Raw genomic sequence first — 55,484 nt, 5'->3', positions numbered from 1 at the left:
ACCGTTTTGTGAGGACAAAATAACTCTCTAAACTCGTTCAGGTTCATGACTGCTACAGGATTTCGCCGAGATAGGGGAAGGCGCACCAGGATAGTAAAATAAAGAGGGTAAGGTTTGCGCCCAAGATCAAACGGCGTGATTTTTTGATATGGCCAGCAATGCCCATTGTCAGGGCTATAAGAAATCCAACAATATTTTCTATGGCGATGAACTGTGCATACTCATAGCTTCGATACTTCACGCCAAGATCCCACGTGTTGAGAAAATGGTAAAAATTCAGGAATGCAAATGCCAAAATCAGGGAAACAACCACCTTAGAGAAGTGCTTGGAATTGGAAAATATCTTTAAAATCAGCATATAGAGCAAGGGTGTTATAAAGGGAAAGATGTATTTTCCGCCCATAAGAATAACGATGAAAAGAGGCATTGGGTAGGGGGTTAGAATATTTGGTATTCCAAATAGTCTCATGGATAGAGAGACGAGGAACAAAAGTCCTGCGCCGCCAAATAACCAAGCTCTTTCAGGCATTCTCATTGTTCCTTTAATTGGAGTATCTCAGAATAATCAACTTAAAGTGGTGTTGCGAAAAATCAAGTAAGATCATCAATCACTCTCAATAATGCCTTTCCGTTCCTTAATTCGTTGGACGAAGAAATCGATAAAGGTACGGATGCGGGGGACGCGGCGCAGGTCTTTGTGCATGAGCAACCAGATGTCGCGTTGGCTGACGGTTTGGCCGGGGGTGAGGCGGATGAGGTTGGGATCTTGCTCGCCGATAAAACAGGGCAGGATGGTCGCCCCGATGCCAAAGCGTACAGATTCCAGTAAGGTGGCGACGGAATCACTGCGCAGGCGACACATATGATCGGGAATTTCGGGGGCCAGTCTGGGCCATGTGGGCGTCGCGGTGCCATCGTCCCAGTTTAGCCAGACAATCTTGTCATGGTCGCCCTTTAAGCTGTCGAGATAATCCCGGGACGCATAGGATGCAAAGGTGGCAGTTGCCAGCTTGCGACCAAAGAGATCTTCATTGGGGGTGTTGGTGGCATAGAGGGCCAAGTCTCCGAGCAATGGGTTGTTGGATATATCTTTATCAATCATATCCTGCGTGCGAATACGCAGGTTAATATCGGGATATTTTTGCAAAAATCCGGACGTCACAGACATCAGCAGATGGTTCGAAAGAATATCGGTTGTGACGATATGGATTGTGCCGCCTTGTTGCTCGCTCAGTCCGGCGATGTTTTGATTGATATCCTCAACTTCTTTTTCCAGTCGGGCGGCACCCTCAAATATTCGTTGTCCAGATGGGCTTAGCGTGTTGCGCTTGGCGCTTCCAATAAAGAGGTTCAGGCCCAGCCTGTCTTCAAAGGATTGGAGCTTGCGCGATACGGTGCTTTGATCCAGGCCGAGCTGTGCTGCCCCGGCTGTGATTGATCCACAGCGGGCAACGGCCAGAAATATACGAAGATCATCCCAATTTTCCATCCATGCAATATAGCATAGTTTTTATGTAAATCTATCTATTTACGGTTTTTGTACATGTGTGTGACAGTGCGTTTACCCATTCAAATTTGTCATGTGTTCAAAAAGGAACCACAACATGTCTGCATATTTTGTTGCGCATTTCGAGGTGAAAGATCCTATTAAACTGGCAGCCTATTCAAAAGCTGCGGCCCCGATTATTGCCGCGTTTGGTGGTGAGCTGTTGTTCAAAGGCGGGGCAGATAAGGTCCTCACAGGGACAGACCCGCTGCCAAGTACCGCAGTGTTCCGTTTTCCGGATCAGGAAAAGCTGAATGCTTTTTATCTCTCCCCGGAATATCAAGCCCTGACCGTTGCCCGCGAAGCGGGTGCAAACATGGTCCTGTCAGCTTTTGATGCTGCCTAGGGCGGCGTAAAATGACGCCCTGAAAAGAAGGCCAGCTTGGAAATATAGCTGGCTTTTCTTTGGGCTCGTCTTTTTTCAGAGAGGAATAGGATGCCGCTAAAACCAAAAGACTTACAACCTGAAAAGACAAGGATGCCAGAAAACGCAAGGATGTTTGTGATTGACCTTACATATATCGTTCCGCTTGAAGCGGTTGATCCCTTGATTGATGATCATATAAGCTTTTTAAAAAAGTACTATGCACAGAAAACCTTCATTGCATCGGGGGCGAAGGTTCCCCGTGAGGGTGGGGTTATTCTGGCGGTATCTGATAGCAAAGAAAAAATCGAAACTCTGATAAATGAAGATCCGTTCCACCAAAATAACGTGGCCCGTTACACCATTACCGAATTCAGCCCGACGATGACGGCCTCTGCGTTGGGATCAATGTTGTCTGCGTAAAATACCGGAATAAAAATTCCTGTACCTGTTTTACAGCTCACCTTGAAAACTGTACCTTGGGATTTGCCGTAAGATATTGATAGAAAAGACGAACACAGCGCGATAGGTGCAATATAAATGTTAATCCGCCTTGCCCGAGAAACCGATTTTGCCGCCGTGGTTGAACTTTATGCCGAGTTTGGCGGGGACGTTCCCGGAATTTCCGGCGACGAAGGGTTGGTCCGGTGGCGAGAGATACTGGCGCATCCCGGCACGTCGGTCATTGTCGCCGTGGATGAGGGTAACGACGCAACAGCGGGGGGACAGGAAAAGGGGCAAGCCTGTGACCCAACCTGTGTCCCCGTCTGCGCAATTGTTACGCTGCATGTTTTGCCCAACATGACCTATCTCGGGCGGCCTTATGCCTTGGTTGAAAATGTCATTACATCGCAAGCATATCGCGGGCAGGGAATTGGCCGACAGGTAATGGAACGGGCCATTGATATGGCATGGGACGCCAATGCTTATAAAATTATGCTTTTGACGGGCAAGGGTCGTAAAGACGGTGGCGCCAAGGGTTTTTATGAAAGTTTGGGCTTTTCTGACGAAGATAAATACGGAATGACTTTACGAAAGCTGCCCGCGCGTAAATAATGTTTTTGTTTTTTTGATACACCTTTTCCTTCTTCGGTCGTTTTCTTTTGTTTGCCTTGTTCATCTGGATCGATTGAATTCCTTTGTTTCTATACTTTTTTGCCCTTCAATGCGGGGGTGTGAATACGGGAGTGCGCCTTTTGCCTTTTGATGCCAGTGAGTTACAGGCTGTTGTTTTTGACATGGATGGCCTGTTGATTGATTCCGAAGCGATCTATCTGCGGTCTTCGGTTGATGCGGCCAAAGCATTGGGCTTTCATCTAAGTGATGATCTTTACAAGTCTGTCGTTGGCCTGCCCATGAAGGCGGGTGAAGGCATTATTCGCAAGGGTATGGGGGCCGATTTTCCCTTTGATGAATTCAACAGCAAAATGCACGAATTGCTAGAGATCGCATTTGCGCGTCATGTGCCATTAAAAACAGGCGTCGAAGAACTATTGGCACATTTGGCAGAACGTGATCTGCCCATAGCGGTGGCGACCTCTACCAGTAGAAAACGGGCAGAGAGCCATTTGGAACACGCAGGGGTTCGGTCTTATTTTTCCACGATTGTGACGTCTGATGATGTGTCCCGTGGAAAGCCCGACCCTGAACCCTATCTCTTGGCGACAAAGGGGTTGGGCGTATCCCCTCAAAGCTGCCTTGCACTGGAAGATTCCCACAATGGCGTGCGTTCAGCCCATCGGGCAGGATTACAAACCATCATGATCCCGGACATGTTGGCCCCCACCGATGAGATTTCGGAACTCTGCATCGCGGTAATGGAAAGTCTGCATAAAGTGCGGGAACAGTTTCTGGTTTAATAGTTGTTTGTTTTGATGTGGTGTGGGTATAAACATCAACCTTGAGAAGAAACGAGAATTCAAAATGACAGCAATCCCGTCGACCATTCCTGCAAAACTTCCTGTCTTCGATACGTTGCTTGATGCTTTTAGTCTTTGGGGACGTAATTTTTTATACTTTGCCCTAATCGCTGCTGTTTTTGTGACGGGGATTACCTTTTTTCCTACAGGAGTAGTTCCTGATTTTATCACCGGGATTACAAACGGGGAAACACGTTTTCTTTATCTTGCTGATGTGGCTATTACCGTGTTGCTTACCTATGCACTCTATTGGTTGGTTTCCTGGCGTTGCTTCCAACAACTAAATAATACGGATAGTAAAGAAACAGGTAACTGGTTTCCCAAAGAATTTTTGCGTTTGAACACAACGCTCCTAATCTTTTTGATTATTGCAGAGGTGATATACCCAGCGGTTGAAGTGTATATCTATGATGCGTATACCTCTCATGTTTTGGTTGATCGTTTATTGAACTCTGATAATCCGGGATCTATTCTAAGCGAATACTCTATCGTTTTGGACATCGCCCTACAGGCACCAAATTATATATTTGGTATTTTACTTTTTGTTTTTATACCGCTTTCCGTGATTGAAAAAACAAATTTTATTAAGGCTTTAAAGCGTACACTAGAACTCAGTAAGGGCAATTATTTTGCTATTCTGGGGCTGTTTTTATTGAACTTGGTTGTTGCAGCTGTTCTCGGGGCGATCATCTGGGCTTGTTTCTCTTTTTTGGCTGAATTTCCCGACCTCTTTGATTTGTTAGCTATCCAGTCAAAGTTTTTTGTTCAAATCTTTGTACCTTTTGTTCAATGGGGCCTGATGCTTACGTTCACGGTTGCGCTTTGGGCCGCGACCTATGCACGTCTTTTGGCGATGAAAAAAGCGAATCTAACGCAGAACTAAGAGATCTCTCAAGCACAAAGATTCCTGCTGGGAGGTTTCTTTACTGCACCTGATCTTCGGGGGTGTGTTCGCCAATAGGGACTGTTTTTCGTGCTGAAAATTGACTGAGGGGATGCCGCCAAATGATTGGTCTGGGGCATTCCCCTAGGTATTTCTGTCTTACACAAAAGAATCTACTCTGCCACCACCTTGCGATAGAGGTGCCATGTGGAATGCCCCAACACAGGCATGACCACGCATAACCCGACAAAGAACGGGATCGACCCGATCAGCATTGAACCCGCTACAATGGTGCCCCACACCGCGATGGGGATCGGGTTGGTCATGACAACTTTGACCGATGTTTGCACGGCCAAAGCGGCGCTGATGTCTTTGTCTAGCAACATGGGGAAGGAAATCACGCTGATGGCAAGAACCACAACGGCAAAGACAAACCCAACGCTACAGCCGATAAGGATAAGGTTCCATCCCGCGGGTGTTGTCAGGACCTGACCAATAAAGACACCAATTGACGTGATTTCAGTGGTGCCAAAAAGCGTGTTGAAAAGCATAAGCGCGGTGACCAGCCAGACCAGAAAGATAACCGTCAACAATATCCCCAGCGCACTGATAGACCCGATAGCGGGGGAATGGCATATGTTAAAGATGTGACGCCATGCCAAGCTCATCCCCTTTTCCCGACGACGGCTGAGTTCATACAGGCCTAACGCAGCAATCGGCCCCAACAGCGCAAAGCCGGACACGATGGGAAAGGCGAGGGGAATAATGTCATACCCGGCGGTCATACGGGCGGCCAAAAGGCCGATGATGGGATAGATAATAGCCAGCAACAGAATATGGCTGGGCCTGTGTTTGAAATCATTCAGCCCCTTGGCAAGAACATCCATAAGATCTTCGACGCTAATTTTATTGATTTTGGGAATGCTTTTTACGGCGTCCCTTTCCAGATGGGCGACGGGATCATATTGCGTTGCAGTCTTTGGCATAAGCTTTTCTCCTGAACCAATGGTTCGCGAACAGCACAGACAACTTGATACAATTTCGCAATTGGGCGACAGGCAAACGCCAATCAAAAGGGCAGGCACAAATTAAAATACTGACATTCCGCAAAGGCGGTTTCTGTCGCCCAACGGGGCCGCTATCCGCTTTTCTAAGCACTATATTACACGAAAAGAGCACCGCCGTCACCTCGCGCTGGATCACAAGTAAATGAAGTCAGGTTGTTTCACTCTCTTGGGGGAAGTTGTTCTAGGAAGATGAGAATATTACAACGTATGCTTGTTCATTTTCTGCGACAGATTATAGTGTTCATCCTGTAACGAAACGCGGGGGGGGGGGGGCGTAAATGCGATTTGTAGTTGTCGGCTTATTGATTTTATTGGCAGCAGGATGTGTTTCATCAAAACCACAAACTGGATCATCAACAAAAACTGTACAGTCAGATTTGGACTGCAACGCAACGTTTCCTTTGTCTTGCTTTACGCTCGGTAATAAGTATCGAGACGCAGAGGGACTTGATAGAGATTATCTCAAGGCAGTTCAGGCATACGAGCTTTCGTGTGATGCTGGCTTTAAACCTGGGTGCCATAACCTTGGTGACATGTATTACAGCGGAAGTGGGGTGAAACAGAACTATGCTACAGCTGCGATATATCTGAATGAAGCCTGTCTTTCCGAGTATAAATGGAGCTGTTTACGCTTGGCTAGCCTCTACGACAGAGGCTACGGTGTTGAAAAAGACGTTGATAAAGCGACGGCGTTATATAACAGAGCTTGTGATAAGAGTTTTTCTGAAGGCTGCTTAACCCTCGGAAACCGTTATTATAATGGATATTATTCTCAGCAAGGGGTCGAGCAGGATTATGATAAAGCCTATCTGTATTATAAAATAGCCTGTGAACAGGGAAACGGGGAAGGCTGTCATAATCTGGGTATTCTTTATTCCTTGGGCAAAGGTGTTGATCGGGATAAGGACAAGAGTTCGGATTATTTCAATTTAGCTTGCAAATCAGGCTATGCACCCTCTTGTCGGAAAACTAAAGAAGTCCAGTATAAAAAGCAGAACGAAATTCCTTTTTATCTAAAACAATATGTAAAGATTAATTATCAAGAAAAAGCCAAAGAGCTAGAATCTTTATGTCAGGATGGGAATGCGCAATCCTGTGCTGATTTGGGTGCATTTTATATTTATGGAACAGGTGTGGCACCGAGTAGGGAAAAAGCTTTTCATTATTTCGATCAAGCCTGTTTCGCGGGAAATGCCAGAGGCTGCTCGGGTGTTGCTGAATATTATAATAAAGGGATACTCGTTCCGAGAAATGTCGATAAAGCGGTTTCTCTTTTTAATGATGCGTGTGATGCTAATTTTTACCCAGGGTGTTTGAATCTTGGTGAATTTTATGAGACAGGGGTGCGTGGTGCTCCTGAAAATAAGCAAGCGATAGCTCTCTATGAAAAAGCGTGTGAGGGTGGTTTTTCCAATGGATGCATAAGCCTAAGTTTTGTCTATCAGAAAGACCAAATTGTAACGAAGCAACCAGCTTTATCCCGCGAGTATTGGGATAGAGGGATGTCTTTGTCCGAAGCATCCTGTGAAAAAGGTGACGTGGTATTCTGTTCTCAACTGGCTAGGATGTATCGCTATCCTCATCGAAAAACCCGTAACGGCGAAAAAGCTATCGATCTCTTTCAGTTTTCGTGTGAAAGATCTTACGGATACGCCTGTAATGAAGCCGCTGATATGTATCGTTTAACCGATACAATAAAACGCGATATGGGGAAAGCGACGCATTACTATAATCAAGCTTGCAAACTCGGTTACGCAAAGGGATGTCATAATCTGGGATATTTAAAACGGGTGGGCTTGCGCGTTGATCAAAATTATCCCGAAGCTTTGATGCTATACGAAAAGGGATGTTCAGGAGAGAACAAGGCTTCTTGTTATGACCTCGCCCGTATGTACGAAGAGGGCGAAGGCACCGAGAAGAATATGATCAAAGCAAAAGAATTCTATACGAAAGCCTGTGATCTTGGGCATGTATATGCGTGTAATAAATCCAAAGAGTTTTAGCGATCTTTGAGAGGGAATAAAGAATGCTAAGAACAAGGCCAGTTGAAAGCCGTGATCTGGATCTGATTTGTGAACATCGTCAAAAGATGTTCCAAGCGAGTGGAAAACCCCGTGAAGAGGAACTCGTGGCGATGGATGTTCCCTTTCGCGATTGGCTGAGGCCACGTCTGGAAGATCGTAGCTATTTTGGATTTATTGTTGAAAACGAAGGTGAGGCCATCGGTGGTATTGGCTTGATGGTTATTGACTGGCCGCCACACCCTTCACATCCGCAGGATGATCGCCGGGGATATGTGCTTAATATGTTTGTCGAACCTGATTATCGTGGGCGAGGTGTTGCGACGGATTTAATGAAGGCGGCAGATGTTGAATTTCAACGTCGAGGTATTCGCTATGCTATTCTTCACTCAACCAGCAAGGGGCGCCCTCTCTATGAACATTTGGGCTGGTCCGGGACAACAGAAATGGCAAGGCAATATTAATTCTCGGTTTGCGTGATATAGAACCTTATTCTTTCATCCATTCAGCCTGTCTTTTGTTGTTAATGCGTGTTTTTAGTTCATTGGCTTATCGCTGACAGAAGAGGGGGAACGCAATTGTTCGCGGATAAGTGTGATAAAATCGCGGACACGTTGTGGCGGTTTGGTGTCAAACTGATGCAAGGCATAGATCGGGGCGACACCAAGGGGAGATACTTTGATTAGAGAACTAATTGCGTCGATTGAGGTCGCCGTGATGTCTGGTAATCTGGCAATCCCTAGGCCACTTTGGGTGAGTTTGAGGATATCGGGCAGGCTGTTACAACGTGCACGTGGTAGAACTTTAAAAGATACCCCTTGCGGCAAACTATAAGTTACAGGGTTCCCCTGCCATTCATTGGCAATATGATCCCATTTTTCCAAAGCCTTCAGGTTATTTGGAATGCCGCCTTGCGCTTTGATGTAATCTGAATGTGCGTAGAGGCTTTCGCTTAACGTTCCAATCTTGGTCACGCGGGCGGTTTGTCCCGTCAGTTTGCCAACGCGAACGGCAAGATCGATATGCTCTTCGATCAGTTTGATTGATGCGTCTTCGGCGACCAGACGTACAGACATTCGGGGGTAACGATTCAGATAAAGCTTGATTGCGGGGGTGATAACAGCGGCACAAAGTGCGTGAGGGGCGGTAATGGAAAGAGTGCCCTGTGGGTCGCCCTTATCTTCCCAAATTCCTTCCAATGCATCGTTGTAGGCGTTCTTTATAGCAAGGCAGCTGCCATAGAAACGTGCACCTGCATCTGTTAAGGTCAATGATCGGGTACTGCGCTGGAGCAAGCGGGTATTCATGTCTGCTTCTAAACGGGAAATTGTCTGACTGATCGCGGATTTACTGCGCCCCAAACGGTTGGATGCCGTGGTAAACGAGCGTGTGTCCACAACCTCTATAAAGGTCAGCATGTCATGAATATTGGGCTTCATTGTTTAATTTTCCTAAACTATGAAATTATCTAATGCCATCTTATCGTCTTTACCTTCTCATGCAATAAAGATCCTGAAACCAATCAGATGAAAACAATCTAAGTGGTCAAGGATATTTGGGTGAATTGAGGAGGTCGTAAAATGACGACGGATCTAAAAGCAGCGGTTATCAAGGCGAGTGAAAAGTGGAAAACGGCCTTTAATTCAGGCGATGCCGTGGGGTGCGCCGCCTGTTACGAAACCGATGCGGTTATGGTTGCAAAACCCTTTGGGGCCTTTGCCGGACGTACTGAAATCCAATCCTTCTGGCAGAACCTGATCAACGATGGCTTTACCGGTGTTGACTATATAAATCCGGAAATCATGGTTCAGGATGAAAAATCAGTTCTTTTAATCAGTGGCTGGAAGATGAACAAAGCGCATGGGGTTATCACTCGTGAACTTTGGGTGCTTCAGGCCGATGGCACGATGGCGTTGCGCGAAGATCACTTCGAAGCCCAGGGATAAATTCTTTTAGGGCTGAGGAGGTTGAAAATAGCAGGGGCAGCCCTAGGATTAGGTTTTGATAGATATCTGGTTTTGTGGGCAGCCTTACAGGGAGTAATATTGAGAAAAACGAAGGGTTCATTTGCTTTTATGTAAAGGTGTTTCTAAATGGCGCACATAACAGGTACATATTTTCGAGTGCCGGATTTTTCAGATATTTGTGAGTTTTACGCTGACTTGCTAGGGATGACCATTGTTCGCAAAGATGCAGACTGTATTGTTTTCAGTTTTAATTTTTCTGAAAATTGCCTTGTATTTCAAAAAGCTGATGTTGCAGCTTATCAAGCTGGGCAAAAAGACTTTTATTGGAAAATCGGTATTACTCTCAAGAACCTGGATGAAGCTGTCAGTTATTTACGGGGTAGAGGCCTTATCCTGAATGATCCCTATCAGTTCAGGGATATTGGATATATGACTAAGCTCACAGATCCCAAGGGCTTTCATATTGAGTTACTGCAACAAGGGTTTGAGGGGAATGAACAAGCGCTTGACCACAATTCCGTAGCATCGGGGCATGCCATAGCTGATCAGGCTATTCTGGCACATATTACGCTGCGAGTTACTGACCTTGTTACGGCGCGTGATTATTTCGAAAATAAACTGGGGATGCGCTTGATGTCTATCCAACCCGTAGAGGACAGAGGGTTTTGTCTATATTTTTATAGCTGGAACGATGAGACTTTACCAAATCCTGATCTTACAGCGGTTGCTAATCGTGAATGGCTTTGGCGGCGTCCTTATAGCTTGCTTGAGTTACAGCATTGGGAAACAACTGGATTACACCTTTCCTTAACACCCCCAGATCAGGCTGGTTTCGATGGGTTTTCATTTCAGGGAAGATCACCTGTTAAGAGCAAAGTTTCTTCCGACGATCTCTCAAGAGCTTTGGTATCTTAATATTCTGAGAAAATAAGTAAAAGCACCAAAGGAAAATATCAAGATGAACGCCCAAGATAAATTCCTTGGAAATTCCAGAGGAAAATTTCTGTCAGTTATCAAAAAGTACTGACACCAGGCTGTCAGTAGGGTGTTGTTATAGGTGTGGTCTCTTTAAATTTTAAAATGGACTTCACAATGCAATACGATACCGATTTAATTTCTCCCCATAAAGATTTGTTTCTTGCGACTAGAAAATACCTGCTTTCTTTTTCTGGCATGATTGAGGTTAAAAAGGATCGCATCACCACCTATGCCTATAAATCACCAGTTCTTTTAAATAAAAACCAAAGTACCAAAAATACCGGGGGCAATATCTGTCATATGCGGACGATGTCCCATGGTATTGATCTGGGTTTCTTAAAGGGGGCACGTATGAAAGATGATCTGGAACTTTTGCAGGGAAAAGGTAAAGCCATGCGTGTTCTATCGCTTTCATTGTTGAATAAAGATGCTGTCAAATATTATGTGGATCAGGCCATTTTGTTAAATGAAGGCTAGAAAAGTGAGTAATTGAAGTAAGTATATTGTTCTATTTTTGAGACGATGAGTTTTAAAATGGATGTCTTGTTCTGAAATAATGCTGGGTTCATATTTCTTATCAAGAAAGGCACCGTGGGTTGATCGTGATATTCGGGGAGGCGTAATTCTAAATCAAAGCCCACAGCCAAATTTTTGGAAATGACTTAATTGCACGAACATTTTTTATCCATCTTCGGTTTAGATAGCCCGCTTTGGATAAGTATATCGACGATAGACAATAAGGAACTGGTAATATGCCCGGCAAATTGATCAATGGTATCTGGACCCGTGAAGAAGATATCAAGGCATCCGAAGATGGTCAGTATCGCCGCGAGGAAACGTCGTTCCGTCACTGGATTGTGCCCGAAAGCGTTGGCCGTGATGAAACTAGTGCTGCTGATGGAAATGGGACAAATGAACAGAACATAAAATTTACACCCGAAGCGGACCGATATCACCTCTATGTCAGTGATGCCTGTCCTTGGGCACACCGCACTTTGGTTATGCGCTCGCTGAAGGGGTTGGAAGGTGCTATTTCGGTATCAACTGTGAGCCCGATTTTAAAGGATGACGGTTGGGAATTCACCAATGTTGTCGGGGATATATCCGGGGATGTTACCGGGAATATTGAGGGCGGATATCCCGATCATTTGTGCGGTGAATCCTTTTTGCGCGAAATCTATACAGCGGCTGATCCAACCTATACAGGACGGGTCAGTGTACCGGTACTTTGGGACAAAAAACTCAACACCATTGTCAGTAATGAATCAGCAGAAATCATTCGTATGTTGAACTCTGCCTTTGTGGGTGTTGCTGGTAATAATACGAACTTTGTTCCTGATGACTTGAGGGACGAAATTGATGATGTGAATGATCTTGTTTATCAAAAGATCAACAATGGTGTTTATCGCTGTGGTTTTGCGGGAACACAAGCAGCCTATGAAGATGCCGTAAGTGGTTTGTTCGATGCCTTGGATGTGCTTGAAAGGCGGCTTGATGGTGTAGAGTATTTGGTCGGGAACCAATTGACCGAAGCAGATTTGCGCCTGTTCACAACCTTGATCCGCTTTGATGCGGTGTATTTTTCCTTGTTCAAATGCAACTTACGTCGCATTGCTGATTACCCGAACCTGTCTGCGTTGGTAAAGCGGATCTATGAACAGGGATCAGTTGCCCAGACGGTGAAGCTGGATCAGATCAAGATCCACTATTGGGGTAGCCTGCGCCAGTTGAACCCCACGGGCATTGTGCCTGTTGGTCCAGAGGCTGTATTATGACCCGGCAAACCAAGGATCGCGATGGAAACTGCGTTACGAACAACCCCGTCGTTCTTGCCGTAACAGACCATGTGCCGTTGACAGAACAAGATCGTTACGAGGCACTGGTTGACGAGCTGCATCAGCTTTTTAAAACCGAGGATGGTTTCTTATCGGTTGATACGGTTCGTTATAATCGGGATCGCCAAATGGAATATACGGTTCTGTCCAGATGGGTGGATGAAGTATCCGCAAAAAAGTGGCGCGAAAACCCGCGGATCAAAAACGTGCTGATGCAAATCGAAACCATCACCGGGGGCGCGGCAGATATGGTGGTCGCATCAGGGGTCGGGCTTTGGTTCGACCATATACGGTTTGATCATATGGAGGAGATAACATCAGAGGACACAGAACCCGGCTTGCCCCCAATCTGGAAGCGTATCGTCCTGAGTGTGATCGGGGTTTATCCGATGTTGATATTGTTGTTGGAACTGATCGGCCCGATTATCGGCTTTCTGCCACGGTTGGCACAGGACTTCATTCTTGTTGTTGTGTTATCCGCATTGCTGACCTGGCCTGTTATGCCCTTTCTCAGCCGTCTTCTGCGTCCTTGGCTGATGGTGAGATGAATGTTGTTGTTGTTGTTGTTGTATCGGTGGCTATCCCTTTTTACCTTGGCCCAATAGCCAGATAAAGAACAGGCCACCGACCAGTCCGGTTATAATGCCAATAGGCATATCTTCGGGGGCCATGATGGTTCGGGCCGCAACGTCAGACCAGATAACAAAGATCGCCCCGACCAAGGCTGATCCCGGCAGGATGTATCTGTAATTTCCCCCGACCAAACGGCGAAGTATGTGCGGGATCATCAGACCGACAAAGCCAATAATGCCGGAAAAGGCCACCATCACCCCCGTTACCAAGGCCCCGACGATAAAGATAATAAGCCGGAAGCGCGCGACAGGTATCCCAAGGGTCGAAGCCGTTTCATCCCCAACCGTCATGGCATTGAGATCGCTGGATTTAAGATAGAAATAAAGCCCGCCAAGCGTCAGGATAACCAAGGGGTAGATAAGTTGGGACCATTGGGCAAGGCCAAGGCCGCCGAGCATCCAGAACACAACGGTATGGGTTGATTTTTGGTCCCCAAGAAAGATGAGAATATTCGCCCCGGCCATAATGACAAAAGACACGGCGACCCCGGCAAGGATCAGCCGATCAGCAGATGTGGATGCGGTCATGCGGGACACCAGAAGCACAAGGCCAGATGCGGCCAGCGCGCCAAAGAAAGCAAAAAGTGGAACCGTCGCCAGCCCTAAAAACATGCCTGTGTGTAACAGGGCAATGATCGCCCCGAATGCAGCACCGGATGAAATGCCCAATAGATGAGGATCAGCAAGCGGGTTTCGGGTTACTGCCTGTAGGGTTGCGCCGACAATGGCCAGCCCGGCACCGACAAATCCGGCAAGGATGGCACGGGGAAAGCGAATGTCCCAAACGATCGCCTCGCGCCCTTTGGACCATGTCTGTTCGATCGTGTCTGGAGAAATCTTGTTCAGAACAATGCCCCAGACCGTCTGGGCAGGGACAGAGATCGCACCGATAGAAACTGCTAGGGAAAAAGAGATGATAAGAAAAAACAACCCCAGTGTGATCATCACGGTCATTTTTCGTTCTGATAATTGGGATGATAAAACCGACACCCGGTTTCGGGGCTGTGTGGTCTTCCACGCAGAGTGCCCGTGAACGGTGTCGTCCCCAAGGGGGGATCTTTTACTCATACTCTCAAATTCCTTAGTTTGTTACCCTAATGAAGGCAGAAGTAACGGGTTCTTACGTCGTGATAGGGGGCGGGCGAATGGGACGGGCCAATGGTGGGGATTTTCCCCCAAAAAAACAAATCACCGTCCTAAATCACCCGCCCCAAATTAATTCATACAGGCCCTATAATCCCTGAACTTATGGTCTGGGGCATTTAGGACTTATGACCCCTGAAAACCTGCGGCCAGTTTCTTCACGGCTTTGATGTTACGGGGGCCGGGGGTTGCTTCGACATATTCAAGAACAACAAAACGGTCATTCTTGACGGCATCAATATCTGCAAAGGCAGGGTTGTTTTTCATGAACGCAATCTTTTGTTCGGCTGTGACCTTGCCATAGTTCACGATCACGACAACTTCCGGGTTACGGTCAACCACAGCTTCCCAGCCGATTGTGCCCCAGCTTTTTTCGAAATCGTCCATAATGTTCTTGCCACCAGCTGCTTCGATCAGGGCTGTCGGCATCGCATAGCGACCGGCTGTAAAAGGTTTGTCTTCGCCACTGTCATAGACAAAAACACGCAATGGTTTTTCTGGTGATTTCAGGTTGTCCTGAATGGTGGCCATTTCAGACTTGTACCCGGCGACAAGTGCTTCTGCTTTTTCTTCGATGCCGAAAATTTTACCCAGATTCAACAGGTCGTTATACATATCAACCATTGTGATCTTTGGGCGATCGATAATGTGGCTACAGGATTCAGTTAGCTCATAAACATTAATGCCAAACGGGGCGAGGGTTGCTGGCGTTACTTCGCCGCCGACTTTCATGCCATAGTTCCATCCGGCAAAATACAGATCCACATCATGCCCGATTAGGGTTTCTTTGCTGGGGTGTTTGGCGGCCAGTTCGGGCAATTCCTTGACCTGATGTCGCATTTCTTCGTCCAGCGTTTTCCAGCCTGATACACCTGTATAGCCAACCATGCTGTCGCGCAGGCCAAGGACCAGCATCATTTCTGTCATGTTGACATCGTGAGATACGGCTGCTTTCGGCGGGCTGTCAAAGGTAACTTGTCGGTTACAGCTTTGGACCGTGACGGGATCGGCAGTGGCCTGTGCCGGGGTCAGAATGGCAGCCGCTGTCAGGGATGCAGACAAGATACTGCCTATGACAAGACGGGAAGGTAACAGTGAGTTTTTAAACATCTTATTTTCCATTGATAGAGGTAAGTTTTTGTAAGCTGCTCTGTGGAAACACAGAGGCGGTTATCGAGAAAGGTGGAAGGTAAAGTGGGGTTGATCACTGGGCATCAAACGCTGAATACGACTGGTAATCCCAAAAGCTTGATCAACAAGGGGTTCAGTCAAAACCTGATCTGATGGGCCAAAGGCCAAACTGTGACCATTGGCGAGAACCAGAACATCATCTGTATGCTGCCCCACAAGATTGAGATCATGCAGACTGGTGATGATGGTCATGTTCAAAGTACGCAAAAGCGAAAGTACTTCGAGTTGATGGCGAATATCCAAATGGTTTGTGGGCTCGTCCAGAATAAGAACATGCGGTTCTTGGGTTAGGGCACGGGCAACCATCACGCGCTGTCGTTCGCCGCCTGACAAGGTGCCAAAGGATCGTTTGGCGAAACTCAATAGGCCCAAGGTTGTAAGGGCGTTTTCGATAATTGCTTTGTCTTCTGACCCAACTTGGGAAAACCCACGACGGTGCGGGGTACGACCCAAGGCAACGATTTCCCAAACTGTTAAGGCAAAATCAGTTGGTTGTTCTTGAAGAACTGCGGCTATTCTTTGCGCAGCTGAACGCGGGGACATGGCCCATAGATCTTCGTTATCTATCAATACTTGCCCGGTTCGGGGCTGGTGAAAGCGATAGAGCAAACGCAACAGGGTTGATTTTCCGGCACCGTTAGACCCGACAATGCCCAGAACGCGTCCCGGTGCTGCACGAAAACTGATATTAGACAACAAATCAGGTTGTCCATTTGGTCCCCAGGAAAGGTCTTTGGCCTCAAGTAACGCGGCCTCAAGTATTGGAGCCTTCTGAGATGTTGCGAAATCAGATGTTGAGCCCTGAGATTTTGGTTCACGAGATTTAGGCTCTTGAAATTGTGGCCCATGGGGTAAAATTTTTTGTGACGCTGGATCTGGCCTTGTCACTAAGTCAGGTGTGTCTAGATTAGATATGGTCAAACCAGATGTATCCTGTAGAGATGCACATTTCATTTTGGATGAAATATAACATAAATTGTTATGTTATAACGTTTCGATTGATTGTTTTCTACAGGGTATAATCCCGGGGCGCAATCCCCCGAAGCGCACAATCGTGCCCATAGGTTGATCGCGTAGAAAGGACAAGTGGTAAGAGCTGTGTTTTCGCTCTTCTATTCTTGTTTCCCCGACTGCCGATAATGTTGGGGCAATTGTTCAGAAAGTTGTCTGATGACTTTTGGGTCGTGTTCTTTTTCATAGCACCCTCCGTGCCTGGGCAGAGAGGGAGGAACAGCGATATCAGGTCGCGGCTTGTATTGCCGGATAGCCATCTTTATCACCCATCCCGAGGCACCCCGCCCGGTTAGCGTTGATAACAAAAATGGCAGGTCTCCTGACTTGCGGGTCGAAGCAACATCTGAACCTTCCCGAACCCTATGGGGTCAGTGGTTTATCTCAGAATAGCTCGCCGCTTACAGTTGCGGGGGCAGTCACGGAATTGGCACCTGATGGTTACACCGCACCGTGTTCCCTTTTCATTCCAGACTCAGCTTTGAAATCCAGAAACCATCGCCGCAGATGCTGTCAAAAAGAAGGGGAATAATCAAGGTGAAAAATCTATGGTGACTTAAAAACGGATCGATCATAGTTTCATTCTTCTCTTCCTTGTATCGAGCGAGAAGATCAACTATTGCTAGAACACTGATTAATGTGTGGGTAATTATTTTTTTAAAGAACAGATATGAAATTTTTATACTGTAAATTATTTATAACTATTATAACCACTTTCCTCTCCTATCATGCGGCTTTTGCCGATCAACTGACAGATAATAAATTGGCTACGCTTTTTGACGAGTGTGATAGAGCCGACATGGATGCCTGTAACAATCTTGGTGTGTTGTATGCTGAGGGTAAGGAGGTTGCAATTAACACGAACCAAGCTCATGTGCTTTTTTTGCGCGCATGTGATGGTGGGCAAGGAATAGGCTGCGCTAATTTAGGGGAGTTATATTCAAAGGGAAAAAGTGTTCCACAAGATATGGGCAAGGCTGCTTTATACTATGAACGCGCTTGCCAAATGAAAATTGCCGGTAGCTGTTTTTCAATATCTAAATTGTACAAAACGGGCAGTGGTGTTGCCGTGGATCCTCAGAAAGCCTTTTCCTATTACATGCATGAAAGTGAATTGAGTTTGAAATCCGGTGACTATCAATTTCCCTTTTGTCTTCAGTTTGAAAAATCGAGTTGTTATCAAGTCGCATATGAGAACAAGAGAAAAGCTGCTGAAAAAGAAAAGCTTAGAATTGTAACAAGGGTATGTAAACAAGGTATTCCCTGGGGGTGTTACGAGTTGGGGGGGCTATATAGAGAAGGCCGTGGCGTAGATAGAGATATAAAAAAGGCGCTATCATATTATCAGGGTGCGTGTAGTGAAGATAATCCACAACTTTGCGATGAGATCGAAGCTGTTTACCAGGAAAGTACTGGCATAAAAAGAAGTGACAAAAAAATAAATTCTTTTTATGAGCAAGCTTGTGCAGATGGTGATGGGCTAGGATGTTACGGTCTCGCCAACCTTTATTCCAAAGGGATACACGTTAAACAGAGTAGGGAAAAGGCGCGTCTGTATGTTGAAAGAGCATGTGATTATGGGGAAGCGATTGGCTGTATCACTGCAGAAAAAGACAACAATAAAAACAAGACTCTTCAATAAGCTAAGGATGCAATTGCATTGCCTTAAGACCCTAACCTGTATTTTTTAGCATCAATATTTCTCGATAGGTTCATATGAATGATTAGATATTCGTTCTTTCTTTTTACATGCATTCTTCTTTCTTTCAGTATGGCGAAAGTCACGAAAGGAGAGGAAAGCTCAGTAGTGTCGGGATATGTTCTTGATCAATTAACTATGCAACCTGTCGTTGGTGCAGTCGTAGAGTATCAAGAATGGAATGTGGCATCAAAGGCCAAAAAAACGAAGGGTAATGATGGACCTAACCATGATAAAAAAGCATTTACAGATGCTCATGGGCGGTTTGTTCTTACGTTTGACCCTAATCGTGTGCTGGACTATTCAACTGAAAAAGGCGAATTTAACGGATACCCGATAAAGGTTAGTTATCAAGATAACTCCTTATTTTCTATTCTCGATGTTTTTACTTCCAAAATGCAAAAAAAAACGAGTAAGAAACAGGATTTTCATAATTTAATTATAATTGATCCAGAGTGGATTGTTGCTCCTCCCCCTACGACACCAGCATTTATCAGCTTTTTAGATCAACTCAATTTAAGTACGATCTCAGCAACAAACTGCGTTGGAAAAGGAGAGATTTATCAGAGGTCTAGGGTTGCTATATATGCTCTTAATACTGCACGGAAAGTAAGTTGGCGGTATAAAAGTCTTTCCGATTTTGATTTTCAAATAGTTACCCAAGCTTATTTAACTGTAAATCGATTGTGGCAGTATTTCTTTTACTCTTGTCAGAGTAGAAAAGGGGTGGGGGCTGAGCATGCACGCTTTTTATCAGAAAGTATTAACAATGAGATTGCGCCCCATTTGAATAATTAAATAATTTTCCCAGATTAGCGATGGCGACGAAATGTTCAAGCTCCCCCCTTTGATGCTGGTAGTCGTTTTCTTAATGCCTCGATGACTTTGGTTTCTGCTGAGGCTGCGTAACCATCGTCCATAGCTGCCTGAAACGCATCAAGTGTGGCGGCGCCGATTTGTGGGGACAGGCCAAGTTTGTGGGCGTACTTTAAGCCGTAATCTGTGTCTTTCAAGCGCCATTTGGTTGAAAAGAGGACGTTTTTCTCATGTGCTCCCTCAACCATCAGCGGGGCGTTTCTGGCAACCTGTGGGCTGCCAGATCCACTTGTGCCAAGGGCCTTTGCCACAAGGTTGAGGTCCAACCCGGCGCGTTCGGCGGTGATTAAGCCTTCTGCTGCCGCGGCGATCTGTATGGACCCCATTAAATTGACGATCAGCTTATAGGCTGTGCCAGATCCGATTGGGCCAAAATGGAGCTGGTTTGATGAAATAATTTCCAGAAAGGGATGGGCTTTATCAATGGTACTTTGTTCACCGCCCAGAAAGAGAGTGAGTTGACCGCTTGCCGCCGCATCTGGCAGCCCGGTCACAGGACAATCCAGATAATCCAGCCCTTTTGTCTTTGCAGCGGCTGATAGTTCTTCAACCCAATCGTGGGACAGGGTCGAACACTCTATCGCCAGTGTGCCGGGCTTAAGATCGGCGTTCAACACACCGTCTGGTCCCATCCACATTGCTTTTGACGCAACGTCATCCCCAACCATGACAAAGATCGCATCGGCATCCTGCGCCGCCAAGGCTGGAGAGGTCGCAAGTGTTGCACCACGATCAACCAATGGCATCGCCTTTTCGCGTGTCCGGTTAAAGACATGAACATCGTGACCTGCATCGATCAATCGCGCGGCCATACCCGTGCCCATCAGGCCAGTTCCTAAAAATGCTATACGTGCCATGTTGTTATACCTTGGATTACTGTAGAGAATTATCAGGGGGATAAATATCCTTGGGCAAGAATTGTATTCTATCTACCAAAGTGTTAGGCGCAAGAGTTCTTTATGGAACAGCTATCAAATACGTTAAATTCTATACTGTTTCCTGACAATATTGATGCATCTTTGGCGTGAGGTCGTAGGAACCTCGTGTGGGGCAAAGTCGGCTTCTACCTTGTTCAGAAAATTAACGACAGTTTGCAGTCGCGATTTGCTGAGGGGGGATATATTCTCTGGGCTGTGGTGTTGTTTTATGTGGCTGATATCATGCTTGGATCACGTAGCTTTTGATATTTGTTTTTCTGTTACTCTTGAACGGTATGATTTAGGGGTGAATAATTACCCTTTGTCGATGTGTATTTTAACAAATGTGTTGATTTGAGTTAAAGCCTCCTCTCTGTTTATTCTCCCCATACTTAGTCCAAGCCTTAACCATAATCCGTCGATAAATGTGCTTATGCCGATGGCTAATGATTCAGCATCTTCATCTGGAATAATTTCTCGTAATGCAGATACCAAGTTGCTATGCATTCGGCGATGTATTGCGTTTTGTACTCTTTCAAAACTTTCGATATGAGGAACTTCTGAGCAGAGTGCTAGCCAAGCATGAGCTATTTCTGGCTTGAAGAATTTTGGCGAAAAATTTCCGTCTATTACAGCTTGAATTCTCTCGCGAGGGGAATGTGCCGTTTTAAGTAATTCAATAACTTCGTCTCGCAGCAAAGCATTTGCATATCGCATAGTGGATTCAATCAAAGACTCTTTACTTTTAAAATAGTGCAATACGATCCCTTTTGAAACACCAGCACGGGCAGCAACCTGGGATAAGCTGGCTCCTTTGATACCAAGCTCTTGTAATAATTCGAATGAGGCTTCGATAAGTTCTTGTTTTCTTATTTCTACGATAGTGCGTCGTTTCATTTGGAAGACTTTAATTTGACTGGTTTCGGATATAGCAAAACACCAAGGGTTTGACATTGGTTGACCGGTTGGTCATTATATTAACCGATCGGTCAATAAAATATCCATCTGGTCAATATTAATTAACATAAATAAAGGATAGGGACATGGGAAAAGTACACATCTTGAGTGGAATAGCTTTTACATTTTTGCTAGGGACATCCCAAGTGTATGCAGACAGCTGTAACCAAGTAAGATTGGCAGAACCAGGGTGGACTGATTTAGCTTACACAACGGGTATTGCTGAAGCTGTTCTTGGGGAATTGGGCTATGAAACAAAAAGCGATGTTTTAGGACTTCCTGTTATTTATGCAAGCCTCGAAAACAAAGATCTTGATGCATTCTTAGGGTATTGGGATCCTGCGATGGAAACCTTCTACCGTGATTATAAAGAACGCGATGCTGTTATTACGACAACTCAGAACTTAACTGGTGCCAAATTTACATTGGCTGTTCCTAAATATGTCTATGATGCAGGTGTCAGAGATTTTGCAGACTTGGCTAAACATGCAGAAAAATTTGATCATAAAATGTACGGAATTGAACCGGGCAGCAATGATATTATGGACAAATTAATCAAAGATAATGCTTTTGATCTGGGAAGTTGGTCCATTGTAGAATCAAGCGAACAGGGAATGTTATCACAAGTGAAACGTTCTACTCGCAGGGAAAAGTGGGTCGTATTTCTTGGCTGGGCACCTCACCCGATGAATTCACAATTTGATATCGCTTACCTTACAGGTGGAGATGATTACTATGGCCCTAATTATGGTGGTGCGACTGTACATACCCAGATGAGAAAAGGGTATGAACAAGCATGTCCGAATGTCGCAAAATTTCTCAATAATTTGGTCTTTGACATCGAACTGGAAAGTGAAGGAATGGGTTATATTTTAAATGATCATCTTTCACCAAAAGAGGCTGCCATAAAGACAATTAGAAATCATCCTGAATATTTGGATAAATGGTTGGCTGGTGTCACTACTCGTGATGGTGGTGAAGGGTTGGCGAGTGTTAAAAAAGCTCTGGTACTCTGATTATCTATAACTCCCTGGAACTCAAGGACGAGATGACTCGTCCTTATTTTTTTGGATACATTTATGAAAACTCTGTTGGATACAGGTAAGGTATTATGGGTTCATGAGCGAGGAAATCGTGAAAACCCTACGGTCGTCCTGATACAGGGACTTTCCATGCAAATTGTTGACTGGCCTGAACATTTCCTCAATGCGTTAGAGAAAGAATTTCATCTCGTACTATTTGATAATAGAGATATCGGTTTATCTGAACAGTTGAATGGTGCTATTCGTTTTGAACAAGTCAAGAGTTTCGAGCAACTTAAAAAGATATACCGTAACCCTTTTTATACTTTGAATGACATGGCAGAAGATGTTCTGTCGCTGTTCAGAAAGTTGGAAATAACAACGGCACATGTTGTCGGATATTCCATGGGAGGAATGATTTCACAGTATGTTGCTGCAAAGTTACCTCAACAGGTGTTGAGTTTGACTGGTTTAATGACCTCTGGCGGCCAAGCTGGTTTGGCATGCTCAAAAGATGTAGAGTTGGCGATATTACAGCAAACGTGGGATTGGGGTGATATCGAAAGTGTAGTCAAGCAGTCATGTTTGGTAGAAAATTTATATACGGGTTCCGGTTATTCATGGTGTCAGAATGAGTTTGAGGAAAGCTCAAGAGTGAGTTTGAAAAGGTCATATCGACCACATGGGGTTTGCCGTCAGTTGTTAGCCATTTTGTACTGTGATGATCGAAGAGAGATGCTGGAAAGTCTTACAATTCCTACGTTATTTATACATGGAGATGAAGATCAATGTATCCCCTTTGAGCATGCAGTTGAAGGGGCTAGTCTTATGCATGGTGGTGAGTTTTTAAAAATACGCGGTATGGGGCATAGTTTCCCAGCAAGTCTCCAATCTTATTTCGCTGAACTGATTACTAAGCATATTAATAACAGCATAAGCTAAGAAAAATGCCCATAATGTATTGTGCTACAGGGATCTATGCGTATGGGAAAATATGTAATATAGCAACCTACTTTATAAGCTTGTTGACTTGACCTCACAAATTATTTTAGGCACTACTTTCTCCTGAAGAACTCTTCTTTTACGTCACCATAATCTGTATTCGCTTCATTTCCCGTTATGCTCGGCTTATTATATGCGTCTTATTTTCCATGAGGCAGTGAGCACTTTATAATCTGGGAATGAAAATCTGCGACGAGTAAACAAAGGCTGAAAAATGAAATTGAACCGGCGCGAAGCATTGGCGTTGATGGGGGGCACTTTGGTTGCATCCACTGTCGCGGCATCTACTCTGGCAACACCTGCTTTTTCAAAGAACCGTAAAATTACCGTTGGTGCGTTGCGGTTTACCAGCCATGCGGCAAGCTTTATCGCGCTAGAGCGGGGATACTTTCAGGAAATGGGTCTGGATGTCGAACTGAAGTTCTTTCAGGCGGCAACACCCATGGCCGTTGCGATCGCTTCTGGCGATGTTGATTTTGCTGTGACGGCCATTTCCGGCGGGTTGATTTCGTTGGCTGATAAAGGCGCGATCAAAGTTATCGGGGGCGTCTTGTCAGAAGAACAGGGCATTGATGGCCAGAAAATACTGGTATCTGACGCAGCCTTCAAGGCCGGGGTAACATCACCGGACAAACTGGATGGCAAGACCTTTGGCATGACCACCGCCGGGTCTTCGTTTCATTACATGGGCTCTCAAATTGCTGCGAAAGAAGGTGTTGCCCTGAAATTCAAGCCGCTTCAAAAGGTTGGGGCCATCATCGGTGCGCTGAAAACCGGACAGATTGATGCCTGGTCTATTGTGCCGCACATTGCCAAGCCACTGGCTGGGTCTGGGGCGGTGCATATCATTGGGGATGTGTCTGACTATCTGCCGGATTATCAGGTTACGACGGCTTTTACCTCTGCTAAAAATGCAGCGGAAGAGCAAGAAATGACCCGGAACTTTATCGCGGCTTACAGCAAAGGTATTGCCGATTATAACGCCGCCATGGTCGATGGCACGTTGGGGGATGCGGGTCGCGAAGAAATGGTCGATTTGATCCACCAGTATGTCTATGCCGATAAACCACGGGAAAAAGCGGCTAAGTCCATCATTAATGGATCTATGCGTTTGAACCCCGGTGTGGCAATGAATGCTGGTTCCATTGAAAAACAACTGAACTGGTTCAAGTCTGAAAATCTGGTAAGTGGCACGATCGGTCTGGATCAGCTAATTGATAGCAGCTACGTCAAAACCCTTTAAGGGCATTGTCCTCGTTTATGGGCCACTGATTGATTGGCCCGTGATTTATGTACCAGTGATTTATTGAATTGGGTTTTGCTCAACGGGATTTTGCTCATCTGGGATCAAAGTATAAGCGGCGGGGTTTTATACTCCGCTGTTTCTTTTTGATTATAACAAGTTGGTTCTATGCTTATGGAACTTTATGGGTATCAGGTTTATGGATATTAAGCGTTATGGATATTAAGCTGGCGGGCATTCATCATACCTATGGCGACCGGGAAGTCCTGCGCGATATAAACCTGGATATTGCATCGGGACAGATCGTTTGTATTGTCGGGCCGTCCGGCTGTGGAAAATCAACACTGTTGCGGTTGCTCGGGGGGCTGGAACGGCCCACTTCGGGCGATATTCTTCAGGTCGGGAATACGCCCGAGGGGTGCCTCAATCCGTTGACTTATGTGTTTCAGGACTTCGCCCTGTTGCCGTGGCGCACTGTGGCCGGAAACATTTCACTGGTTCTGGAAGATCACGGCATTGGTCAGGCCGAAAGCCAAGAAATTATCAATGATGTTCTTGCGCGTTGTAAGCTCAGCGATTTTGCCGATGTCTTTCCCAAGCAGATTTCTGGCGGTATGAAACAGCGCGTGGCTATTGCCCGCGCGCTGGCGGTGAACCCCGCTGTTATGTTGATGGATGAGCCACTCTCGGCGTTGGACAGCCAAACCCGCGAACTTTTGATGGACGATATTGTCTCGCTCTGGACCCGTCAGCCCTTTACCGCTGTGTATGTGACCCACAATCTGGCCGAGGCTGTGCGATTGGGACATAGGATTGTGGTGCTTTCCCGTCGTCCGGGCGAAATCCGAGAGATCGTGAGCATTGATAAACCCTTGTTAGAACGCAGACACGCCGACCCGGATCTGGAACAACAGCAAAACGCCCTGTGGCATATGATGCGGGACGAGGCCATGGCCGCAGATGCGGAGCTGATCAATGCCTAAGAAGTCACAGCCTGAGAAGTCAAAACCCGAGAATTTAAAGCCTAATAATGCCAAACAAGTATCTGATCCGAATTCAGGAATGAATACGCGAGATACCAATGCTTCTGTGGCAAATATTGGTGCCCCAAATACACCAGTTAAAGCTCCTGAACAAAGGAGCCAAACCAAAGGGCAGCCTGTCCCTTTTCGCGGTGGCGGCTTTGCCCCGGTATCCCGTCCGTGGATGGGATTTGTGGTGTTCTTTGTTCTGATTGCTTTTCTAGAGGCCGGAACCCGCATAGGGTTTATTTCTGCCCTGACCATGCCCAAACCGTCGGATGTTTTTAATACCTTTGTCGAGCTTTATAATTCTGGGTTGTTGTGGACGCATTTGGTCCCCAGCTTGACGCGCTTTGTTATAGGGGCTGCTATTGGCAGTTTAGTGGGCGTTAGTCTGGGCATTGCCATTGGCCTGTTCTCTTATGTTCGGGCGGGGCTGGTTCCCTTGATCGCGGCGCTTTTCCCGGTGCCAAAGATCGCGTTACTACCGCTTTTTGTGATCTGGTTTGGTATTGACGAAGCATCCAAATACGCCCTCATTGCCTTTGGGACTTTTACGCCGATGGTTGTCGCCACCTATGGCGCGGTGGACAATGTAGATCGTGGCCTGATCCGCATGGGACAGAGCTTTAACCTCTCGTGGTTTTCCATCGTACGTAAAATCGTCTTGCCGGGTGCCATGGCGGGTATTTTGTCGGGCCTGCGGATCGCGCTTGCCATCGCCATTATCCTGTTGGTTGCTGCCGAAATGCTCGGCGCAGAATACGGCATCGGTGCATATATCCTTCAAGCCGGATCACTCTACGATTTAGAGCGCCTTTTCACAGGCGTTGCCATCCTCTCAATCCTTGGCGTGTTTGTGAACTCAGCCATCGGATTGATTGAAAAGCGCGTACTGCGGTGGCGAGGAGTATGACACTTACTTCTTTTGATTGTTTTAGTTTTGGTTTAAATTTTTTTAATTGATATTTTCTGTCTGTTGTGGAGAAAAAATGCTTGGACTTAAAACGATTTTAATAAGGCTTGTTAGTCTTGTTTGGGTTCTACTCATTTTTGACGTTGCCAAGGCTGAAAATAATGCGAGCGAAGCATTCACCTCATTTGAAAATTCCTGTCTTTCAGGAGATTTAGATGATTGTAATACAACGGGATATTATTACGAACACGGCATTGGTGTTGAACTCGATCCTGATTTTTCTCTGCTGTATTATACAATGGCATGCGAGGGTAAAAATCGCATGGGGTGTTATAATCTCGGACGACTGTATGCAAATGAGCGTGGTGAATATAGAAACTACGAAAAGGCAGAGATATATTTAAAACAGTCTTGTGATGCAAAATATACACGAGCTTGTGGGTATTTAGGGGAGCTTTATACCACTGGTAAGCTGGGTGAAAAACATCGGAAAACCGGGATATTATTGTCAAAAAAATCTTGTGATGGAAATAACGTACAAGCCTGCACAAATCTTGGGGAATGGTATTGGAGCGGAGTGGGCGTTCCACAGGATAGCAAAAAATCTATTTTTTACTATGAAAAAGCCTGTAATGCTGATGGTGCAGAAGGGTGCTATCAGATGGCGTTTTATTATCAGTTCAGAGTTGCAAATAAAGATATTAACAAGGCTATAAAGCTTTATGAAAAATCTTGTGTAAAAGAACATCCTTGGAGCTGCTTGGCACTCGGCGACATCAATAATTCCGGGTATTATTTTACGCCTGATTATGCAAAAGCCTTATCCTATTTCCGTGGGATTTGTAATGAAAGGCTTGCTGTTGGGTGCGCGGAGTTAGGGCGTATGTATGCATCTGGCCGGGGTGTTCAGGCCAATGACCAAACTGCATTTGATCTTTTCCAAATTGCCTGTGACACAGGTGTTGCCCTGGGATGCTCTCAATTAGGCATTATGTATGCAGAAGGTCGGACTGTGCGAAAAGATCTAAACAAGGCAAAGCAGCTATTTGCGCAGGCGTGCGAATGGAAAGATAACATTGGTTGCCAAAAGAAGTTTGAATATCAATGAATAGTACGGGGTGATATATTCATTTCTATTGCATTGATATAAATACTTGATCGCCAAGTTTATCTTATCCACATTATCACAAAAATTCATTGGTACATAATCGCCTTATCACATAAAGATAAAGCCCGTCTTATTCTGATGGGCTGCTTGGCGTTATTTTTGTCGGCTTGGCAACGCGGCTTGCCTTGAGCAGATAACTCTAAACCAAATCCCAGATTGAAAAGCCCTGTTCTATATCTTGATCCTGATGGAGCAGGGCATCGGGTTCAAGCTCTGTTACTTCTGGCGGGTGGTAGCTGAGGATGTCGTAAACTTCGTGGTGGGCGATCAACAGGTAATGGGTTGGGGCACGCTTTTCAAAGCGGTTATAGCTTTCTTTGTCCAGCCACTTGAAGAACTTGGAATTTTCCACGGTAAAAAGCCCATAGCCCTGTGACGCCAGAAGTGAAGGGTCCATGGTTGCCAGCATCCGCAGGCGATAGCTTTCTGTGGATTGGCGATAGCTTATGGTGCTGCCAAAGGTGATACAGTACCGTTCTTTTTGTGCGGTGGCCGTTCTTTTTATTTCTTTTGTTTTTCCGTCTTCTCTGGCAGGGCCGGCTTCTCTGGTGGTTTCTTTTTCATAAAGGTCGCTTTCGACCAGCAGTGTGATTTTCTTGTTATTTTCGATCAGGCCGAGTGTTGTGATTTTTCTGGGCAATGCGGGGGTCGTTTCATACAGGGCGTAAATTTCTCGCTTTTTTTTCAGGACTTTGTTTTTAAAAGCAATGCTGCTTTTGCGTGGCGATAATTTTTTGGCACTTGATGTCAGAAAGCTGAGAACCCCACCGTTGGATTGGCCATAATCATCCGGCGCAGATTGGCTGGTCAGGCGCTTGAGCAACAGGCGAAAGTGGAACATTTCTAGTTCCATTCGGCCACTTTCCTTGGGGTCAAAAATATCAACAATGCCGACCTTGCGTCGGGTGCCGTCTAGCTTGATATCATAGAGATTAAAGTGGTGTTCGCGAAACCGGGGACCACGCCCTGAAATCATTTCATCGATTTCTGTCTCCAACAGTCGTTTGGTTTTTGGATTACATTCGTCGAGTAAAAAGCGTTCGGCCAAATTTGGTTTCATTCGCGGGACATTCTTCTTGTCTGATTGTGGCTTTTGGTCTGGTTGTGATCCTGGTCAGACGAATGCCGATATCTTTTGGCATAGGCATCACGGATCTATCATGGCTTATTCCAACTTGGACAATAGCCCCGCATTATTACAGAATTGTTTTGGTTGGTTAAAAAAAGCAATACAGCTTGTTTATGTATTGCATATGCGATGAAGTTAAATTTCATTACATTTTATTTGGATACCTACACAGCTCTGTGTCCGATGTAATCTAATAAAGTTGCCAGCCAGACAAAGTTATAAGGTATGGGGGCATCATCCTCGTTTTCATCATTATTGTTTGCGATCTTTACCATTGCATCATAGTTGTCGGTGAGCTGTCCTAAACCTGAAAAGCGAGGTTCTTTGGTTGGATCCAGTGCTTCTTTATGCTTCATGACCCAATACAAATCATGCTCTAAAGGGATTTCGGTAATATTGGCTTCTTCCAGATAAGCAAAAATTTTATCACTGGCACTTTTTAAGGTAGCAATATCAATCGTCATGGCTTGGCCTCTTATCAAGTTTCAGAGCCTTCTCGGGAGCGACGGCCATCAAAAGCTTTTTGTAGAGTTCATAGAGATCAGAATAGGGAATAGTGTATTGATGGCTTGGGGTTAAGGTATAGGGCGATTTCTGTTTTGATAATTCAAACAGCTGAATCAACATGCCGCCATCGACCAGAATGCGGTCAGGTTTTTCGCCGTTAAACCAGTTTTTAAAGCGCCCCCAAAATGTTTTGTCCCGATCAATGATTTCACGCATTACCTCGAGCTTTTTTTCGGTCGCGATGATCAGGTTGTCCGGGCTATAAGTTGCGGTAGCAAGAAATTCTGTAACTCCATGCGTAATTGCATCTCTGAAACCAGAGTTTTCGTGGGGGTCATTATATTTTTTAATATTCATCTTCGAATATCCTGTTCTCAGGATGTTGGTGAAGTCAGTTGTGATGCTTTATTGTAAAGTGTCCTTAGCTCAACATGATCAATTTCATAAAGCTTCTGTCGATCAATAGTGATGATGGGTGTTTCCTCAACAGTATCGTAAAGTTGCTGGATAATGGTACCATCCAGTGTAATGATACGAGGGTTATCGCCAGCCATTTTGTTGTAGATACGCCCGAATAAGGTATTTTCTCTATCCCTAATTTGGTCAATCTGCTTTAGTTGATTGGACAAATGGATCAGTAAGTTTTCCGGGCTGTATTCTTGGGCGCGAATGGCTTGGGTATAGCCGCGGACAACTTTCATACTTAATGGCTCTTCCAAGGGTGGTTTCCCAAAGAGAAATAGCCAGCTTTTGGGTGCTGCGTTTTGCCAATAGTCCCGCCAATAGTTAAACAGAAATGTTTCCTGTTTCTTTGCTTTTTTCATCGGGCCTTCGCTTATCTATTCTGTGTGGTGAGAGTTTACGCTTTATCAAAATTTTGCGGATCAAAGTCTTGCGGGGCAAGGTTTTGGATAAAGTAACACTACCATAGCCTGTGCCAGCCACAAAAAAATATCTTGTTTGTGACGTAGATCAGATCAACACACCTCGTAACACAATCAGACAGATTATGCCGGATAGCACACTAACCACGAGTGGGTAGCGCAGGGCAACAAGCCCGCCCACCAATACGGCAATGGCTTCGGCGGGGCCGTTGGTGATCAGTGAGGGGGCAACCAGTGCGGTTAAGACTGCGGTTGGCACGGCCTCTAGCGCGGCTTCGAGGCGATAATGGGTTGTACCAAAACGCGACAGGATCAAATGGCCCCCTGCGCGGGTGGTATAGGTGGCAAGGGCACAGGCAAGGATTAGAAAAATTGTATCAGACATTGGCTGTGCTTTCCTCAGGTGTACTTATGACTTTGGGCTTGCTTAAGGCCGCAGCGATAATCAACCCGGCGATCCCGCCAAGGGTAATGTGCCAGGGGCTTCCGATTGTCAGATAAGCCGCCAGTGATACACCTGCACTTGTGATCAGGATCAGAACAAAATTTGGACGTTTGTGAAAGCCGGCAACAAGGCCTGTGAAATACAGTGGCAGAATAAAATCCAGACCATAGGTGGCAGGTGAGGAAATAAGAGAGCCAAACAAAGCACCGATGGCATTCGCGGCCATCCATGTGCCATAGATCATCAGAGCATAGGAAAAATAATAGGCGGGTCTTAGCCCGGATTTTGAGGCACGGGCTTCGGATGATGCAAATTGGGGATCAACCAGTAAAAAGAAGGCGAGAGCCTTTTGCCAAAATGAAAAAGCGCCCATTGTTCGACCGATAGAAGCGGAATAGAGCACGTGCCTGAAGTTCACGGCAAAAACGGCAAGAACGATGGACCAGACGGGTACATTCTGTCCCATCAAATCAATCATCACGTACTGGCTGGCCGCGGCGTAGATTGACAGCGACGTGATCATGACCTCGCCAAAGCTCAATCCACTTTCAATCGCAACAGCACCAAAAACGGCGGCAAAAGGAACAATGGCAATCAAAATTGGCAGGACATCTTTGATGCCATCTTTTATGTCCGATGCCTTAACCGGATTTGGAACCGTTTTTGGGCTGTTTTCCCCCGAGGGGATGCCCGAGGGAATGCCAGAGGGAATACCGCCAGCAGGGTCTTGCTCTGTATATATTTGGTCGCTCATTCGGCGGTCTCCTGACAAAAACCACAGAACAAAAAACGCTGCGTTCACTTTCTGTCACGATAACGATCGAAGACAGGAAAGCAGAAAGATTTGATTTTTGTTCGTTACATAGGGTTATTGTTCTGTATAATGAACGAACAGAAGTCGTTCGTCAAACAGAACATTCGTTTTTTATAAAAAACACTATAGAGAGTAGAATTGAGGATATGACCCCGGTTTCTCTGATTGCACAGGCAATACAGCGTGAACGCACCCGCGCAAAAATGAGCTTGTCTGCTTTGGCTTCTCAGGCTGGTGTTGCCAAATCAACGTTGTCACAGTTAGAAGGCGGGCAAGGTAACCCCAGCCTCGAAACCCTTTGGGCTATTGCCTCGGCGTTGAATATTCCGCTCAGCTTTCTGTTTGAAACACCCAAATCCGATTTCACCATTATCCGCGCCGATGAAAAAGATCAGCTTTCGTCTGACCTATCGACATTATCTTCTACTTTATTGGCTGATTGTCCTGTGTCCTGTCGCCGGGATCTCTATCGGGTTTACCTTGAAAGCGGATCGGTACGAGAGGCCGAGCCCCATACACAAAGCACGGTTGAACATGCTTTTGTTTGTCGCGGACAGGTTCGTGTTGGTCCCGAGGACAATTTACAAGAACTGTCCGAAGGTGATTATTATCGCTATCCCGCAGACAGCAAACATTCCTATGAAGCACTGTCCGACAAAGCAATGCTTATTCTGATTATGGAAAGCCCGGGGTAGGTTCGGTGATAAGTCAGGTCGCTGATGCGCGTTGGGCCATGCCCCGTGAGAACCAACTTAATCTGTCTATAACTAATTTAATAACCAAGCGTTAGGTAGCCCAACAAATATTAATACCCTGCATCTTGTGTGATGCAGGGTACTGTATGTTGAGGCCTCAACCTAAATCTGAGACCTGGTGAGCGATTGCTCTTATATTATTCAACAGGAATAAGCGTGATATTTACCGGGCTTTCGTATTGGTTGTCCGCACCAGATGCAGAATCAATTGCACTACTGATTCCAAGTGTCAGGACAACGTCCAGCGCAATGCCGGCTGCCCCAGAACCACTTTCCCAGCCACTATCGTTAAGATAGGTCGCCGTCTGGTACCCATCTTTATTACAGGTAATTGTAATATCTTCTTTGGTACGGGTGATATTAACACTGCCCGGTGTATTGGGAACTCTGCCAATTTCGACACCTTTGCGTTCTAGAATACAGCTCGCACCGGATGGATTTGTATTGATGGTAATATCCTGATCAGTACCATTAACGATAGAAGAACAGCCATTAAGGCTGAGGCCAACAAGCCCCATTGCGATGAAACGCCCCATAAACATTTGAAAAATATCCAAAAAAGTTGATTGAAAAAGCAACCTAGCAGAGTAGAAAAACAAATGCATCTACTAATATAAGCTGTATTGACTTAAGTCCTCACAACAAAAGGTGATGTTGGTTTATGATAAACAAATCTCGTTTCAAAACTCTGTTTCATAATGTAAATTCAATCTGTTCGGGGGGGTATAGGAACATAATGAAGATCGGGTATGCGCGGGCATCGGGGAAGGGGCAGAATTTGGATCAGCAGGTTGCGGCGCTGAAGGATGAGGGCTGTGACAAGGTTTATTCTGAAATTCTGGCGTCCAATCGGGTTGTCTGCCCAGCTTTGGAAGAAGCGTTGGCTGAATTGGGCGCGGGCGATAGTCTTGTGGTTTGGCGGCTGGACAGGCTTGGGCGGCGTACGGTTGATCTGATTGCTTTTCTACAGGATTTACAATCGCGCGGGATCTATTTTCAATCTCTGTGTGAGGGGTTGAATTCGGGAACGCCGCTGGGGAAAATGTTTCATGGCTTTATTGCGGGGCTTGCAGATAACGAGCGCGATTTGACCATAGAGCGAACGCTTAAAGGCTTGGAAGGGAGTACGTCTGGGCGAAAAAGCAGGTCAGGAAAATCAGATAAATCCAGCACGTTGTCCAAACATGATATCGAAGCCGCGGTGCTAATGTTATCGTCGTCAAATACCTCAGGAGCCAAGAAACCAACATTATCGGCAGTGGCAGAGGCCCTGAATATCAGCAGGACAACTTTGTCCCGTCGCCTTAAAGAGCTAAAACTTGATATAAGCAAATAAATCAAAGGACATTTTTGAATTCGGTTGAGCTTCACTGGCAAAACAAAAAGGCAGCAAAAACGCTGCTTTTTTGATCAACTCTCTTGTTCCTTTGTGTCTTGGCGATCGACAGATCGGTAAGGCGACCTTATACACCAATCTTCAACTCTTTATTTTTTGACGTTTTATGGGCGTAGATGATAGAGGTTAGTGACTTCGCAACTCTGAAATAAGATGCTGCATTTCGCCTTCGGAAAATTCAAATTCCGGCCCTTCTTCCATTGCGGTGAGCTGCATCAATTTACAATCGAGATACCGGGACAGTTCCCTGCGATGATTATTATGAATTCGCCCGGCTAGTTTGGCGACTTTACTCGCGCGATAGCCATGTTCCATTTCCTTACCTAAATCTTCGCTTAGATTTTTTGCATTATAGGCCACGATCAGAGTTCCTTTCGGTCCAGACTCTTCTAGAGTGAGATTAAACACTGGCAACACATCACTTGAACCGCACTGATTAAGGCTTTGACTTTTCCCGTCTGTCATTTTGTGGCAGATATGCTTCAAGCCTTGCAAACATGGTACTTCATTTAGCTGATAAGTACCGGGATATGCCAAAAATGACATAAAGTAAGATGTTCCTAGAGGTGTTTTTACCTTTAAGAAAATATCTTTTGTGTCTGACCTTTGGAATATACGCCGTTCGGTTTTGCCCGAATTATTGTGGCCAGATCTTTCCTGTTATCGGATAAGTATAGGGGGGCAATCATTAACAAAATCCTTAACTTTCTGTGGGAGGGGGAGCTCAGTTAATTTGATTTTGATGAGTATTCGGATTGTCCCAATCTATTCCCCAAGAGTGAATTCACAAAAATGCAACATAAGAGTCACATAAGAGGCGTAGAGTTTTTTACGTAGAATAATAAGATCATCGCGTATGGTCGTTATAGACAGAGTAGAACCGGGCAAAATAGATCCGGACTGGTATAAGCTGAGCTGATAAAAGTAGGTGAGGGCAAAATGTTCTGGGATGAAACATCAGATAACGCGGCATTAGTACCGTTCTTGCCGTTGCGAATTCGTCTGGCGAGGCTTTGGTCTAAGTTGAAGGATTCTTTTAAAGCCCTGCCTGATAGTCCTATATCCCCCGATAGTCCTGTATCCAAGAATTCTGTAAAAAAACCTGATTGATTAGCCAAATCATTTGACCAGTCGAACAGATAACCTGGCTGATTAATATCATATGTGATTAATCTCGGTTCTTCAGGGGCATATCCAAGCATTTATCCATCTGTAACCCGGCAATGAAACTTCTTCGTGTTAGAGGCCAAGTTCTTTTGGGGTTAGCGGTTCTGTTGGCGCAACCATTCGTCGGCAACATCCCCAAGTGTTTTGGGCGCAGGTGTTATGGGGCTGCCATTTTTGATCCAGCTCATAAATGTCCTGTTAAACTTGAAGTGCTCTCCACATTCCGATTTCATAAAACGCCGGACGTTTTGGGTGTGCCGATAACCGTCTGTAATCGGTGTATCGCGTGTTAACGGGTCTGAATGCCAATCGATTTTATTCTGTTGCTTTTTCATTCGCTTTTCTTTCCTTTTTGTTTGGTAAGAAGCATGCCCCGTTATGTGACAGGTGTATCGGGGACGTAGGTCTCAACACCGATCGGGTTGGGGCGTATATCGGATGATAGGGGCATGATCGCTCTTTGAAAATGATATGATTATTTATCCATACCAGAAAGGGCCAGAAATGAAATAATAGGACTTGGTTTCTTTTTATAACAAGTTCTCTAAAATAGATCAGATTATAAGGTCTTATAAACAGGTTTTATAAGAGGCGAAGAAAAGGGAGGGAGTATTCAATTCAATCTTTTTTCTTTATATCTGTTTATAGGCCATAACCCCCGATCAGGTGAGGTAAATGACAGACGAAAAAGCAGCAAAATATAATGCTGATGATGTTCTTGAATACGCAACAGACTGTATTCTTGCTACAGATTGCAATCTGTAGCCCTCGGGGCCCAAAATCATCTATGTAAATCGATCCCGAATAAAATTTACCTTAATTTGAATGATGATTGTACTATGCATTCATAAAACTCATGAAGTGATGAAAAGATATCGTTTTTCTTCGCATCTGCACAAATGCTATCTCCTAATCTTATTATAGGTTAAAGCTCGTTAGGCGAGTAAAAGCAATCGTGGTTGCGTTCGGAGATAAAGTAATGACAAATGATAACCTTCAGGCTAATCGCTTCCTGGCTAAAAATGAAATCCGCGCCCAGTTTTCGCAGGCAATGTCCGCGATGTACAAGGAAGAGGTTCCTGCCTATGGCGCGTTGATGGATCTGGTGGCTGATGTCAATGCCGCGTCTTTGGAACAGGACGCGGATCTTCGGGATCAATTGACCCATACTGACGGGCTGGACCGTATTACCGAAGAACGCCATGGTGCCATTCGCGTGGGTACGGAAAAAGAGCTGTTTACCCTGCGTCGTCTGTTCGCGGTGATGGGTATGGAACCTGTCAGTTACTATGACCTGTCAGTTGCAGGTATCCCCGTGCATTCCACGGCTTTTCGTCCGGTTGACGAAGCTGATTTGAACCAGAACCCTTTCCGGATTTTCACATCTTTGTTGCGTCTGGAACTGATTGAAGACGAAGCCCTGCGGGCTGCGGCACAAGAGGTTTTGGATCGCCGTGAAATCTTTACCACTGCGGCCCTAAACCTGATCGACCGGGCCGAAGCGCAGGGTGGATTGAATGCAGAAGATGCAACACAGTTTGTTACCGAAGCACTGGAAACTTTCCGTTGGCATAGCAAAGCCAATATCGATAAAGAGCTTTATAAGCGATTGCATGACGAACACCGCTTGATTGCCGATATCGTCAGTTTCCATGGTCCCCATATCAATCACCTGACTCCACGGACGCTGGATATTGATACCGTTCAGTCGGGGATGCCGAAGCGCGGTATTGACCCAAAGGCCGTTATCGAAGGGCCGCCGCAACGTAAGTGCCCGATCCTTCTACGCCAGACATCGTTCAAAGCCTTGGAAGAGAAGGTTTTCTTTAAGCAGGGTAATGGAAATTGGGCAGGAGAAAAGTGGGAAGAGGGATCACACACCGCCCGTTTTGGTGAAATCGAACAGCGTGGTATTGCCCTGACCCCGAAAGGTCGTGCCCTTTACGACGAGTTATTGGACAAAACCCGTGCGCGTGTCCGTGCTGGTGAGGGGACTTACGACGAACTGTTGGTTGAAAGCTTTGCGGCTTTTCCTGATAGCTACGAAGAATTACGTGCCGAAAATCTTGCCTTCTTCCGCTATTCTCTGAGCGATAAGGGGGAGGAAATTGCCAAGTCTGTAGGGGTGTCCGGCACTGTTGATGGTTTGTTGGAAGCGGGTATCTTACGGATGGATCCTATTGTGTACGAAGATTTTCTGCCTGTATCTGCGGCGGGTATTTTTCAATCCAACCTTGGGGACGGCGGGGCAGAAGTTGTGTACAGCAACCCAAGCCAATCTGCGTTCGAAAAAGCCTTGGGGGCAAAAGTACTGGATGAACTCGCACTCTATGCCGAGTTGGAGCAGGCTTCATTGACGGATTGTTATGAGAAGCTTTCGGCAAAATCTCTCAAGAGTGAAACGTCTGTTGCGGCTTAATGTTGGCTGCATAATAAATTATAGCCATGATAAATTATAGCCATGTCATATAACTCTGCTTATAACATGGCTCTACATCTTACCGGGTGCCCTGATACATGTCCTGCCTTATACATGTCCTGTCTGGGGCACCCCAAATATTTAAAAAACAGAGTTTATTTACATGACAAGCCCGACCCCACAAGACCTTGATGCCCTGTATGATATCGTTGGTGAAAAGGGATTGATGCGGCCGGGTGTGCATGGTGATGATCTTGTTCCTTATGAAACCTGTGTGCGTTATGGTTCGGGACAGGCAGCCTTTGTTGTGCGTCCGGCTACCAGCAAAGAAGTTTCACGGGTACTGGCCTATTGCCATGGACGGGGGATTACCCTTGTGCCGCAATCCGGCAACAGTGGGCTGGTTGGGGCCTCGACACCTGATAGCTCTGGCACTCAAGGTGTTCTCAGCTTTGATCGCCTGTTAGAAACACAAGGGGATGACGCCTCTTCGCATAAGCAGATACTTTTTGATGAAGAAAACCGCTCGGTTACGGTGGGGGCTGGCGTTCGTTTGTCTGATCTCAATGCCTTTCTGGAACTCAAGGGCTATGTGTTCCCGATTGACCTCGGCGCTGATCCGCGTATCGGCGGGATGATTGCGACCAACACAGGCGGTGCCCGCTTCCTGCGGTATGGCGATGTGCGTCAGAATACGCTTGGTGTGAAGGTTGTATTGGCGGATGAAGCCGGAACTGAACTTGATTTTATGTCCGGCCTGCGCAAAGACAACACTGGTATTGATTGGAAACATCTGTTTATCGGTACGACGGGTGTTCTGGGTGTTGTAACCGAAGCTGTCTTGAATGTTGTCCGCTTGCCACAGCAATCAACGGCGGCGTTGTTGGTCCCTCGTGACGAGGCGGCGGTGCTTAAGCTATTGCTGGAAATGGAAGAACGCTGTGATAGCAACCTGACGGCTTTCGAAGGTATGTCGTCTGAGGCGATCCGTGCCGCCTTTGATCATGTACCTTCGCTGCGCAACCCCTTTCCCGGGGGTGAAATTCCGGATTATGTTCTACTGGTCGAACTGTCCCGTACTTGGGCCAAACGTGACAGCGAACAGAGTTTGGACGAGTTGATTGAAGTGGTGTTGGCCGAAATCTGGGAAGACGAAGATGCGCCACTGGACAATGCCTTTATTGGTCGCCCCGAAGAAATGTGGGCCTTGCGACACGCCCTGTCCGAAGGGGTGAAACACGCGGGTAAACTGGTGGCTTTTGACGTGTCATTTCGGCGTGGCGATTTGATGAAATTCCGGGCCTTTATGGCGAAAGAATTGCCGGAAAAATTCCCGAATGTGCGAATTTGTGATTTCGGTCATGTGGGGGATGGCGGTCTGCACTTTAACCTGTCGATTCCACAGGATGACCCGCGTCTGAACGATACTGCTTTTATTCCGTTCTTGCGGGAATGGGTGGTCCAGATTGTGGTGGAAAAATACAACGGCAGCTTTTCTGCCGAACATGCCATCGGACGGAGTAATCAGGGGTTTTATGATAACTACACCCCAAAAAAGGTCAAAGAACTGGCTGCGCAGATAAAGAACGTTTTGTCACCGGGTGGCCTCGGCGATGTTAAATTGGGCTAGAAGGTTTAAGCCTCTTGTCTGGTTGCCTTTTTCTCCTCTAAGCTGCATCCTATGATTGCTGATTGGGGGCGCGGTGAAAGTTTTTATAATTTTAATTATGTTCGCTGTGGGCCGATCTTTTTTTCGTTCTATTACTCATTATTTGCTGGTCGGTTGGCTCACTGTCACGACCAAGCTCATGGAAAATGTACTTGCAAATGCGCCTGATGGTGCCGACAGGGCAATATTTTGGGGGCGCATACTTGGATTTGCCTCCCACCCCATGCTCTGGATTTTTATTTTAGCTGCTAACTATGGAAACAGTTAACGCGCTAATCCTGCTTAATGGGCAGGCTCTTTAATAATTAGGAATGTAATAGGGCGCGCCTGTCATCATGTCCCGATATTTTCCTTGGGTGACAAGATGCAGAATGGTGTTGGAAAAGGAATTCATCAGGCCGACGCCTTCCTGATCGGGATGAAAAACAAAAGATCCGCCCCAGAAATCAATGACCTCGCCGTGATGCAGACCCTTTACACACTCAGGCTATTTTCTAGAGCCCGGTCGCTGCGTCGGGATGCGATTAGGATTACCAACGCGACTGTGATGATCACGAGGGATAGCTGGATGGCTGTTTGATAGCTATAAGCGCTGGCGATGAGGCCCATGGAGACGTTGCCCAGCATGCCGCCGAGGAAGAGGCTGTTCATATAGAGCGAAGTGGCGCGACCCAGACGACCGTTAGCGAAGCTTTGAACGAAGGTGATGCTGACACCCGCGAAGATGCCGTAGTACAGCCCCTCAAGTGCGGCACCTACCACCAACTGGGGCATGCTGTTCACTTGGGATAGAATATAGAAGGTCGGCATGGCGATCAGCGTTGCGGCATAGAGTGCTGTTCTAGCGCTGAACTTTTGCATGGCATAGGGAATAAGAAGAATAACAGCGACTTCGGTCAGGCACTTGATGCTAAAGGCCAGACCCGGCGCATAGGTTGGCAGTTTGGCTTCCTGCGTAAAATAGAGCGGCAAGGCTGCGCTGGTCAAAATATGCGCTCCAGCGATAAAAAGGCAGGCGGCTGATGCCAAGTATAATCCGTGATTGAGTGATCTGGATTGAGATGATGCTTGTTGCGAAGATGGTTCTTTGGCCGCAGCTGTAAAGTCATTTGGTACGACACAAAACCACAGGACAACCCACAGGATGGCGAGGGAAACTGCAGTATAAAAGACGAAAGAGTTTCCCCATTGTCCGGCAATGAAAAAGGAAAGTGCCGGGGCAATCATCCAACCGAGTGAGGTCATGCTGCGCAGATAGGAGTTGTAGGTGGTAATGGCCATGCCCTGTTGTTCCGCATAGGCCCGGCCAAAGCTATACATGAGCGAGGTTGAGGCATTTGAGAAACTAAAACAAATACTGATAAAGCCAATAATCACCCAATAGGCCGGATAGAGCGAGAGGGTCGCGGTTGCGGTTAGGAAAGCGAACGCGGATATGGCAATGAGCGGACGGACCCGCGCCCCCTTGTCAAAGCGTTCCCCGAACTGGCGGTTCATCAATAGGGTTAAAACACTGACAAGCCCGACATATATACTAATTTCCCAAGGATCACGACCCAGTTCATCGATGATGAAAAAACCCATGAAGGGCACGATCATGGCGTTACAAAAAACCCCGGTAAAAAGCAGAAGCAGGATAAGATAGGCTTGGCTGTTCAGGGAATTTGTCATGGTTGTTTATAAACAGATTCTACGTGTCAGTTCTATCGAGTTTCTTGGTTATTTCAATTTTACCAACAATATTGGCATTAAACTGATCTAGTTCTTCAGCAGGGATCCACCATTCAGTATGATGTCGGGCCCCAACACATTCAATTTTGTAGTTATCAAGATATTCTTTGTTTACATCAAATTTTGTTACATAACCGATACCAAATGCTGAGATATTCCATCTGGTAAGCTCAATGGCATATTTCTCGTTAGTTACGGGGTAAAAAATAGGTTGATCCGGTAGGCGTGGAGGCCATTTTAGATATCCACTTTCAGCTACGAGGTCGAGCTCTTTCTGTCCAGTTGGTCTATAGCAAGTAACTGTTTTCATTTGTTTTTCGTCTCAAATATGTTTGCTGCATCGCGCAGCATAGATGCTGCGGTGGGGACAGGTTCGCGTTCCCAGAGTTTGTGGTACATGATGCCATAGATATCGGTGTGAAGTTCCACCGCCATTTCCCAGCCTGTGCAATGAGCGAGGAAACTATCTTGTGGCAGGGCAATGGGTGCCACCGAGAGCTGGTCATTTTCGTATTTGGCAACCAGCTTGATTTGTTTGCCTTCTGTTTGGGCGGCTTTCAGATCTGCTTCGGTAATCTTTTCGATGCCAGTAACATCAACATCTTTGAGGGTGACAGTCTGACCTAAAATACTATTGGCAATAATGACCAGTTTGTTCGCGGTATCCCAGCCGCCCACATCAAGGCTGGGGTCTGCTTCGGCAATGCCGCGTTCTTGTGCCTCGGCCAGTGCATCGTCATAGGAACGCCCGGTTGCCATTTCATCCAGAATAAAGTTACTGGTGGAATTGAAAATACCCTGAAGCTTGTTGATGTCAGCGGCGATCAAATCGCGTCTGCCGATATTGAGAATTGGCAAGCCGCCGCAGACTGTCGCGCTCATTTCCAAGGCTGCGCCAGATCCCCGTGCGAGGTTCTGTAGCTCTTCATAAGCAAGTGTCACCGGGCCTTTGTTGGCAAGGACGACAGAAATACCCATGGATAACGCTTTGCGGGTAATGCCCAGTCCCGGTTCGCCGATTTTTAAATCGACGGGGGACGCTTCGAAAATCAAATCAATTTTGGTGTCTTCCAGAACATCTTGAATGGACGCGCCTTTTCTGAAACCCTGAAAAGAAGAGGCCCGTTTGCCAGCATTTTTTTGGTTAATAATGGCCTGAGCTTCAAAACCATCCGGATTAACGGCAACGCCAGAACTATCGGAAACGCAAACAATCTGAAAACAAATGCCGTGATCGCGTTGTAATCTCTCCTGCTTGTTGATCAGGATCGTCAAAAGATTTTTGTTCACCGAGCCAAGACCAACAAGGGCCGTTTTAATAATCATGAAATGTGCTCTCAAAGAAATCTTGTTAAATAATACACTGGGTAAATAATATACTGTGTAAATATTATACTGGGAATGAAGCACTTTAAAAGTATTCTTTACAAGCTCTGCGTGTGTGGTTTTTATTGAAGTTGGCGAAAACAGGACCACTTTAAGATGAAGCTTGGGGAGGCGCTTAATTTGGAAGGCATTATTTCAACCCTTTTTATAATGGTAATCGTGGGTTTCTGGAACGTTATCAGAATGGCGGTTTTCAGAATATTTTACGAGATCATCATTCTGTCGATTTGGCAGGCTTTTAAATGGTGGGGAGAGCTTTGGATAAAGGGCGTTCGTTTTGTGTCACCTCAAAGCCTGCGAACGGCAATTTATTACCCTATCATAACAAAGACATTGGGGTGCTTATTGGCGATTGCCATTAATCCGATTTCTATCAGCATGATTGTTTATCATTGGCCCTATATCCAGCCCTTGATTGTGGGGTAATCAATGGTGATTTTTCACAAGGTCCCTGAAAAAGACGCAGTTAAAGACACTGTGAAAAAAAACTGAGACAACCTCAGTGAGAACGGGAGATCTTTTAGAGATGGTTGTTTGTTCAGAATGTTCAGCCAACCACATACTTGTGGCTGACAGCATACCTGTTGCTCTAATTTGGTCGGTCGTTCCAATTTGTAGGGTATTTTGAAATCGCAACGGTTGCCACCAGCTATCGTTAATCTGATCAACGATAGCTTAGATGGTTTTCGACCTCGTGTTCAATATAATCCGCTTTGAGTTAGACAGAACTGGTTTTCCGACCAGATCTATTTCCTGTTTGGTTTCCGGCTTTATTTCCCGGCCGATTACTAGGGCGGTTACTGGGTCTGCTTCCGGGTCTGCTTCCGGGTTTACGATTTGGTTTGCCGGTTGGCTTTTCTGATGTTCTGCCCGCCGGATTACCAACTGGCTTGCTGTTTGCGCTGTTGTTGGTTTTTCCCTCAGCATTTTGGGAATTTCCAGATGCTTGTTGTGACCCGGAACGCCGATTTTTATTACCCGTTTTGCTAGCGGCTCTGCCTTTTGGTGATCCGCCACGGGCGTTTCTGTTTGGGCGTCCACCACGGTTATTACTATCTTTTTTTGCACCAGCGGGGGCCGCAGCGATACCTTCTTCGTGGTAAGGGTGTTCTTCAAAAACAGGCACGGATTGGCGGATATTCTTTTCAATATCCTTCAGATAAGCGCGTTCTTCATGATCACAGAAGGAATAGGAAATACCAGTGGCACCTGCGCGGGCTGTACGTCCGATGCGGTGAACATAGCTGTCTGGTTCGTTTGGCAGTTCAAAGTTGATGACATGGGTGACACCATCCACATCAATGCCGCGCGCGGCAACATCGGTGGCAACAAGTGCACGGATCGCGCCATCACGGAAATCAGCCAAGGCGCGTTGACGGGCATTCTGGGATTTATTGCCGTGAATAGCCGCCGAGGTAACCCCCAGTTTTTCCAAAAATTCTGAAACGCGGTTGGCGCCGTGTTTTGTTCTGGTGAAAATCAGAACCCGTTTAATTGCTTCGTCCTTGAGGACATGTCCCAGCAAGTCACGTTTGCGGCTTTTGGGCACCATCATCACATGCTGTACAACCTTTTCGGCGGTGGTGGCTGCGGGGGCAACCTCTACACGGACGGGGTTGATCAGAATGGTGTTGGCCAATGTGGTAACAGACTTGGGCATCGTCGCGGAAAGCAGAACTGTTTGCCGTTTGTCAGGTAGTTCCTTGATGATCTTCTTAATATCGCGAATAAAGCCCATGTCGAGCATCCGGTCGGCTTCATCAAGAACCAGAAATTCAACTTCGTTTAGCTTGATATGCCCTTGCGACATCAGGTCAAGTAAGCGGCCGGGCGTTGCGATCAGGATATCAACACCGGGGGCCATTGCTTTGATTTGTGGTTTTTCTGACGCGCCGCCGAAAACAATGGTGCTGCGCAGGTGCAGATATTTGGAATAGTCGCGGACGTTATCTGAAATCTGAATGGCAAGTTCGCGTGTCGGGGCCAAGATCAGCGACCGTGCTGTCTTGGCTTTACGCTTGCCTTCGCCTTTGAGCAAATACTGTATCAGTGGTAATGAAAAGGCAGCGGTCTTTCCGGTTCCCGTCTGGGCGACGCCAATCAGATCTTTTCCCTCCATAATGTTGGGAATAGCCCGTGATTGGATCGGGGTCATTTGTTCATAGCCCCCTTCCTTAATCGCACGAAGAATAGGGTCACGGAGGCCGAGATCGGAAAAATTGCTCATTATCGCCAAATATCAAATTAATAGAATCAGATTTCACTATAGCTGAATAGCCCACCTGTCAATCAACGATCCTGCGGGGCAGCCATGTCAGGAGACGTATTTCAGGCTGAAAAGGGACCCGTACAGGAAAGTCGCGTGTTGTGAGGGCGTAAGGATAAATCGGATAGGTAAAGAAAGGGAAAAGATGAATATCTGGTTTCCTGAAGTGTTGCGCTAAGAGTGATTGTATCGCTGCGAAAAGAAAATATTTCGTGTAAATATGTTTAATATCAATTAGTTAGAGGGTATTTTTATGTTCGTCATTAAAGTTTCTCTTGCGGTGATAGGTTCAAAAGTGTATCCCTTTGGCACTACCCAAAGGGATACACTTTTGATGATTTAATTTGTTCAAGTGGTGTTCTCAACGGGCATGAAAGAGTATTTTGTTGAATTGTATTAGGAATTTTTTATGACGTATATCACCATGGGCGAACGTATCGAAGCAGCACGTAAAAGTAAGGGATTAAGTGCATCGCAGCTTGCGCGCCGCGTCGGTGTTAAAGTCTCAACCATGAATAATTGGGAAAGTGATCGTTCTGAACCGCGCGCGAACAAGCTTGTTGCACTGGCAGGTGTGTTGAGCGTTAACATGATTTGGTTGCTGGAAGGATCAGATGACAATACCAGCCTGCCACCAAACGTAGAAGTTGTTGAAACCGCTGATTTACAAAGCAAGATTAACCGCTTGCAGGCGATGCACGAACGCATGGTGCAGCTTCTTTTTGAAATTTCCAGCGAAGTAAACCGTGTACAACGTGGCATCAAAGATGATCAGGCAGAGCAGGATGCTGCTCAATTGTAATCGTTGGTATCTAAATTTTAATTCTGAAAATTGAATTGATCCAAAGTGGATTGTTTATTTGGTTTAGTTGTTTAGCGTAACTTTTTCTCAAGACGTAAAGAGAGAAGTATAGATAAATGACGATAGAACGATGGTTTAAAACCGCGTTTTAATTTTCCGGATAAAACGATCCACTTTTTCTTTGTTCAGGCTTTCGCTGCCATAAAGAGAAAGCATCTGAAACCGGCATTTGGGCGCACAGGTGCCCAGGATCGCGGTTTTAAGAACGCGTCGGACTGGTTGGCGCAAAACCAAGTAGTCAACCCATCCGGGCGAACCAAGGGTGGTAATGACCTTCATCTCAACCAGATTGTCGAGCTTGGGCAAGATAGCCTTGTTATTATCGGCATGGTCATAGGCATGACCGGGTGCCCACACCCTATCAAACCACCCCTTGAGGATGGCGGGGAAACCAAACCACCAAGTCGGAAAGATCAGCACAAGGCTCTGCGTTTCTTTTAGCTGTGCAAGGTTCTGTTCTAAAGCACTGCTATCAAACTCTTCCGTAAAATAACTCTGCCGTTCAGCATGGGTCAGTGCAGGTGAAAAGCTTTCCGCATAGAGATCCTTGACCGTAATCTCGTACCCCTTGGCCTCTAAATGCGCGATTGTCTCCTTCGCGAGATGTTTACACAAACTGTCTTCCAACGGATGCGCAATAACAACCAGACATTTCACGGCATTTTCCTTAGCTAACAAGTTATTTTAATTTGGTATCTATACAGTATTGCAACTATTGATAAGTTTAAAGAGTATGGTGTTTTAAGTTGTTGTTTTGTTGGAGAGTGCTAGGTTGTTCTGTGGAATAAAATTGCTAGTTCTCGCGGTGATTTGAGTAAGTTTGATGCGTAAAGTTATAGCCATATCCCTTCTAATAATAATTTCTATTGGTGGCTATAAGCTTTGGTACGCCATCAAATATCCCTATTCTGTGCCAGTAAGGCTAAACCCGGGGCCTGTGGTGGATAAAGGCTCAGAGCCTATCATAGTCACACTTCATAAATACAATTCAACTAGAGAAGATAAATATCAAACCACAGGAGAAAGCATCAGCTTTGCCTTTCCAGCAGATATGTACTTTTACAGAGGTAATCAGGATGGTGGGCCGCAGTGGAAAATTGGATTAAGGCTCGATTATTATGCGTTCGAGGCAATTGAGCCAAAGCTCAGAGAAACAGAAAAACTCGTACTTGATATGGATGCTTATCGTAAAGCGCGTAGAGAGTTAACTCGCAATCAATCATATATAGATATTTATTCAGGTATTACGAATATTTCTGGTCCAAAATATTCGTCGATTTTGGATGGTGATTACAGAGAGACAGATCAATTTTGTGACTTAACTATTTATAGTGATAGCTCAGAGCCTACATTTTCTAACCCAGAGTATAAAGATGTTTATCCCTTCACTAATGGAGAACATTTTTATCCACTTACTACAATGGAAATTCAGGAGTTAGACGTAAAAAAAGTCCTCAAAAAATTACAACATGAAGATGGTTTTTACGCCAATTGTAAATCTTTCAAAAACAATCGTTTTTGTAATGCAAAAACTACATTTGAAGGCTGGGATATTTCATACCAATTTCCAAAGACTGAGCTTTGTAACTGGGAAGATACACGTACTCGCATGCGGGATTTTCTTTCACAATATGTGATAAACAGAACGCCGCCAAGAAAAGCCGAAAATTAAAGGGGTTTTGACAAGTAAGTCGAAGACTTTGGAATAGATGCATCATGTTTCTAGTTGGTAGCGCAGGATTCAGCTCCAATTGAATTTAGAAACAGGCCCATCAGGTTGGTTCCTTCTGGGCCTGCCTTTCAAAGCTCTTCCGCAGCAAAGTGATAGAACGGGCTAGATCTCCGCCGGACAATTGGCGAGGTCGCTTTGGCTGCAACAAATCCTGGAACTGGTCCAGTTATTACAGGTGTGATCGTTTTTATCTCCTGGGAAATAGGCTGTACCGTCGGTCTTTAAACGTTGCTTACAATGCCCTTAATTGAACCCAGAATAGCCTCTACTTCTTCGGCGGTGTTGTAATGGGCGATGCCAATGCGCAGGATGCCTTCGTCCATTGGAATGCCGAGGCTTTCAACCACGCCGATGGCATAGTTATGGCCGCTCCAGACAAAGATATTTTCGCCACTTAACGCCTTTGCCAGCGTATCCGGTTTTACCTTGTTATGGCGGATGGAAACTGTTGGCACCCGTGCTTTCATCTGGTTCTGTGCGGTGGGACCAAAGATCTCCACGCCGTTAATTTCTTGCAAACCTTTGATTAGTTGGCTGGTCAGGTTTTCTTCGTATGCAATTGCGGCATTAAAAGCCGTGGTCATCTGTGCGCGGCGAGATCCGGTCTGGCCCAGTTCGCCGCCTAGCCACGCGTAATAGTCGATGGCGGCGGTCAATCCGGCCAAAAGCTCAATGGCGGGTGTACCGGTTTCATACTTGGTTGCGAGAGTTTCCGGCACGCAGCGGCATTTATAGGCGTGCATTTTCTCGAGTATCGATCGCTTGCCCCAAAGAACCCCGATGTGCGGGCCAAAGAATTTATAGGGCGAACAGATCAGGAAATCACAGCCCAAGTCTTTGACGTCAATTTGGTGGTGCGGGGCCAGTTGAACTGCATCAACATACACCAGCACATCTGATTTATGGGCTTCGGCAATAATGGATTTAACGTCGTTGATGGCCCCGGTCAGGTTGCTGGCATAGTTCAGGGCCAATAACTTTGTTTTATCGGTGATCAGGCTTTTGATGTGTTCGGGTTCGATCTTCCAGCTTGCCTTGTCAAAGTCGGCCCACTTGATCACCAGATCCAGATCTTTTGCAATTTCCAGCCACGCGGCAACGTTGCCTTCGTGATCCATGCGGGTGACGATGATTTCATCCCCCGGTTTGAAATCCCGACAGATACTGCGCGATATGTGCATGGTGAGCGCAGTCATCGTGGCACCGATAATGATTTCGCCGGGATCATCGGTGCCCATGAAATCCGCCATGGCAAGATGGCAATCATCAACGACCTTTTCTGCGGCAATAGATGTTGGGAAGTATCCGCCAAGGTTGGCATTGGCATTGAGAAAACAGTCCGAAACAGCCTCAATAACCCGCGATGTTACCTGTGTTCCGGCGGGATTATCCAGATAGATCCGCCGTTGTTCTTTGCCCTGTATGGTATCGGTCAGGGACAGAGAAGGGAATTGCGCGCGAACGCTTTCAATTGGGAAGGTCATGTTGTAATCCTCAAAAACCACTTTGTTCTATAAGGATTGTTGTCAGGCCTCTTTTATTTGAACAATCATCCTAAAGGATGAGTTTGGGGTGTTTCCTTTCCCTCAAAAGAGAGAATGCTATGCCTTAGTGATGCCCTTTTGGGGGGCGGCAGGAGGACATATGGGATGACATGAGCGCAAAAAGCTCTGCCTGTGATGAAATGCCGAGCTTGCGATAGAGATTGCGGCGGTGGGTTTTAACCGTTGGCAAGGCTATGCCGAGGTGAAGACCGATGGCTTCTGATCCGTGGCCAGAGAGGATTAAATCCATAATATGCTTTTCGCGGCGGGTCAAAAAATCTGGCGCAGGCAAAAGCGGTTGACTAGATTGCGTGAGTCCCGGTGTGGTGTGATTTAGTGTCGAGTGACCTAGGCCAAGGGTTTCACAATGCTTTTTGATGGCGCTGATGATAACAGGCACGAGTTCTTGTGATTGTTCAAGCAGGGGGGCGCCTTTGTCGGTGTGATCAATCTTTTGCGACAGGGAGATTTCGATCACATCATCACCGGGCAAGGGAACAGCCAGCATCAATTCCTGCATCCCGCTGGGCCAGCCGTCTGTAACATAGCCGATCTCTTCCATCTGATCTGGCCGCATCTTGTAATCAGTATTGGTTCTGATTTTCTCAATATAGGGGCGTGCTTGAGCTTTTCGGGCTTGAGATTTTCTGGTCTGAGCTTCCCGTGACAGGGCTTCCATCGTATGCAGGCCGGGTTTCAGTCCTTCGCGGCAAGCGTGATAAAAAGGATTGATCTGCCATGTGCTCTGTAGGAAATTTTTCAAGCCTTCCCGATACCCCAGCGGGCTTAATCCATCATAGAGAACCTGTGGACAATGTTCCTTTTTATATTGAAAAATAATACAGAATTCGTGCGGAATTACCTGTTTCATCTGTTTCGCGATCCATGGGAAAAAATTGGCATTCCCAATGTTATCAATAAGCGCACTGACCCAGAGAGAGGCATTGAAATGTGTATCGTCCTGTTCAGGTTTGAAGCCTGTTGATCGTAAAATCTCACCTGACATCTTTGGTCTTTCTGACGTATGATTTGTGCTGATCGTAGATAGCTTTGCTGGATGGTGTGTTGGATTATATCACCATTATTGACGCTGTCGATTGGGATGCTACGTTGGTTTCTATAAAGTTTCCTGAGGCGAGTTTGACCGCAGTCTGGTTGTTCGTGGGCGCGGTTATGTTGACGTTGCATGAAGTCTGTTTTTTCTTGATACTTCTTTGATCATATAACCTTCTTAACTATACAACCGGGGAAGAACCAATGATCTTTACCCAAAATGGAAACGAACCGTGATGCCTGATACTTTATCCGATAGCCAAAGGATGACACCTGCCGGGAAAATGAGAGCTGCGGGATTAGGGTTAAAGTTTCCAGGTGAGCCGGGGCCAAACAATGCGATCACGGATGTTGCGGGGGTTAGCGTCGGTTATACCACCCTAATTGATGGTGATGGTTCTTTGAAGGTGGGGCAGGGGCCTGTGCGAACGGGGGTGACGGCCATTCTTCCCCGGCCCAGGGAAGATGTGTGTACGCCGGTTTTCGCCGGGTACTTTTCCCTAAACGGTAATGGTGAACTAACCTCGTCTCACTTTCTGGAAGAAGTGGGACTGATGTCGTTGCCGATAACGATTACCAATACTCATGCCTGTGGCTTGACCCGTGATGCGACCTTGCGATGGGCCAATCGGGCTTTCCCGGATGAATTCGCGGACAGCTTTGGGCTGCCCGTTGCTGCGGAAACCTATGATGGGTTTTTAAATGACATCAATGGATTTCATGTCACTGATGATCATGTGTCCCAAGCCATCGAAGCCGCAATAGACGGCCCTATTGATGAAGGCAGTGTCGGCGGCGGTACCGGAATGAAAAGCTTTGATTTTAAAGCTGGGTCTGGCACAGCATCTCGACGGGTACAGTACGGTGATGTGGCTTATACTGTTGGCGCTTTTGTGCAATCAAACTTTGGCAAGCGGGGTGATTTGACCGTTTTAGGGTATCCCCTTGGCAAAGAGCTTTCCGAACCCAGAATGGTTGAGAAAACGAGAAGTACTGAACTCAGTTCTATCATTGGTATCATTGCAACGGATGCGCCTCTGCTGCCTCATCAGCTCAAGCGTTTGGCACGGCGGGCCGCATTGGGTATGGGCCTTACCGGAGGGATTGGGGCCCATGGATCGGGCGATATCTTTTTAGCCTTTTCCACAGCCAACCATGATGTACTGGCATCGAAAGAACAGGTTGTTCAAAACGTTTCTTTTATCCCCGATACAGATTTGGATTTTCTGTTCAAAGGGGTGATCCGATCAATGGAAGAAGCCATTATTAATTCGATGGTGGCCAACGAAGATATGGAAGGGCGCGATGGGAATTTTGTCCCTGCGTTGCCTCATTCGGCCCTCAAGGAATTGGTAAAGTGGCTTCGGGAAAGGGCTGAACGATAAGGGGATAGAAAAAGGTAGGTCAAAAGACCCTACGTAAAAGGCGTCGGTTGATACCTTGCTGTGACTGACGGGTGTTGTGGGCGAGAAGCAAGCATTAAAGGCTAATGCTGGGGGCAATAATATAGCTACAGGCTAGGGGCGCTGGTCTTCGGGCAGATCTTGTATCAGCTTGTTGGCAAGTTTCGTCCACTCGTCAATCAGGGCTTTTGCCATAATAACCTTGCCCATGTTTTCTGGCGAGGGCGCGGGCGTGTCTTGAGCCGTTAGTCCTTCTATAATGACACGAACCTGTTCCGGACTTACCTGTACCCTGAAATGGTCCGTGTTTCTGTTGTTGATATCCTGAGCTGATTTTTCCAATGGCGTACCATGAACGACGTTGCGGATTGTCAGGGCCAGTTCAGGGGTCTGTTTACGCAAAATCTCATAAGTGAACATCAGGCTGCCGCGGCTAAAGACATCGGGAGTATTGTCAATATGTTGGGAATTTGGATCAGAGGAACAGCGGGAAGAAATTTTTAATGACATAAGGGTGTTTTCCTCGCTATCGTGTTTGAATTATTATATTTTTACCACATCGTTCCTGTATTTCTCGGTTATATCTTACGCGTAAAGAGTTAACGAGTATTCAATTCTTTTCAAAGAACCTGCGGCACCGTGGTTGTTCATTGTAAATCGAAGATCTAACAACTTGATTTGAGGACGGCCAGAATGACCAGAGATCCCCCTACACTCATTTATAAACACCTAAACGCTATAACCGTAAAATAAAGACAAATGCCGCGAAGCAAGCTCATAGGAAGAAGAGAAAGCATTCATGATATTTTTGAAGTTGATTATGGGGACCTTGATCGGGATCAGTCTTCTTTTGCTGGTTGCTTTGGTCTTTATCGGCCGGGATAGGGGCCTCGCGTTGTTTTTTGGTCCGGTTGACGCACAAAAAATTGATTTTGTAACCTTGTCGCTGGCGCCAACGCCAAATCAGTTTCTGGTCTGCCCCAAAGGTTATTGTAATGCGCCAAGCGATCTTGAAAGCCCGGTGTATAACCTTTCGGTGGATGCGCTAAAGGCCGAATGGATGGCACTGATGAATAAGCAGCCGCGGATAGAAAGAGGGGCTGTGGATAGCGAAAATCTTCAGTACGATTTTATTCAACGTACAGAATGGATGCGTTATCCCGATAGCATTACTGTCCGCTTTATTCCGCTTGGCCCCACAACATCGACCTTAGCGATCTATAGCCGTTCTCACTATGGGAAAGATGATTTTGGGGTGAATGAGCAGCGGGTCAATAATTGGCTATCCGAGCTGTAAGTCGGGCTATAAACTTGGTTAAAAGTTTGTCGGTTTTATCTTATGGGAACCAGAAATAGGTTTAAATGATTCTTAATGCCTTGGCCATACGATCATATGTTTGGCAATCTATGGTTCGGGTTTTGGTATTTGAATTGCAAAAGATCAGAGTAAACTGACGCAGACCAGACTATACGCAGAAATATGTGACCATAGGAAAAACGTTTTGGGGAAAGGAACGTTATGAGTATGTTTTTTGGTTTTCTGATTAAGAAAATAAAACGATTAGCTGTTACACCTAAATCTGGATTTCGCACCAATGTCTGTGCATGTTTACTCGCGACGACTATTTGGGGACACCCTGTTTATGCTGAAACGACAGCTCCTTCGAAAAGCCTGATTGACGATGCTGCGGTTGAAACGATTAAAAGCTGGCTTCAAAATGCAGTCGTCGAAATTTCTATTACCGCACAGAATAAAAAGTACGGTGCAATCTCTCAGAGTGAAGTGGATGCCCTGGACAAACAATGGCGTGCAGAGCGGGAAAAAGAAGATCAGCCGCTTATCGCAACAACATTGAGTAGTCCGTTATCAAATTATCTTACACAAATTCAAGCCGCGTCCGGTGGTCTGTTTACCGAGATATTTATTATGGATGCAAAAGGTTTGAATGTTGGACAATCGGCCATTACATCTGATTTTTGGCAAGGGGATGAAGCAAAATTTAGCAAGACTTACCCCAATGGATCTGATGCAATATTTGTGGATGATCCAGAATTCCATGAAGCGACCAAGACATGGCGAACCCAGGTAAATCTTACAGTCTCTGACGCTGGTAACAAGCCAATAGGTGCTGTGACTGTTGAATATAATCTTACTGAATTGGCACGTCGACGCACGGGTAACTAGAACCGTCTTGTACCACCGACCAATTCGTTTGATGAAGTAAAAGGGATTTACCAATGCAATTTTTCAGAAATTTAAAGATAGCCCATAAACTCATTCTAAGTTTTTCATTACTTGTTGCTGTTACACTTTTGATGGCAGTGGTTTCTTTTTCGGCGATTGATGATATCAAATCAGCAGATGAGAAAATTGATAAGGCCAATAAGCTTGAGCTTGCCTATAATCAATATAAAGAATCATTTTCCAATCAACGTCAGGGGCTGCTTTATTACCTTTTGACGGGTGATCGTTCGGGATTACAGCAGTTTAATGACTTTTCGCTTACAACAGAAAAATATTTTACTGAATTGAAAGCATTATCTGCGGGGCAAGATCAGGTTACGGGGTCTGTTCAATTGTTGTCGACCCATTATCAGACATGGGTCGATAAGTTTGCGAATTCACAAATTCAGTTGATGCGCAATTACCTCACTGTTAATCAGGCGCGGGCGATCGAAGTTTCCGGGTTACCACAGGAAACAATCGCAGAATTCGACGCCATCGCGGTAGAGCTCAATAATCAGTTGAACCAAATTTCTGTCGAGGCGGCTTCCGTCAAAGAAGGAGCATTTGGCAAGTTTACAATAACAATTATCGTCTCTATCTCGGTATTGGCTTTGGCGGCCATTTTCTTGGCCTTTACCCTTACCCAAGCAATTTCGACCCCGCTTAGTCGGATAACGCAAAAAATGAGTGAGCTAGCCAGCGGAGAGCTTGATATTGAAATTCAGGGTGCCAACCGTCAAGACGAAGTTGGTGGCATGGCACGGGCTGTTGAGGTGTTTAAAGAAAACGCTATTGAGCAACGCGAAATGCGTTCATTGGAAGAAGCCAAGCAGGAAACGGAAAGAAAACGCCATGAAAGCATGGAGCGTTTAACAAAAGATTTTGACGCAACAATGGGTAGCGGTTTGGAAGTGGTTACAAAATCGGTTTTAGACGTTTCTCAATCTGCGACAACAATGGTTGGTAATGCAGCTCAAACCGGAACCTTGTCACAAGAAGCGTCGGCGGCGATTGAAGAAGCATCAGCAAACATTCAGACGGTTTCTGCGGCGACCACACAGCTAACGTCTTCTATTAGCGAGATTTCACGCCAGATGAACCAGACTTCCGGGGCTTCTCAGGCGGCTGTGACCGAAGTTGAACAGGCTAATTCTAAGGTTGTGGAATTGAACGACGCAGCAAAAAGTATCGGTCAGGTCGTGCAAATCATTAGTGATATTGCCGAGCAGACCAATTTACTTGCGCTTAACGCAACCATTGAAGCTGCCCGCGCGGGCGATGCAGGAAAAGGTTTTGCCGTTGTGGCAAGTGAGGTCAAACACCTTGCGACGCAAACCGGGCAAGCCACCGAGGAAATTGGCATTAAAGTAAATGAAATCCAAAACGAAACCGCCTCTGCTGCCGATGCCGTACTGGGTATTGGCGATACAATTCGTAAGATTGATGAACTGACAGGGGCAATTGCCAGTGCTGTTGAAGAGCAAGGTGCCGCAACCAGCGAAATAGCCCGAAACGTGGAAGAGGCAGCGCAAGGGGCAAACGAAGTCGCCAGTGTTGTGCAAAAAGTTGCACAAGCGGCAGAAGAAACAGGTAAACTCGCGGAAAATCAGCAAAGTGTGATTGGTGAAATGGGCCGTAATAACGATGCGTTAAAGCAAGATATCTCTATCTTCTTGACAGAGGTAAAGGAATTGTAATTATTCCTGTAAAAATCGGAGATAAAGTGCTTTTTCGTGAAAAGTTTATTGCTTTTTTTCTGACCTGTTTTTTCTCCCTGTCTGTCTGTTTTACGGCAGGCGCAGATGATGTCGTCAAGCTGAGAACATACCTGCATCCACCCTATCAGCTTTTGGATGGTAAAGAGCTGACTGGAACAGGGGTGCAGGCCGTACGGTGTGTTTTTACGCAAATGGGGCATCAATATCAGATTGCTTTATCCCCGCCGAACAGAAACCGTTACATGTTTGAAAGTGGAAAGATAGATGGCCTTTTCCTCAGCATTCCAAATAGCGAGCTAAGTCGATCGGGAATTGCAACAGAGCCTTTGGGGCTTGAAAGGTGGAAGTTTTTCCGTCTCGCCGTGCCATTAAATATCTCAAGGAAACCAGTCCCTGATCTAGATGACAGAATTGGCAGTGTTCTTGGGTCAAATGAAGGGATTTGGCTGACACGGCGGCGATTTGAGAAAAGGGCTTTTTCAAGTGACATGAAAAGCCTGATCAAAGTTCTATTAAACAAACGGATAGACTATGCGTTGGCTGACGAGGCTGCTTTTTTACAAGCCGCAAAAGAGTATGATTTAAGCCTGGATAGTGTGGGGTCATCCTTTGTGCGCTATGTCCCTCTTGTCGCATATTTTTCGCGGGATTTCCTAGCACAGAATGCGGGCTTTATGGATCAGTTCAATAATCAGATTGATCTTTGTCCGGCAGGTACTAAACAGCTTACTAAACCTGAAAAACAAAGGCTTTCCGAACTGGCAAAGTTGTTTGTTTCACAAAGGGATTTGCAAAGGGCTATCACCGAACAGATTGCAGAGAACAGGGCAGATAAAAGCCAGGATGATAACAAAAGGCAACAAGATGCAACGTGGATAGAAGCCCGAAAAAATAAAAGTCAAACAGAGACCCTCTTTATGAAATTTATTTTGGGGAATGATTTATCAAAAAAATTAAATAACCTGAAACAAAACTCGAACGGTAAAATTTCAGAAGTT

Annotated in this window: 63 protein-coding genes and 1 riboswitch (2 of these 64 running past the window's edge); of the genes, 34 read left to right on the top strand and 29 right to left on the bottom strand. The window is 45.9% G+C overall.

The features are described from left to right. From ACN0W5_RS13690 to ACN0W5_RS13680, 3 genes are all read right to left on the bottom strand, one after another. Positions 1-18, bottom strand: partial view of a hypothetical protein gene (locus ACN0W5_RS13690; RefSeq protein WP_417454653.1) — the beginning only. It extends 792 nt beyond the left edge of the window; 18 of the gene's 810 nt are visible here — the first part of the coding sequence; it begins with the start codon at positions 16-18; the stop codon falls past the left edge of the window. 34 nt (positions 19-52) lie between these two features. Next, a complete protein-coding gene (locus ACN0W5_RS13685) occupies positions 53-529 on the bottom strand; it encodes a hypothetical protein (protein WP_417454652.1) in 477 nt (158 codons plus the stop codon). A 75-nt stretch (positions 530-604) separates the two neighbouring features. Further along, positions 605-1,489, bottom strand: a complete 885-nt coding sequence (locus ACN0W5_RS13680) for a LysR family transcriptional regulator (protein WP_417454651.1) — start codon at positions 1,487-1,489, stop codon at positions 605-607. Positions 1,490-1,604: 115 nt separating this feature from the next. Between ACN0W5_RS13680 and ACN0W5_RS13675 the strand changes: the two genes are divergently transcribed. The 5 genes from ACN0W5_RS13675 (at position 1,605) to ACN0W5_RS13655 (ending at position 4,712) form a co-directional block, all read left to right on the top strand. Next, positions 1,605-1,892: a DUF1330 domain-containing protein gene (locus tag ACN0W5_RS13675; RefSeq protein WP_417454650.1), complete on the top strand. Its 288-nt coding sequence runs from the start codon at positions 1,605-1,607 to the stop codon at positions 1,890-1,892. Positions 1,893-1,982: 90 nt separating this feature from the next. Beyond that, positions 1,983-2,333, top strand: a complete 351-nt coding sequence (locus tag ACN0W5_RS13670; protein ID WP_417454649.1) for a YciI family protein — start codon at positions 1,983-1,985, stop codon at positions 2,331-2,333. Positions 2,334-2,450: 117 nt separating this feature from the next. Further along, complete coding sequence (locus tag ACN0W5_RS13665; protein WP_417454648.1) at positions 2,451-2,966, top strand: GNAT family N-acetyltransferase; 516 nt, start codon at positions 2,451-2,453, stop codon at positions 2,964-2,966. 140 nt (positions 2,967-3,106) lie between these two features. After that, positions 3,107-3,769, top strand: a complete 663-nt coding sequence (locus ACN0W5_RS13660) for an HAD family hydrolase (protein ID WP_417454647.1) — start codon at positions 3,107-3,109, stop codon at positions 3,767-3,769. 64 nt (positions 3,770-3,833) lie between these two features. Next, positions 3,834-4,712 carry a hypothetical protein gene (locus ACN0W5_RS13655; RefSeq protein WP_417454646.1) on the top strand — a complete coding sequence of 293 codons (879 nt, stop codon included), beginning with the start codon at positions 3,834-3,836 and terminating at the stop codon, positions 4,710-4,712. A gap of 173 nt (positions 4,713-4,885) precedes the next feature. Here the strand turns inward: ACN0W5_RS13655 and ACN0W5_RS13650 are convergent, their stop codons facing one another. Then, positions 4,886-5,698 (bottom strand): DUF2189 domain-containing protein, encoded by an 813-nt coding sequence (locus ACN0W5_RS13650; protein ID WP_417454645.1) that lies wholly within the window; start codon positions 5,696-5,698, stop codon positions 4,886-4,888. A 359-nt stretch (positions 5,699-6,057) separates the two neighbouring features. Here ACN0W5_RS13650 and ACN0W5_RS13645 point away from each other — a divergent pair, with 359 nt between their 5' ends. Beyond that, entirely contained in the window at positions 6,058-7,782 is a 1,725-nt protein-coding gene (locus ACN0W5_RS13645) for a tetratricopeptide repeat protein (protein ID WP_417454644.1), read from the top strand. A gap of 23 nt (positions 7,783-7,805) precedes the next feature. Next, the gene (locus ACN0W5_RS13640; protein WP_417454643.1) at positions 7,806-8,264 is read left to right on the top strand and encodes a GNAT family N-acetyltransferase; all 459 of its coding nucleotides are present in this window, start codon (positions 7,806-7,808) and stop codon (positions 8,262-8,264) included. A gap of 72 nt (positions 8,265-8,336) precedes the next feature. Here ACN0W5_RS13640 and ACN0W5_RS13635 read toward each other — a convergent pair whose 3' ends face one another. Then, on the bottom strand, positions 8,337-9,239 hold the full coding sequence (locus ACN0W5_RS13635; protein ID WP_417454642.1) for a LysR family transcriptional regulator: 903 nt from the start codon (positions 9,237-9,239) through the stop codon (positions 8,337-8,339). A 141-nt stretch (positions 9,240-9,380) separates the two neighbouring features. On the opposite strand from ACN0W5_RS13635, the gene ACN0W5_RS13630 reads away from it, so the two are divergent. The 5 genes from ACN0W5_RS13630 (at position 9,381) to ACN0W5_RS13610 (ending at position 13,128) form a co-directional block, all read left to right on the top strand. Next, positions 9,381-9,746, top strand: a complete 366-nt coding sequence (locus ACN0W5_RS13630) for a YybH family protein (protein WP_417454641.1) — start codon at positions 9,381-9,383, stop codon at positions 9,744-9,746. Between the two features lie 147 nt (positions 9,747-9,893). Then, complete coding sequence (locus tag ACN0W5_RS13625) at positions 9,894-10,682, top strand: VOC family protein (RefSeq protein ID WP_417454640.1); 789 nt, start codon at positions 9,894-9,896, stop codon at positions 10,680-10,682. A 177-nt stretch (positions 10,683-10,859) separates the two neighbouring features. Continuing rightward, positions 10,860-11,222: a hypothetical protein gene (locus ACN0W5_RS13620; RefSeq protein WP_417454639.1), complete on the top strand. Its 363-nt coding sequence runs from the start codon at positions 10,860-10,862 to the stop codon at positions 11,220-11,222. Between the two features lie 275 nt (positions 11,223-11,497). After that, positions 11,498-12,520 carry a glutathione S-transferase family protein gene (locus ACN0W5_RS13615; protein ID WP_417454638.1) on the top strand — a complete coding sequence of 341 codons (1,023 nt, stop codon included), beginning with the start codon at positions 11,498-11,500 and terminating at the stop codon, positions 12,518-12,520. Beyond that, complete coding sequence (locus ACN0W5_RS13610) at positions 12,517-13,128, top strand: antibiotic biosynthesis monooxygenase (RefSeq protein ID WP_417454637.1); 612 nt, start codon at positions 12,517-12,519, stop codon at positions 13,126-13,128. Before ACN0W5_RS13615 ends, ACN0W5_RS13610 begins: the two co-directional genes overlap by 4 nt. Before the next feature lie 30 nt (positions 13,129-13,158). Here ACN0W5_RS13610 and ACN0W5_RS13605 read toward each other — a convergent pair whose 3' ends face one another. The 4 genes from ACN0W5_RS13605 to ACN0W5_RS13590 all read right to left on the bottom strand — a co-directional run bounded on the left by ACN0W5_RS13605 (position 13,159) and on the right by ACN0W5_RS13590 (position 16,744). Continuing rightward, on the bottom strand, positions 13,159-14,280 hold the full coding sequence (locus ACN0W5_RS13605) for a FecCD family ABC transporter permease (RefSeq protein ID WP_417454636.1): 1,122 nt from the start codon (positions 14,278-14,280) through the stop codon (positions 13,159-13,161). A gap of 201 nt (positions 14,281-14,481) precedes the next feature. Then, entirely contained in the window at positions 14,482-15,465 is a 984-nt protein-coding gene (locus ACN0W5_RS13600) for an ABC transporter substrate-binding protein (protein WP_417454635.1), read from the bottom strand. A gap of 60 nt (positions 15,466-15,525) precedes the next feature. After that, the gene (locus ACN0W5_RS13595; RefSeq protein WP_417454634.1) at positions 15,526-16,467 is read right to left on the bottom strand and encodes an ABC transporter ATP-binding protein; all 942 of its coding nucleotides are present in this window, start codon (positions 16,465-16,467) and stop codon (positions 15,526-15,528) included. Between the two features lie 88 nt (positions 16,468-16,555). Further along, positions 16,556-16,744 (bottom strand): hypothetical protein, encoded by a 189-nt coding sequence (locus ACN0W5_RS13590; RefSeq protein ID WP_417454633.1) that lies wholly within the window; start codon positions 16,742-16,744, stop codon positions 16,556-16,558. A gap of 107 nt (positions 16,745-16,851) precedes the next feature. After that, a riboswitch (cobalamin riboswitch) is annotated at positions 16,852-17,072 on the bottom strand. Between the two features lie 155 nt (positions 17,073-17,227). Between ACN0W5_RS13590 and ACN0W5_RS13585 the strand changes: the two genes are divergently transcribed. Together ACN0W5_RS13585 and ACN0W5_RS13580 are read left to right on the top strand one after the other, a co-directional pair. Further along, positions 17,228-18,199 (top strand): tetratricopeptide repeat protein, encoded by a 972-nt coding sequence (locus ACN0W5_RS13585; protein ID WP_417454632.1) that lies wholly within the window; start codon positions 17,228-17,230, stop codon positions 18,197-18,199. Positions 18,200-18,364: 165 nt separating this feature from the next. After that, positions 18,365-19,054, top strand: coding sequence for a hypothetical protein (locus ACN0W5_RS13580; protein ID WP_417454631.1), 690 nt, complete (start codon positions 18,365-18,367; stop codon positions 19,052-19,054). A 35-nt stretch (positions 19,055-19,089) separates the two neighbouring features. Here ACN0W5_RS13580 and ACN0W5_RS13575 read toward each other — a convergent pair whose 3' ends face one another. The 3 genes from ACN0W5_RS13575 to betI form a co-directional block, all read right to left on the bottom strand. Beyond that, entirely contained in the window at positions 19,090-19,989 is a 900-nt protein-coding gene (locus ACN0W5_RS13575; protein ID WP_417454630.1) for an NAD(P)-dependent oxidoreductase, read from the bottom strand. A 123-nt stretch (positions 19,990-20,112) separates the two neighbouring features. Continuing rightward, on the bottom strand, positions 20,113-20,280 hold the full coding sequence (locus tag ACN0W5_RS13570; protein ID WP_417454735.1) for a DUF6058 family natural product biosynthesis protein: 168 nt from the start codon (positions 20,278-20,280) through the stop codon (positions 20,113-20,115). Positions 20,281-20,364: 84 nt separating this feature from the next. Next, positions 20,365-21,003, bottom strand: a complete 639-nt coding sequence (gene betI, locus ACN0W5_RS13565) for a choline-responsive transcriptional repressor BetI (protein ID WP_417454629.1) — start codon at positions 21,001-21,003, stop codon at positions 20,365-20,367. 89 nt (positions 21,004-21,092) lie between these two features. On the opposite strand from betI, the gene choX reads away from it, so the two are divergent. The 6 genes from choX (at position 21,093) to ACN0W5_RS13535 (ending at position 27,319) form a co-directional block, all read left to right on the top strand. Beyond that, positions 21,093-22,022 carry a choline ABC transporter substrate-binding protein gene (choX, locus tag ACN0W5_RS13560; protein ID WP_417454628.1) on the top strand — a complete coding sequence of 310 codons (930 nt, stop codon included), beginning with the start codon at positions 21,093-21,095 and terminating at the stop codon, positions 22,020-22,022. Positions 22,023-22,085: 63 nt separating this feature from the next. Beyond that, positions 22,086-22,970, top strand: a complete 885-nt coding sequence (locus ACN0W5_RS13555) for an alpha/beta fold hydrolase (protein ID WP_417454627.1) — start codon at positions 22,086-22,088, stop codon at positions 22,968-22,970. A 274-nt stretch (positions 22,971-23,244) separates the two neighbouring features. Then, positions 23,245-24,273 (top strand): ABC transporter substrate-binding protein, encoded by a 1,029-nt coding sequence (locus ACN0W5_RS13550; protein WP_417454626.1) that lies wholly within the window; start codon positions 23,245-23,247, stop codon positions 24,271-24,273. A 215-nt stretch (positions 24,274-24,488) separates the two neighbouring features. Continuing rightward, positions 24,489-25,256, top strand: a complete 768-nt coding sequence (locus ACN0W5_RS13545) for an ABC transporter ATP-binding protein (RefSeq protein WP_417454625.1) — start codon at positions 24,489-24,491, stop codon at positions 25,254-25,256. Then, the gene (locus ACN0W5_RS13540; RefSeq protein ID WP_417454624.1) at positions 25,249-26,211 is read left to right on the top strand and encodes an ABC transporter permease; all 963 of its coding nucleotides are present in this window, start codon (positions 25,249-25,251) and stop codon (positions 26,209-26,211) included. Before ACN0W5_RS13545 ends, ACN0W5_RS13540 begins: the two co-directional genes overlap by 8 nt. 76 nt (positions 26,212-26,287) lie before the next feature. Then, entirely contained in the window at positions 26,288-27,319 is a 1,032-nt protein-coding gene (locus ACN0W5_RS13535) for a tetratricopeptide repeat protein (protein WP_417454623.1), read from the top strand. Positions 27,320-27,518: 199 nt separating this feature from the next. On the opposite strand, the gene ACN0W5_RS13530 is transcribed toward ACN0W5_RS13535, so the two are convergent. From ACN0W5_RS13530 to ACN0W5_RS13505, 6 genes are all read right to left on the bottom strand, one after another. Then, positions 27,519-28,439, bottom strand: coding sequence for a hypothetical protein (locus ACN0W5_RS13530; protein WP_417454622.1), 921 nt, complete (start codon positions 28,437-28,439; stop codon positions 27,519-27,521). Between the two features lie 233 nt (positions 28,440-28,672). Then, positions 28,673-28,972 (bottom strand): hypothetical protein, encoded by a 300-nt coding sequence (locus ACN0W5_RS13525; protein ID WP_417454621.1) that lies wholly within the window; start codon positions 28,970-28,972, stop codon positions 28,673-28,675. Next, the gene (locus tag ACN0W5_RS13520; RefSeq protein WP_417454620.1) at positions 28,962-29,372 is read right to left on the bottom strand and encodes a hypothetical protein; all 411 of its coding nucleotides are present in this window, start codon (positions 29,370-29,372) and stop codon (positions 28,962-28,964) included. Before ACN0W5_RS13520 ends, ACN0W5_RS13525 begins: the two co-directional genes overlap by 11 nt. 17 nt (positions 29,373-29,389) lie before the next feature. After that, on the bottom strand, positions 29,390-29,839 hold the full coding sequence (locus ACN0W5_RS13515; protein WP_417454619.1) for a hypothetical protein: 450 nt from the start codon (positions 29,837-29,839) through the stop codon (positions 29,390-29,392). A 148-nt stretch (positions 29,840-29,987) separates the two neighbouring features. After that, positions 29,988-30,284, bottom strand: coding sequence for an AzlD family protein (locus tag ACN0W5_RS13510; RefSeq protein WP_417454618.1), 297 nt, complete (start codon positions 30,282-30,284; stop codon positions 29,988-29,990). After that, positions 30,277-31,098, bottom strand: coding sequence for an AzlC family ABC transporter permease (locus ACN0W5_RS13505; RefSeq protein ID WP_417454617.1), 822 nt, complete (start codon positions 31,096-31,098; stop codon positions 30,277-30,279). The genes ACN0W5_RS13510 and ACN0W5_RS13505 overlap by 8 nt, the downstream gene beginning before the upstream one ends. Positions 31,099-31,304: 206 nt before the next feature. Here ACN0W5_RS13505 and ACN0W5_RS13500 point away from each other — a divergent pair, with 206 nt between their 5' ends. Next, positions 31,305-31,853, top strand: coding sequence for a helix-turn-helix domain-containing protein (locus tag ACN0W5_RS13500; RefSeq protein ID WP_417454616.1), 549 nt, complete (start codon positions 31,305-31,307; stop codon positions 31,851-31,853). A gap of 197 nt (positions 31,854-32,050) precedes the next feature. On the opposite strand, the gene ACN0W5_RS13495 is transcribed toward ACN0W5_RS13500, so the two are convergent. Further along, positions 32,051-32,455, bottom strand: coding sequence for a hypothetical protein (locus ACN0W5_RS13495; protein WP_417454615.1), 405 nt, complete (start codon positions 32,453-32,455; stop codon positions 32,051-32,053). 194 nt (positions 32,456-32,649) lie between these two features. Here ACN0W5_RS13495 and ACN0W5_RS13490 point away from each other — a divergent pair, with 194 nt between their 5' ends. Then, a complete protein-coding gene (locus ACN0W5_RS13490) occupies positions 32,650-33,249 on the top strand; it encodes a recombinase family protein (protein ID WP_417454614.1) in 600 nt (199 codons plus the stop codon). 186 nt (positions 33,250-33,435) lie between these two features. Here ACN0W5_RS13490 and ACN0W5_RS13485 read toward each other — a convergent pair whose 3' ends face one another. Further along, positions 33,436-33,669, bottom strand: coding sequence for a hypothetical protein (locus ACN0W5_RS13485; RefSeq protein ID WP_417454613.1), 234 nt, complete (start codon positions 33,667-33,669; stop codon positions 33,436-33,438). Positions 33,670-34,248: 579 nt separating this feature from the next. Here ACN0W5_RS13485 and ACN0W5_RS13480 point away from each other — a divergent pair. After that, on the top strand, positions 34,249-34,419 hold the full coding sequence (locus ACN0W5_RS13480; protein ID WP_417454612.1) for a hypothetical protein: 171 nt from the start codon (positions 34,249-34,251) through the stop codon (positions 34,417-34,419). Positions 34,420-34,571: 152 nt separating this feature from the next. On the opposite strand, the gene ACN0W5_RS13475 is transcribed toward ACN0W5_RS13480, so the two are convergent. Beyond that, positions 34,572-34,811 carry a DUF6434 domain-containing protein gene (locus ACN0W5_RS13475; protein WP_417454611.1) on the bottom strand — a complete coding sequence of 80 codons (240 nt, stop codon included), beginning with the start codon at positions 34,809-34,811 and terminating at the stop codon, positions 34,572-34,574. A gap of 644 nt (positions 34,812-35,455) precedes the next feature. Here ACN0W5_RS13475 and ACN0W5_RS13470 point away from each other — a divergent pair. Continuing rightward, entirely contained in the window at positions 35,456-36,895 is a 1,440-nt protein-coding gene (locus ACN0W5_RS13470; RefSeq protein ID WP_417454610.1) for a VOC family protein, read from the top strand. A 163-nt stretch (positions 36,896-37,058) separates the two neighbouring features. Next, on the top strand, positions 37,059-38,525 hold the full coding sequence (locus ACN0W5_RS13465; protein WP_417454609.1) for an FAD-binding oxidoreductase: 1,467 nt from the start codon (positions 37,059-37,061) through the stop codon (positions 38,523-38,525). Positions 38,526-39,038: 513 nt separating this feature from the next. Here the strand turns inward: ACN0W5_RS13465 and ACN0W5_RS13460 are convergent. Genes ACN0W5_RS13460 through ACN0W5_RS13450 form a run of 3 tightly spaced genes read right to left on the bottom strand, consistent with a single transcriptional unit; the run spans position 39,039 to position 41,621 of the window. Further along, positions 39,039-40,235, bottom strand: coding sequence for an MFS transporter (locus tag ACN0W5_RS13460; RefSeq protein WP_417454608.1), 1,197 nt, complete (start codon positions 40,233-40,235; stop codon positions 39,039-39,041). Between the two features lie 19 nt (positions 40,236-40,254). After that, complete coding sequence (locus ACN0W5_RS13455; RefSeq protein ID WP_417454607.1) at positions 40,255-40,605, bottom strand: hypothetical protein; 351 nt, start codon at positions 40,603-40,605, stop codon at positions 40,255-40,257. Further along, positions 40,602-41,621, bottom strand: a complete 1,020-nt coding sequence (locus ACN0W5_RS13450; protein ID WP_417454606.1) for a homoserine dehydrogenase — start codon at positions 41,619-41,621, stop codon at positions 40,602-40,604. The genes ACN0W5_RS13455 and ACN0W5_RS13450 overlap by 4 nt, the downstream gene beginning before the upstream one ends. A gap of 156 nt (positions 41,622-41,777) precedes the next feature. Here ACN0W5_RS13450 and ACN0W5_RS13445 point away from each other — a divergent pair, with 156 nt between their 5' ends. Beyond that, complete coding sequence (locus ACN0W5_RS13445; RefSeq protein WP_417454605.1) at positions 41,778-42,107, top strand: hypothetical protein; 330 nt, start codon at positions 41,778-41,780, stop codon at positions 42,105-42,107. A 292-nt stretch (positions 42,108-42,399) separates the two neighbouring features. Here the strand turns inward: ACN0W5_RS13445 and ACN0W5_RS13440 are convergent, their stop codons facing one another. Next, complete coding sequence (locus ACN0W5_RS13440; RefSeq protein ID WP_417454604.1) at positions 42,400-43,908, bottom strand: DEAD/DEAH box helicase; 1,509 nt, start codon at positions 43,906-43,908, stop codon at positions 42,400-42,402. 448 nt (positions 43,909-44,356) lie between these two features. Between ACN0W5_RS13440 and ACN0W5_RS13435 the strand changes: the two genes are divergently transcribed. Continuing rightward, entirely contained in the window at positions 44,357-44,749 is a 393-nt protein-coding gene (locus ACN0W5_RS13435; RefSeq protein WP_417454603.1) for a helix-turn-helix domain-containing protein, read from the top strand. Positions 44,750-44,884: 135 nt separating this feature from the next. On the opposite strand, the gene ACN0W5_RS13430 is transcribed toward ACN0W5_RS13435, so the two are convergent. Then, complete coding sequence (locus tag ACN0W5_RS13430; RefSeq protein ID WP_417454602.1) at positions 44,885-45,466, bottom strand: NAD(P)H-dependent oxidoreductase; 582 nt, start codon at positions 45,464-45,466, stop codon at positions 44,885-44,887. Between the two features lie 166 nt (positions 45,467-45,632). Between ACN0W5_RS13430 and ACN0W5_RS13425 the strand changes: the two genes are divergently transcribed. Next, on the top strand, positions 45,633-46,481 hold the full coding sequence (locus ACN0W5_RS13425) for a hypothetical protein (protein ID WP_417454601.1): 849 nt from the start codon (positions 45,633-45,635) through the stop codon (positions 46,479-46,481). 281 nt (positions 46,482-46,762) lie between these two features. Here the strand turns inward: ACN0W5_RS13425 and ACN0W5_RS13420 are convergent, their stop codons facing one another. Both ACN0W5_RS13420 and ACN0W5_RS13415 read right to left on the bottom strand, forming a co-directional pair. Continuing rightward, entirely contained in the window at positions 46,763-48,025 is a 1,263-nt protein-coding gene (locus ACN0W5_RS13420; protein WP_417454600.1) for a cysteine desulfurase-like protein, read from the bottom strand. 124 nt (positions 48,026-48,149) lie between these two features. Then, positions 48,150-49,091: a helix-turn-helix transcriptional regulator gene (locus ACN0W5_RS13415; RefSeq protein ID WP_417454599.1), complete on the bottom strand. Its 942-nt coding sequence runs from the start codon at positions 49,089-49,091 to the stop codon at positions 48,150-48,152. 59 nt (positions 49,092-49,150) lie between these two features. On the opposite strand from ACN0W5_RS13415, the gene ACN0W5_RS13410 reads away from it, so the two are divergent. Next, on the top strand, positions 49,151-49,303 hold the full coding sequence (locus tag ACN0W5_RS13410) for a hypothetical protein (RefSeq protein ID WP_417454598.1): 153 nt from the start codon (positions 49,151-49,153) through the stop codon (positions 49,301-49,303). A 71-nt stretch (positions 49,304-49,374) separates the two neighbouring features. Beyond that, positions 49,375-50,523 carry a P1 family peptidase gene (locus ACN0W5_RS13405; RefSeq protein ID WP_417454597.1) on the top strand — a complete coding sequence of 383 codons (1,149 nt, stop codon included), beginning with the start codon at positions 49,375-49,377 and terminating at the stop codon, positions 50,521-50,523. 132 nt (positions 50,524-50,655) lie between these two features. Here ACN0W5_RS13405 and ACN0W5_RS13400 read toward each other — a convergent pair whose 3' ends face one another. Beyond that, entirely contained in the window at positions 50,656-51,051 is a 396-nt protein-coding gene (locus ACN0W5_RS13400) for a hypothetical protein (RefSeq protein ID WP_417454596.1), read from the bottom strand. Between the two features lie 289 nt (positions 51,052-51,340). On the opposite strand from ACN0W5_RS13400, the gene ACN0W5_RS13395 reads away from it, so the two are divergent. The 4 genes from ACN0W5_RS13395 to ACN0W5_RS13380 all read left to right on the top strand — a co-directional run. Further along, the gene (locus ACN0W5_RS13395; protein WP_417454595.1) at positions 51,341-51,838 is read left to right on the top strand and encodes a DUF1499 domain-containing protein; all 498 of its coding nucleotides are present in this window, start codon (positions 51,341-51,343) and stop codon (positions 51,836-51,838) included. A 222-nt stretch (positions 51,839-52,060) separates the two neighbouring features. Beyond that, entirely contained in the window at positions 52,061-52,726 is a 666-nt protein-coding gene (locus ACN0W5_RS13390; RefSeq protein WP_417454594.1) for a hypothetical protein, read from the top strand. 53 nt (positions 52,727-52,779) lie between these two features. Further along, positions 52,780-54,465, top strand: coding sequence for a methyl-accepting chemotaxis protein (locus tag ACN0W5_RS13385; RefSeq protein ID WP_417454593.1), 1,686 nt, complete (start codon positions 52,780-52,782; stop codon positions 54,463-54,465). Positions 54,466-54,491: 26 nt separating this feature from the next. Continuing rightward, positions 54,492-55,484: the 5' portion of a hypothetical protein gene (locus ACN0W5_RS13380; protein ID WP_417454592.1), read on the top strand. The gene runs 273 nt beyond the window's last position; the window shows 993 of its 1,266 coding nt (coding positions 1-993); the start codon lies at positions 54,492-54,494; the stop codon falls past the right edge of the window.

The organism is Kiloniella sp. (assembly GCF_048270245.1).
GTDB lineage: Bacteria > Pseudomonadota > Alphaproteobacteria > Kiloniellales > Kiloniellaceae > Kiloniella.
Note: the sequence above shows the minus strand (reverse complement) of the source record. Positions and strands in the feature narration are given on the sequence as shown.

Bases quoted from the DNA above. Each gene is read 5' to 3' on its own strand.
- ACN0W5_RS13620 (WP_417454639.1), top strand. From the start codon at position 10,860: ATGCAATACGATACCGATTTAATTTCTCCCCATAAAGATTTGTTTCTT.
- ACN0W5_RS13535 (WP_417454623.1), top strand. From the start codon at position 26,288: ATGCTTGGACTTAAAACGATTTTAATAAGGCTTGTTAGTCTTGTTTGG.
- ACN0W5_RS13405 (WP_417454597.1), top strand. From the start codon at position 49,375: ATGCCTGATACTTTATCCGATAGCCAAAGGATGACACCTGCCGGGAAA.
- ACN0W5_RS13390 (WP_417454594.1), top strand. From the start codon at position 52,061: ATGAGTATGTTTTTTGGTTTTCTGATTAAGAAAATAAAACGATTAGCT.
- ACN0W5_RS13645 (WP_417454644.1), top strand. From the start codon at position 6,058: ATGCGATTTGTAGTTGTCGGCTTATTGATTTTATTGGCAGCAGGATGT.
- ACN0W5_RS13670 (WP_417454649.1), top strand. From the start codon at position 1,983: ATGCCGCTAAAACCAAAAGACTTACAACCTGAAAAGACAAGGATGCCA.
- ACN0W5_RS13460 (WP_417454608.1), bottom strand. From the start codon at position 40,235: ATGACAAATTCCCTGAACAGCCAAGCCTATCTTATCCTGCTTCTGCTT.
- ACN0W5_RS13465 (WP_417454609.1), top strand. From the start codon at position 37,059: ATGACAAGCCCGACCCCACAAGACCTTGATGCCCTGTATGATATCGTT.
- ACN0W5_RS13635 (WP_417454642.1), bottom strand. From the start codon at position 9,239: ATGAAGCCCAATATTCATGACATGCTGACCTTTATAGAGGTTGTGGAC.
- ACN0W5_RS13520 (WP_417454620.1), bottom strand. From the start codon at position 29,372: ATGAATATTAAAAAATATAATGACCCCCACGAAAACTCTGGTTTCAGA.
- ACN0W5_RS13575 (WP_417454630.1), bottom strand. From the start codon at position 19,989: ATGGCACGTATAGCATTTTTAGGAACTGGCCTGATGGGCACGGGTATG.
- ACN0W5_RS13540 (WP_417454624.1), top strand. From the start codon at position 25,249: ATGCCTAAGAAGTCACAGCCTGAGAAGTCAAAACCCGAGAATTTAAAG.
- ACN0W5_RS13445 (WP_417454605.1), top strand. From the start codon at position 41,778: ATGAAGCTTGGGGAGGCGCTTAATTTGGAAGGCATTATTTCAACCCTT.
- ACN0W5_RS13450 (WP_417454606.1), bottom strand. From the start codon at position 41,621: ATGATTATTAAAACGGCCCTTGTTGGTCTTGGCTCGGTGAACAAAAAT.
- ACN0W5_RS13515 (WP_417454619.1), bottom strand. From the start codon at position 29,839: ATGAAAAAAGCAAAGAAACAGGAAACATTTCTGTTTAACTATTGGCGG.
- ACN0W5_RS13605 (WP_417454636.1), bottom strand. From the start codon at position 14,280: ATGAGTAAAAGATCCCCCCTTGGGGACGACACCGTTCACGGGCACTCT.
- ACN0W5_RS13500 (WP_417454616.1), top strand. From the start codon at position 31,305: ATGACCCCGGTTTCTCTGATTGCACAGGCAATACAGCGTGAACGCACC.
- ACN0W5_RS13545 (WP_417454625.1), top strand. From the start codon at position 24,489: ATGGATATTAAGCTGGCGGGCATTCATCATACCTATGGCGACCGGGAA.
- ACN0W5_RS13480 (WP_417454612.1), top strand. From the start codon at position 34,249: ATGTTCTGGGATGAAACATCAGATAACGCGGCATTAGTACCGTTCTTG.
- ACN0W5_RS13425 (WP_417454601.1), top strand. From the start codon at position 45,633: ATGCGTAAAGTTATAGCCATATCCCTTCTAATAATAATTTCTATTGGT.
- ACN0W5_RS13530 (WP_417454622.1), bottom strand. From the start codon at position 28,439: ATGAAACCAAATTTGGCCGAACGCTTTTTACTCGACGAATGTAATCCA.
- ACN0W5_RS13600 (WP_417454635.1), bottom strand. From the start codon at position 15,465: ATGTTTAAAAACTCACTGTTACCTTCCCGTCTTGTCATAGGCAGTATC.
- ACN0W5_RS13395 (WP_417454595.1), top strand. From the start codon at position 51,341: ATGATATTTTTGAAGTTGATTATGGGGACCTTGATCGGGATCAGTCTT.
- ACN0W5_RS13680 (WP_417454651.1), bottom strand. From the start codon at position 1,489: ATGGAAAATTGGGATGATCTTCGTATATTTCTGGCCGTTGCCCGCTGT.
- ACN0W5_RS13385 (WP_417454593.1), top strand. From the start codon at position 52,780: ATGCAATTTTTCAGAAATTTAAAGATAGCCCATAAACTCATTCTAAGT.
- ACN0W5_RS13420 (WP_417454600.1), bottom strand. From the start codon at position 48,025: ATGACCTTCCCAATTGAAAGCGTTCGCGCGCAATTCCCTTCTCTGTCC.
- ACN0W5_RS13650 (WP_417454645.1), bottom strand. From the start codon at position 5,698: ATGCCAAAGACTGCAACGCAATATGATCCCGTCGCCCATCTGGAAAGG.
- ACN0W5_RS13415 (WP_417454599.1), bottom strand. From the start codon at position 49,091: ATGTCAGGTGAGATTTTACGATCAACAGGCTTCAAACCTGAACAGGAC.
- ACN0W5_RS13610 (WP_417454637.1), top strand. From the start codon at position 12,517: ATGACCCGGCAAACCAAGGATCGCGATGGAAACTGCGTTACGAACAAC.
- ACN0W5_RS13550 (WP_417454626.1), top strand. From the start codon at position 23,245: ATGAAATTGAACCGGCGCGAAGCATTGGCGTTGATGGGGGGCACTTTG.
- ACN0W5_RS13505 (WP_417454617.1), bottom strand. From the start codon at position 31,098: ATGAGCGACCAAATATATACAGAGCAAGACCCTGCTGGCGGTATTCCC.
- ACN0W5_RS13510 (WP_417454618.1), bottom strand. From the start codon at position 30,284: ATGTCTGATACAATTTTTCTAATCCTTGCCTGTGCCCTTGCCACCTAT.
- ACN0W5_RS13525 (WP_417454621.1), bottom strand. From the start codon at position 28,972: ATGACGATTGATATTGCTACCTTAAAAAGTGCCAGTGATAAAATTTTT.
- ACN0W5_RS13625 (WP_417454640.1), top strand. From the start codon at position 9,894: ATGGCGCACATAACAGGTACATATTTTCGAGTGCCGGATTTTTCAGAT.
- ACN0W5_RS13630 (WP_417454641.1), top strand. From the start codon at position 9,381: ATGACGACGGATCTAAAAGCAGCGGTTATCAAGGCGAGTGAAAAGTGG.
- ACN0W5_RS13470 (WP_417454610.1), top strand. From the start codon at position 35,456: ATGACAAATGATAACCTTCAGGCTAATCGCTTCCTGGCTAAAAATGAA.
- ACN0W5_RS13475 (WP_417454611.1), bottom strand. From the start codon at position 34,811: ATGAAAAAGCAACAGAATAAAATCGATTGGCATTCAGACCCGTTAACA.
- choX (WP_417454628.1), top strand. From the start codon at position 21,093: ATGGGAAAAGTACACATCTTGAGTGGAATAGCTTTTACATTTTTGCTA.
- ACN0W5_RS13495 (WP_417454615.1), bottom strand. From the start codon at position 32,455: ATGTTTATGGGGCGTTTCATCGCAATGGGGCTTGTTGGCCTCAGCCTT.
- betI (WP_417454629.1), bottom strand. From the start codon at position 21,003: ATGTCAAACCCTTGGTGTTTTGCTATATCCGAAACCAGTCAAATTAAA.
- ACN0W5_RS13590 (WP_417454633.1), bottom strand. From the start codon at position 16,744: ATGAAAAAGAACACGACCCAAAAGTCATCAGACAACTTTCTGAACAAT.
- ACN0W5_RS13455 (WP_417454607.1), bottom strand. From the start codon at position 40,605: ATGAAAACAGTTACTTGCTATAGACCAACTGGACAGAAAGAGCTCGAC.
- ACN0W5_RS13655 (WP_417454646.1), top strand. From the start codon at position 3,834: ATGACAGCAATCCCGTCGACCATTCCTGCAAAACTTCCTGTCTTCGAT.
- ACN0W5_RS13675 (WP_417454650.1), top strand. From the start codon at position 1,605: ATGTCTGCATATTTTGTTGCGCATTTCGAGGTGAAAGATCCTATTAAA.
- ACN0W5_RS13665 (WP_417454648.1), top strand. From the start codon at position 2,451: ATGTTAATCCGCCTTGCCCGAGAAACCGATTTTGCCGCCGTGGTTGAA.
- ACN0W5_RS13685 (WP_417454652.1), bottom strand. From the start codon at position 529: ATGCCTGAAAGAGCTTGGTTATTTGGCGGCGCAGGACTTTTGTTCCTC.
- ACN0W5_RS13400 (WP_417454596.1), bottom strand. From the start codon at position 51,051: ATGTCATTAAAAATTTCTTCCCGCTGTTCCTCTGATCCAAATTCCCAA.
- ACN0W5_RS13640 (WP_417454643.1), top strand. From the start codon at position 7,806: ATGCTAAGAACAAGGCCAGTTGAAAGCCGTGATCTGGATCTGATTTGT.
- ACN0W5_RS13555 (WP_417454627.1), top strand. From the start codon at position 22,086: ATGAAAACTCTGTTGGATACAGGTAAGGTATTATGGGTTCATGAGCGA.
- ACN0W5_RS13490 (WP_417454614.1), top strand. From the start codon at position 32,650: ATGAAGATCGGGTATGCGCGGGCATCGGGGAAGGGGCAGAATTTGGAT.
- ACN0W5_RS13440 (WP_417454604.1), bottom strand. From the start codon at position 43,908: ATGAGCAATTTTTCCGATCTCGGCCTCCGTGACCCTATTCTTCGTGCG.
- ACN0W5_RS13615 (WP_417454638.1), top strand. From the start codon at position 11,498: ATGCCCGGCAAATTGATCAATGGTATCTGGACCCGTGAAGAAGATATC.
- ACN0W5_RS13435 (WP_417454603.1), top strand. From the start codon at position 44,357: ATGACGTATATCACCATGGGCGAACGTATCGAAGCAGCACGTAAAAGT.
- ACN0W5_RS13585 (WP_417454632.1), top strand. From the start codon at position 17,228: ATGAAATTTTTATACTGTAAATTATTTATAACTATTATAACCACTTTC.